The sequence below is a fragment of the Pseudomonas sp. MWU349 genome (assembly GCF_017947325.1).
Lineage (GTDB): Bacteria > Pseudomonadota > Gammaproteobacteria > Pseudomonadales > Pseudomonadaceae > Aquipseudomonas > Aquipseudomonas protegens.
In genome coordinates, this window is sequence record NZ_JAFEVP010000002.1 from 565834 (window position 1) to 622217 (window position 56384).

52 protein-coding genes (2 of these 52 only partly in view) are annotated in these 56384 nt (G+C 62.6%); 24 read left to right on the forward strand and 28 right to left on the reverse strand.

Translation table 11 applies throughout. The features are described from left to right. The 5 genes from ruvC to KCG88_RS09830 all read right to left on the reverse strand — a co-directional run. On the reverse strand, positions 1 to 101 hold the 5' end (the start) of the coding sequence (gene ruvC, locus KCG88_RS09810; RefSeq protein ID WP_011063020.1) for a crossover junction endodeoxyribonuclease RuvC. It extends 424 nt beyond the left edge of the window; only the first 101 of its 525 coding nucleotides appear in the window; its start codon is at positions 99 to 101; its stop codon lies beyond the left edge, outside the window. A 129-nt stretch (positions 102 to 230) separates the two neighbouring features. After that, positions 231 to 977 (reverse strand): YebC/PmpR family DNA-binding transcriptional regulator, encoded by a 747-nt coding sequence (locus KCG88_RS09815; protein WP_011063021.1) that lies wholly within the window; start codon positions 975 to 977, stop codon positions 231 to 233. A 112-nt stretch (positions 978 to 1089) separates the two neighbouring features. Then, the gene (gene aspS / locus KCG88_RS09820) at positions 1090 to 2865 is read right to left on the reverse strand and encodes an aspartate--tRNA ligase (protein ID WP_011063022.1); all 1776 of its coding nucleotides are present in this window, start codon (positions 2863 to 2865) and stop codon (positions 1090 to 1092) included. Positions 2866 to 2960: 95 nt separating this feature from the next. Further along, positions 2961 to 3182 (reverse strand): zinc ribbon domain-containing protein, encoded by a 222-nt coding sequence (locus KCG88_RS09825; RefSeq protein WP_010457489.1) that lies wholly within the window; start codon positions 3180 to 3182, stop codon positions 2961 to 2963. A 252-nt stretch (positions 3183 to 3434) separates the two neighbouring features. Then, the gene (locus tag KCG88_RS09830; protein ID WP_011063023.1) at positions 3435 to 3908 is read right to left on the reverse strand and encodes a Dps family protein; all 474 of its coding nucleotides are present in this window, start codon (positions 3906 to 3908) and stop codon (positions 3435 to 3437) included. A gap of 464 nt (positions 3909 to 4372) precedes the next feature. Between KCG88_RS09830 and KCG88_RS31125 the strand changes: the two genes are divergently transcribed. Continuing rightward, complete coding sequence (locus KCG88_RS31125; RefSeq protein WP_011063024.1) at positions 4373 to 4978, forward strand: cold-shock protein; 606 nt, start codon at positions 4373 to 4375, stop codon at positions 4976 to 4978. A 59-nt stretch (positions 4979 to 5037) separates the two neighbouring features. On the opposite strand, the gene KCG88_RS09840 is transcribed toward KCG88_RS31125, so the two are convergent. Together KCG88_RS09840 and KCG88_RS09845 are read right to left on the reverse strand one after the other, a co-directional pair. After that, positions 5038 to 5244 carry a SlyX family protein gene (locus tag KCG88_RS09840; protein WP_047337644.1) on the reverse strand — a complete coding sequence of 69 codons (207 nt, stop codon included), beginning with the start codon at positions 5242 to 5244 and terminating at the stop codon, positions 5038 to 5040. Positions 5245 to 5247: 3 nt separating this feature from the next. After that, positions 5248 to 5673, reverse strand: a complete 426-nt coding sequence (locus KCG88_RS09845) for an HIT domain-containing protein (protein ID WP_047337645.1) — start codon at positions 5671 to 5673, stop codon at positions 5248 to 5250. A gap of 930 nt (positions 5674 to 6603) precedes the next feature. On the opposite strand from KCG88_RS09845, the gene KCG88_RS09850 reads away from it, so the two are divergent. Beyond that, on the forward strand, positions 6604 to 7920 hold the full coding sequence (locus KCG88_RS09850) for an OprD family porin (RefSeq protein ID WP_047288767.1): 1317 nt from the start codon (positions 6604 to 6606) through the stop codon (positions 7918 to 7920). Between the two features lie 277 nt (positions 7921 to 8197). Here the strand turns inward: KCG88_RS09850 and KCG88_RS09855 are convergent, their stop codons facing one another. Continuing rightward, positions 8198 to 9037 carry a mechanosensitive ion channel domain-containing protein gene (locus KCG88_RS09855; protein WP_047288769.1) on the reverse strand — a complete coding sequence of 280 codons (840 nt, stop codon included), beginning with the start codon at positions 9035 to 9037 and terminating at the stop codon, positions 8198 to 8200. Between the two features lie 136 nt (positions 9038 to 9173). Beyond that, complete coding sequence (locus tag KCG88_RS09860; RefSeq protein ID WP_011063029.1) at positions 9174 to 9659, reverse strand: YajQ family cyclic di-GMP-binding protein; 486 nt, start codon at positions 9657 to 9659, stop codon at positions 9174 to 9176. 143 nt (positions 9660 to 9802) lie between these two features. Here KCG88_RS09860 and KCG88_RS09865 point away from each other — a divergent pair, with 143 nt between their 5' ends. From KCG88_RS09865 to KCG88_RS09875, 3 genes are read left to right on the forward strand one after another with little or no spacing between them, the layout of a single operon-like run. Next, entirely contained in the window at positions 9803 to 10720 is a 918-nt protein-coding gene (locus KCG88_RS09865; RefSeq protein ID WP_047288771.1) for a putative 2-dehydropantoate 2-reductase, read from the forward strand. Between the two features lie 45 nt (positions 10721 to 10765). After that, the gene (locus KCG88_RS09870) at positions 10766 to 12802 is read left to right on the forward strand and encodes an ATP-binding protein (protein ID WP_047288773.1); all 2037 of its coding nucleotides are present in this window, start codon (positions 10766 to 10768) and stop codon (positions 12800 to 12802) included. Positions 12803 to 12804: 2 nt separating this feature from the next. Beyond that, entirely contained in the window at positions 12805 to 13380 is a 576-nt protein-coding gene (locus KCG88_RS09875; protein WP_210712301.1) for a cob(I)yrinic acid a,c-diamide adenosyltransferase, read from the forward strand. A gap of 111 nt (positions 13381 to 13491) precedes the next feature. Here the strand turns inward: KCG88_RS09875 and KCG88_RS09880 are convergent, their stop codons facing one another. From KCG88_RS09880 to secA, 3 genes are all read right to left on the reverse strand, one after another. Continuing rightward, positions 13492 to 14436, reverse strand: coding sequence for a Nudix family hydrolase (locus KCG88_RS09880; RefSeq protein ID WP_210712302.1), 945 nt, complete (start codon positions 14434 to 14436; stop codon positions 13492 to 13494). A gap of 115 nt (positions 14437 to 14551) precedes the next feature. Then, positions 14552 to 15769 carry a bifunctional glutamate N-acetyltransferase/amino-acid acetyltransferase ArgJ gene (gene argJ, locus KCG88_RS09885; RefSeq protein WP_015636776.1) on the reverse strand — a complete coding sequence of 406 codons (1218 nt, stop codon included), beginning with the start codon at positions 15767 to 15769 and terminating at the stop codon, positions 14552 to 14554. A 120-nt stretch (positions 15770 to 15889) separates the two neighbouring features. Beyond that, the gene (gene secA / locus KCG88_RS09890; RefSeq protein WP_210712303.1) at positions 15890 to 18631 is read right to left on the reverse strand and encodes a preprotein translocase subunit SecA; all 2742 of its coding nucleotides are present in this window, start codon (positions 18629 to 18631) and stop codon (positions 15890 to 15892) included. A 322-nt stretch (positions 18632 to 18953) separates the two neighbouring features. On the opposite strand from secA, the gene KCG88_RS09895 reads away from it, so the two are divergent. Beyond that, the gene (locus KCG88_RS09895; protein ID WP_047288781.1) at positions 18954 to 19409 is read left to right on the forward strand and encodes a DciA family protein; all 456 of its coding nucleotides are present in this window, start codon (positions 18954 to 18956) and stop codon (positions 19407 to 19409) included. A gap of 14 nt (positions 19410 to 19423) precedes the next feature. Here the strand turns inward: KCG88_RS09895 and KCG88_RS09900 are convergent, their stop codons facing one another. Next, positions 19424 to 20911 (reverse strand): helicase HerA-like domain-containing protein, encoded by a 1488-nt coding sequence (locus tag KCG88_RS09900; protein WP_210712304.1) that lies wholly within the window; start codon positions 20909 to 20911, stop codon positions 19424 to 19426. Positions 20912 to 21103: 192 nt separating this feature from the next. On the opposite strand from KCG88_RS09900, the gene KCG88_RS09905 reads away from it, so the two are divergent. After that, entirely contained in the window at positions 21104 to 22993 is a 1890-nt protein-coding gene (locus KCG88_RS09905; RefSeq protein WP_047337651.1) for a methyl-accepting chemotaxis protein, read from the forward strand. Positions 22994 to 23033: 40 nt separating this feature from the next. Here KCG88_RS09905 and KCG88_RS09910 read toward each other — a convergent pair whose 3' ends face one another. Then, positions 23034 to 23216: a hypothetical protein gene (locus KCG88_RS09910; protein WP_080965467.1), complete on the reverse strand. Its 183-nt coding sequence runs from the start codon at positions 23214 to 23216 to the stop codon at positions 23034 to 23036. A gap of 67 nt (positions 23217 to 23283) precedes the next feature. Then, positions 23284 to 24132, reverse strand: a complete 849-nt coding sequence (gene purU, locus KCG88_RS09915; RefSeq protein WP_011063040.1) for a formyltetrahydrofolate deformylase — start codon at positions 24130 to 24132, stop codon at positions 23284 to 23286. Between the two features lie 346 nt (positions 24133 to 24478). Here purU and mvaT point away from each other — a divergent pair, with 346 nt between their 5' ends. Then, on the forward strand, positions 24479 to 24853 hold the full coding sequence (mvaT, locus tag KCG88_RS09920; protein WP_011063041.1) for a histone-like nucleoid-structuring protein MvaT: 375 nt from the start codon (positions 24479 to 24481) through the stop codon (positions 24851 to 24853). A gap of 104 nt (positions 24854 to 24957) precedes the next feature. Here the strand turns inward: mvaT and sbcB are convergent, their stop codons facing one another. Beyond that, a complete protein-coding gene (sbcB, locus tag KCG88_RS09925) occupies positions 24958 to 26385 on the reverse strand; it encodes an exodeoxyribonuclease I (RefSeq protein WP_047288788.1) in 1428 nt (475 codons plus the stop codon). Positions 26386 to 26567: 182 nt separating this feature from the next. Here sbcB and KCG88_RS09930 point away from each other — a divergent pair, with 182 nt between their 5' ends. From KCG88_RS09930 to KCG88_RS09955, 6 genes are read left to right on the forward strand one after another with little or no spacing between them, the layout of a single operon-like run. Further along, positions 26568 to 27293 carry an RDD family protein gene (locus tag KCG88_RS09930; RefSeq protein ID WP_210712305.1) on the forward strand — a complete coding sequence of 242 codons (726 nt, stop codon included), beginning with the start codon at positions 26568 to 26570 and terminating at the stop codon, positions 27291 to 27293. Further along, the gene (locus KCG88_RS09935) at positions 27290 to 28270 is read left to right on the forward strand and encodes a stage II sporulation protein M (protein WP_011063044.1); all 981 of its coding nucleotides are present in this window, start codon (positions 27290 to 27292) and stop codon (positions 28268 to 28270) included. The genes KCG88_RS09930 and KCG88_RS09935 overlap by 4 nt, the downstream gene beginning before the upstream one ends. Continuing rightward, positions 28257 to 29807, forward strand: a complete 1551-nt coding sequence (locus KCG88_RS09940; RefSeq protein ID WP_210712306.1) for a DUF4129 domain-containing protein — start codon at positions 28257 to 28259, stop codon at positions 29805 to 29807. Before KCG88_RS09935 ends, KCG88_RS09940 begins: the two co-directional genes overlap by 14 nt. Beyond that, the gene (locus KCG88_RS09945) at positions 29804 to 30967 is read left to right on the forward strand and encodes a DUF4350 domain-containing protein (RefSeq protein ID WP_210712307.1); all 1164 of its coding nucleotides are present in this window, start codon (positions 29804 to 29806) and stop codon (positions 30965 to 30967) included. Before KCG88_RS09940 ends, KCG88_RS09945 begins: the two co-directional genes overlap by 4 nt. Beyond that, entirely contained in the window at positions 30964 to 31989 is a 1026-nt protein-coding gene (locus KCG88_RS09950; RefSeq protein WP_210712308.1) for a MoxR family ATPase, read from the forward strand. Before KCG88_RS09945 ends, KCG88_RS09950 begins: the two co-directional genes overlap by 4 nt. Positions 31990 to 32002: 13 nt before the next feature. Further along, positions 32003 to 33334: a DUF58 domain-containing protein gene (locus tag KCG88_RS09955; protein ID WP_210712309.1), complete on the forward strand. Its 1332-nt coding sequence runs from the start codon at positions 32003 to 32005 to the stop codon at positions 33332 to 33334. Positions 33335 to 33349: 15 nt separating this feature from the next. Here the strand turns inward: KCG88_RS09955 and KCG88_RS09960 are convergent, their stop codons facing one another. Together KCG88_RS09960 and KCG88_RS09965 are read right to left on the reverse strand one after the other, a co-directional pair. Next, on the reverse strand, positions 33350 to 33709 hold the full coding sequence (locus KCG88_RS09960) for a PilZ domain-containing protein (protein ID WP_047288803.1): 360 nt from the start codon (positions 33707 to 33709) through the stop codon (positions 33350 to 33352). A gap of 219 nt (positions 33710 to 33928) precedes the next feature. Further along, positions 33929 to 34303: a hypothetical protein gene (locus tag KCG88_RS09965; protein ID WP_011063050.1), complete on the reverse strand. Its 375-nt coding sequence runs from the start codon at positions 34301 to 34303 to the stop codon at positions 33929 to 33931. Positions 34304 to 34460: 157 nt separating this feature from the next. Between KCG88_RS09965 and pyk the strand changes: the two genes are divergently transcribed. Next, positions 34461 to 35912, forward strand: coding sequence for a pyruvate kinase (gene pyk, locus KCG88_RS09970; RefSeq protein ID WP_047288805.1), 1452 nt, complete (start codon positions 34461 to 34463; stop codon positions 35910 to 35912). Between the two features lie 83 nt (positions 35913 to 35995). Here the strand turns inward: pyk and KCG88_RS09975 are convergent, their stop codons facing one another. Genes KCG88_RS09975 through KCG88_RS09985 form a run of 3 tightly spaced genes read right to left on the reverse strand, consistent with a single transcriptional unit; the run spans position 35996 to position 38811 of the window. Continuing rightward, entirely contained in the window at positions 35996 to 36745 is a 750-nt protein-coding gene (locus KCG88_RS09975; RefSeq protein ID WP_047288807.1) for an enoyl-CoA hydratase-related protein, read from the reverse strand. A gap of 28 nt (positions 36746 to 36773) precedes the next feature. Further along, positions 36774 to 37712, reverse strand: a complete 939-nt coding sequence (locus KCG88_RS09980) for an iron-sulfur-binding ferredoxin reductase (protein WP_047337654.1) — start codon at positions 37710 to 37712, stop codon at positions 36774 to 36776. Beyond that, positions 37705 to 38811, reverse strand: coding sequence for a GGDEF domain-containing protein (locus KCG88_RS09985; protein WP_047288811.1), 1107 nt, complete (start codon positions 38809 to 38811; stop codon positions 37705 to 37707). The genes KCG88_RS09980 and KCG88_RS09985 overlap by 8 nt, the downstream gene beginning before the upstream one ends. Positions 38812 to 39148: 337 nt before the next feature. On the opposite strand from KCG88_RS09985, the gene KCG88_RS09990 reads away from it, so the two are divergent. The 4 genes from KCG88_RS09990 (at position 39149) to KCG88_RS10005 (ending at position 45506) form a co-directional block, all read left to right on the forward strand. Beyond that, positions 39149 to 40672, forward strand: a complete 1524-nt coding sequence (locus KCG88_RS09990) for a fumarate hydratase (protein ID WP_047288813.1) — start codon at positions 39149 to 39151, stop codon at positions 40670 to 40672. A gap of 153 nt (positions 40673 to 40825) precedes the next feature. After that, entirely contained in the window at positions 40826 to 42592 is a 1767-nt protein-coding gene (locus KCG88_RS09995) for an ATP-binding protein (RefSeq protein ID WP_210712310.1), read from the forward strand. Then, entirely contained in the window at positions 42586 to 43920 is a 1335-nt protein-coding gene (locus KCG88_RS10000) for a sigma-54 dependent transcriptional regulator (RefSeq protein WP_047337656.1), read from the forward strand. The genes KCG88_RS09995 and KCG88_RS10000 overlap by 7 nt, the downstream gene beginning before the upstream one ends. Before the next feature lie 263 nt (positions 43921 to 44183). Next, on the forward strand, positions 44184 to 45506 hold the full coding sequence (locus KCG88_RS10005) for an MFS transporter (protein WP_011063058.1): 1323 nt from the start codon (positions 44184 to 44186) through the stop codon (positions 45504 to 45506). 93 nt (positions 45507 to 45599) lie between these two features. Here the strand turns inward: KCG88_RS10005 and KCG88_RS10010 are convergent, their stop codons facing one another. Further along, on the reverse strand, positions 45600 to 46355 hold the full coding sequence (locus KCG88_RS10010; RefSeq protein WP_210712311.1) for a hypothetical protein: 756 nt from the start codon (positions 46353 to 46355) through the stop codon (positions 45600 to 45602). A 374-nt stretch (positions 46356 to 46729) separates the two neighbouring features. Between KCG88_RS10010 and KCG88_RS10015 the strand changes: the two genes are divergently transcribed. Further along, entirely contained in the window at positions 46730 to 47143 is a 414-nt protein-coding gene (locus KCG88_RS10015; RefSeq protein ID WP_092137452.1) for a heme utilization protein, read from the forward strand. Between the two features lie 164 nt (positions 47144 to 47307). Next, positions 47308 to 47937: a flavin reductase family protein gene (locus KCG88_RS10020; RefSeq protein WP_210712312.1), complete on the forward strand. Its 630-nt coding sequence runs from the start codon at positions 47308 to 47310 to the stop codon at positions 47935 to 47937. Between the two features lie 9 nt (positions 47938 to 47946). On the opposite strand, the gene KCG88_RS10025 is transcribed toward KCG88_RS10020, so the two are convergent. Continuing rightward, complete coding sequence (locus KCG88_RS10025; RefSeq protein WP_041119660.1) at positions 47947 to 48219, reverse strand: hypothetical protein; 273 nt, start codon at positions 48217 to 48219, stop codon at positions 47947 to 47949. 9 nt (positions 48220 to 48228) lie between these two features. Next, positions 48229 to 48594, reverse strand: coding sequence for an antibiotic biosynthesis monooxygenase family protein (locus KCG88_RS10030; protein WP_011063063.1), 366 nt, complete (start codon positions 48592 to 48594; stop codon positions 48229 to 48231). Between the two features lie 330 nt (positions 48595 to 48924). Here KCG88_RS10030 and KCG88_RS10035 point away from each other — a divergent pair, with 330 nt between their 5' ends. Beyond that, complete coding sequence (locus KCG88_RS10035; protein WP_019092978.1) at positions 48925 to 49854, forward strand: AraC family transcriptional regulator; 930 nt, start codon at positions 48925 to 48927, stop codon at positions 49852 to 49854. A 7-nt stretch (positions 49855 to 49861) separates the two neighbouring features. On the opposite strand, the gene KCG88_RS10040 is transcribed toward KCG88_RS10035, so the two are convergent. After that, the gene (locus KCG88_RS10040) at positions 49862 to 51310 is read right to left on the reverse strand and encodes an aldehyde dehydrogenase family protein (RefSeq protein WP_210712313.1); all 1449 of its coding nucleotides are present in this window, start codon (positions 51308 to 51310) and stop codon (positions 49862 to 49864) included. Further along, positions 51307 to 52944, reverse strand: coding sequence for a 5-guanidino-2-oxopentanoate decarboxylase (locus KCG88_RS10045; RefSeq protein ID WP_210712314.1), 1638 nt, complete (start codon positions 52942 to 52944; stop codon positions 51307 to 51309). Before KCG88_RS10045 ends, KCG88_RS10040 begins: the two co-directional genes overlap by 4 nt. Before the next feature lie 159 nt (positions 52945 to 53103). On the opposite strand from KCG88_RS10045, the gene KCG88_RS10050 reads away from it, so the two are divergent. Then, positions 53104 to 53985, forward strand: a complete 882-nt coding sequence (locus KCG88_RS10050; RefSeq protein ID WP_047289034.1) for a LysR substrate-binding domain-containing protein — start codon at positions 53104 to 53106, stop codon at positions 53983 to 53985. Between the two features lie 108 nt (positions 53986 to 54093). Here the strand turns inward: KCG88_RS10050 and KCG88_RS10055 are convergent, their stop codons facing one another. Beyond that, positions 54094 to 54708 carry an NAD(P)-dependent oxidoreductase gene (locus KCG88_RS10055; protein ID WP_047288828.1) on the reverse strand — a complete coding sequence of 205 codons (615 nt, stop codon included), beginning with the start codon at positions 54706 to 54708 and terminating at the stop codon, positions 54094 to 54096. Positions 54709 to 54777: 69 nt separating this feature from the next. Further along, on the reverse strand, positions 54778 to 55662 hold the full coding sequence (locus KCG88_RS10060; protein WP_210712315.1) for an MBL fold metallo-hydrolase: 885 nt from the start codon (positions 55660 to 55662) through the stop codon (positions 54778 to 54780). 113 nt (positions 55663 to 55775) lie between these two features. Here KCG88_RS10060 and KCG88_RS10065 point away from each other — a divergent pair, with 113 nt between their 5' ends. After that, positions 55776 to 56384, forward strand: partial view of a LysR family transcriptional regulator gene (locus KCG88_RS10065; RefSeq protein ID WP_210712316.1) — the 5' portion only. The gene runs 297 nt beyond the window's last position; the window shows 609 of its 906 coding nt (coding positions 1-609); it begins with the start codon at positions 55776 to 55778; its stop codon lies beyond the right edge, outside the window.

Below are 56384 nucleotides of genomic sequence, written 5' to 3' on the forward strand. Positions count from 1 at the left end.
ATACAGCCAGAGGCCACGTACACACAGCCGCGCCCCGTGTCTCGAACCACGCCATAACCGGTAATGCGCGAACCGGGGTCGATGCCAAGAATAAGAGTCATAACGCCTGCTGCTTGAATAAAGAGGCTTGCCGGCCAGGACCGGAACAGCGAAAAGGCAGAAGCCGGAAGCGCCCTGCCGTGCAATGATCACGGCTTCGCACCTCCGGCCTCAAGGTTAGTGCAGTTGAATCAGCCGAGTTGCTCGGCGACCGACTCGGGAATATCCGCGTTGGAATAGACGTTCTGCACATCATCCAGGTCTTCCAGCATGTCGATCAGCTTGAGGACCTTCTCGGCGCCTTCCAGGTCCAGTTCGGCACTGGTGGTCGGCAACATGACGATTTCTGCGTCCGCAGCTGTAAAGCCCGCCGCTTCCAAGGCATTGCGCACGCCATAGAAACCGGCGAACGAGGTGAACACGTCGATCGAACCGTCTTCGTTGCTGACCACGTCGTCGGCATCGGCTTCCATCGCCGCTTCCATCAAGGCGTCTTCATCGACACCTTCGGCGAAGGTGATCTGCCCCTTGCGCTCGAACAGGTAGGCCACCGAACCGTCGGTACCCAGGTTGCCGCCGCACTTGCTGAAGGCATGACGAACAGCTGCCGCGGTGCGGTTGCGGTTGTCGGTCATGCACTCGACCATCACCGCCACGCCGTTGGGGCCGTAGCCTTCATAGGTCAGCTCGACCACATCGTCGCTGCCGGCAGCGCCGGTGCCACGGGCGATGGCCCGGTCGATGATGTCGCGGCTCATGTTGGCACCCAGGGCCTTGTCCAGGGCCAGGCGCAGGCGTGGGTTGGAGTTGGGATCGCCGCCGCCCTGACGGGCCGCGACGGTCAGCTCACGAATCCACTTGGTGAAGATCTTGCCTCTCTTGGCATCCTGACGCTCTTTGCGGTGCTTGATGTTCGCCCACTTGGAATGACCTGCCATAACTTGCTCCAAATTCTCTTTGAAACATTGCCCACGCCGCATGGCGGGTGCGGGCAACAAAAACTCGACCCATAGAAAAAGCGCACCCGAAGGTGCGCCTTATCGGGCCGGCTTATTCAGCCTTGGGCTGTTCGCGCAGGCGGATGTGCAGCTCGCGCAGAGCCTTGGCATCCACCAGACCCGGTGCCTGAGTCATGACGCAGGCCGCGCTCTGGGTTTTCGGGAAGGCGATCACTTCGCGGATCGACTGGGCGCCGGTCATCAGCATCACCAGGCGGTCCAGGCCGAAGGCCAGGCCACCGTGCGGCGGCGCGCCGTACTTGAGGGCGTCCAGCAGGAAGCCGAACTTCTCTTCCTGTTCCGCTTCGCTGATGCCCAGCAGGCGGAATACCGCTTGCTGCATTTCCTTGCGGTGGATACGGATCGAACCGCCACCCAATTCGGTGCCGTTCAAAACCATGTCGTAGGCGCGCGACAGAGCGGTAGCCGGGTTGGCTTCCAGTTCTTCCGGCGAGCACTTCGGCGCGGTGAACGGGTGATGCAGGGCGGTGAAGCTGCCGTCGTCGTTCTCTTCGAACATCGGGAAGTCGACCACCCACATCGGCGCCCATTCGCAGGTCAGCAGGTTCAGGTCGTGACCGAGCTTGATACGCAGCGCGCCCAGGGCCTCACTGACGATCTTGGCCTTGTCGGCCCCGAAGAACACGATGTCGCCGTCGACCGCGCCCACGCGATCGAGGATCACGTTCAGGTTGGCTTCCGGGATGTTCTTGACGATCGGCGATTGCAGGCCTTCAACGCCTTTGGCGCGCTCGTTGACCTTGATGTAGGCCAGGCCCTTGGCGCCATAGATGCCGACAAACTTGGTGTAGTCGTCGATCTGCTTGCGCGGCATGCTCGCCCCGCCTGGAACGCGCAAGGCGGCGATGCGGCATTTCGGATCGTTGGCCGGGCCGCTGAACACCTTGAACTCCACTTCCTTGAGCTGGTCGGCAACGTCCACCAGTTCCAGCGGGTTGCGCAGGTCCGGCTTGTCGGAACCGTAGCGACGCATGGCCTCTTCAAAGGTCATGTGCGGGAATTCACCGAATTCCAGACCCAGCACTTCCTTGAACAGGTTGCGGATCATGCCTTCGGTCAGGCCCATGATGTCTTTTTCGTCGAGGAAGCTGGTCTCGATGTCGATCTGAGTGAACTCAGGCTGACGGTCGGCACGCAGGTCTTCGTCGCGGAAGCACTTGGCGATCTGGTAGTAGCGGTCGAAGCCGGCCACCATCAGCAGTTGCTTGAACAGCTGTGGCGATTGCGGCAGAGCGAAGAAGCTGCCGGCGTGGGTGCGGCTCGGCACCAGGTAGTCGCGGGCGCCTTCTGGGGTGGCGCGGGTCAGGATCGGGGTTTCGACGTCGAGGAAACCGTTCTCGTCCAGGTAGCGACGGATGCTGGTGGTCATGCGCGAACGCAGGCGCAGCTTCTCGGCCATTTCCGGACGGCGCAGGTCGATGAAGCGATAGCGCAGACGGGTTTCTTCACCCACGTCCGAGTATTCGTTGAGCGGGAACGGCGGGGTTTCCGCTTCGTTCAGCACTTCCAGCTCGTAGCCCAGCACTTCGATCATGCCCGAAGCCATGTTGGCGTTGCCGGCACCGGCCGGACGCAGGCGTACCTTGCCGGTGATCTTGACCACGTATTCGCTGCGTACGCGGTCGGCGGCGGCGAAGGTTTCAGCGCGGTCCGGGTCGAACACCACCTGGGCCAGACCTTCACGATCACGGATATCGAGGAAGATCACCCCGCCGTGGTCACGGCGACGGTGGACCCATCCGCAAAGGGTTACTTCCTGACCTTCCAGGCTTTCGTTCAGTTGGCCGCAATAATGGCTGCGCATCATGGTAGTGGTTTCACTTCTCGTAATTCGAAATTCGATGGAGGCCTTGCGCACCTCAAGGTGCCGGATAGTGCAAGAACTCGCGCGTGTCGTTCAACTTAGTCAGCTTTGTCGCCACCGGCCAGGTTCTTCTTGGAGCCGGTCTTGAAGTCGGTTTCGTACCAGCCGGTGCCGCTCAGGCGGAAACCAGGCATGGAAAGCATCTTTTTCAGCTCGGGCGCCTGGCAGGCAGGGCAGTCGACCAGCGGCGCGGCGCTGATCTTTTGAATGGCTTCCAACTGATGACCACAGGAAGCGCATTGATAGTCGTACATGGGCATGGGGGGCGTCTCGGCAATCCAGATTACTGCTTGAACTACAGCCAGAGCCCACGCCAAAGCCCGGGCTACGTAGCAAAGAGCGGGATTATATCCATTAAATCGGCCCTGTGCAGCCGTATGACCCCATGGCGGGCGTCACCGACCGTCAGGCATCTATCCGGGCTGCAACCCCGGAAGGTCTGGAGAACGCGGGTGCTGTCTGCTTAGTCGAGGGTGCGAACGGCGTACAGGACGCCATTCGCAGGAGCGGGCTTAACGGTTTTCCAGCAAAGAGCGCAGCATCCACGCAGTTTTTTCATGCACCTGCATGCGCTGGGTCAGCAGATCCGCCGTGGGTTCGTCGCTGACCTTGTCCAGCAACGGAAAGATGCCACGGGCGGTACGGGTCACTGCTTCCTGGCCCGCGACCAGTTGCTTGATCATTTCCTCAGCGGCAGGCACCCCTTCCTCTTCCTTGATCGAGGACAGCCGGGCATAGATGGAATAGGCCCCCGGAGCCGGAAAGCCCAGGGCGCGAATGCGTTCGGCGATCAGGTCCACTGCCAGGGCCAGTTCGTTGTACTGCTCTTCGAACATCAAGTGCAGGGTACGGAATTGCGGGCCGGTGACGTTCCAATGGAAGTTATGGGTTTTCAGGTACAACACGTAGGTATCCGAAAGCAGACGGGAAAGACCGTCGACGATGGATTTACGATCTTCTTCGCTGATACCGATATCAATTGCCATGTTTCTCTCCGTTATCGGGATGGATTCACCCACTCATCTGCCGGACCACTCTAGCAAGAGTACCGCCCCCGCGCCGCCCGGGATCGTCAATCGGCCTGCGGTGGATTGTCCCGTGGCCCGGCCCGGGATAAACCTCACTGAGTTCGAGTCAGTTCAGACAGCAGCAGAAATCCGACGTTCCTTGGAAAAATCACCGCCATCTGTCTAGAACAGGCGTTTGCCCGATTGTCCGAGCTCAGTCTGCAGAAGCGCTCATTTATACGCCCGGGCCGGGCCCCGCTGCTGATTTGAGAAGGCCTGGGCTTTGCTGTTAAATAGAGCCCGTGTCGCTGTTGCCTATTTCTTCGGCCAGCGCGCATAGGCTGACACCGCGTACGTAACCACCGCCTCACCTATTTGTTCAGAAGCGAACCGTGCGTGATCAGCTCCTCCTTGTGCTTCCTTCTTAACGTGAGTTAATCAAAATGTTGAAAATCGTCCACCTGCTGACAGGCATTGCAGCTTTGCTGCTGTCCTTGATTCCGAGTCTGAGATCTGACGCGGTTCCCTACCTGCAACAACCCGATGCTCTTTACCTGGCCCTTTTCGGCCTGCTCAACCTGATCCTGGCTCCAGTTATTCCCTACTGGAACAAAGGTTCTCGTCATCACCTGCAAAACCTGGTCAGCGCCCTGCTGGTGCTGGTCGTTGTACTGCAAACCCTCACCCTGCTGGCCCCCATGCCAGTCATTGGCGGCCAACCGGCGGTTCTGGTCAGCTTGTTGACTGCACTGATCGCCGTAGTCCTGCACCTGGCCATCAGCTTCTACAAGTCATCACCTTCCGCGTCAGCCACGCCAAGCTACGATATGAGCAATCGTGATACCGGCACCGTGAAGTGGTTCAACACCTCCAAGGGCTTCGGCTTTATCTCCCGGGATTCCGGCGATGATATTTTCGTGCACTTTCGCGCCATTCGCGGAGAAGGCCATCGTGTCCTGGTGGAAGGCCAGCGCGTGGAGTTCTCGGTAATGAACCGTGACAAGGGCCTGCAAGCCGAAGACGTGATTGCCGCGCTGCCGCGCCGCTGATCGGCCGCCCATAAAAAACCGCGCCCAGGCGCGGTTTTTTTTTGGCCAACGATCCCCCCTCAATAATGAGGCGGTGGCACTTGCTCTTCGAACGACTCGAACTGCCCGACCATTTCTTCCTGGCGCTTGAGCAATGCCGCCATCTGCAACTGCAGACGCTCCACTGCCCTCTGCTGCGCCACCAGCACATCGTTCAAGGCCTGGATGGTGTCATCCTGAAACGCCAGGCGGCTCTCCAGGTCGGTTACACGCTCTTGCAGACTCATGCCTTACCCCTCCAGAAACTGAAAGTCATCGGTCAGCACCAACCGCAGGCGTTCACGGATCGCCGCCACTTGCTCGGCGCTGTAAGGCTTGGCCGGATGCTTGCCCCATACCGGTGCCGGCCACGCCGCATCATCACGCTTGCGCACGATCACGTGCATATGCAGTTGGCTCACCACATTGCCCAAGGTCGCCACATTCAACTTGTCGGCATCGAACGAATCCTTGAGCAACTCGGCCAGCGCGGTGGTTTCCTGCCATAGCTGTTGCTGGTCGGTGACATCCAGTTGAAACAACTCGCTGATATCCTCGCGACGCGGCACCAGGATGAACCAGGGATAGTTGGCGTCATTGGACAGCAACAACCGGCAGAGGGGGAAATCCCCGAGGGTCAATGTGTCTTGTTGCAGCCGTGAATCTAAAGTGAACACCGCGTTTACTCCCGCTCAGCTTGTTTCAGCCCGGCGTCCAGTAGACGGACTCCTGCCAGGCGACAGACGCGCAGCATACCTGCGAATGCCCTGCGCTTCATGACCAATGAGCCAGAGACCGGACAGCACACACTCAGGCACGGCAAGGAGCCGACCGCAATGCAAAGGCCACGCCCCACAGCAGGACATTTCCTCGTGCCTCGCACCATTTGCGCCCACAACCCGCAACCCATCCGGAAAATGACCCGATCCACCCCTTGCGCCCCTCATTCTGCCTGGGCCTGACTGTATGAATCGTGCACAGCGTTGCAAAAGTTTTGCACCAGAATCGCACAGGCGGTCTACGCTGAATTCCTCAAGCATCCGCCGTTTACTCACTTTGCAGTGTGCAGCGGTAACGTTTCGCCGCACTGTGCAACTTAATGCACAGCCCTGCACCAGGAAAACCACAGAGTCAAGCCAAACAAAACGCCCCTTGAAACAGCGGTTTTATGCGGTTTTTACAGGGCCGAACGGCTCTTTGAAGAAAAATGGGTGGCTAAATTCAGTTTGTGCACGCTTGTTGCATTCAACCCCGCATCGTCTGCAACGGTCTAACGGAAGTCAGGCCTTACAGACTCATAATAATAGTGGCAGGGCTGCCCCGCGGTGCTTTTTAGAGTGTGTGCATGGGGACTTGTTTCCTTCATTCTCGGCTTCGAAAAACACTGCTGAAAGTTGTCGGCCTGGATACAGACTGACTGCAGAATTACGACACCTATCGAGCGAATTGCGACAGGCCCGTAAAGAAGCTGAAAGGATAGATAGGCAAGTATCGCCAACATTGTCAGCGTGATATAAGTTTGCGCCGACACAAAAAGAAAGAGCCGCCCAGATAAAAAAACAGGTGGGACGGCAGTACTCTTCTAAAAACCAAAGGAGCAAATCACGATGCGCGTGATGAAGTGGAGCATGATCGCCCTGGCTGTCTCAGCAGGCACCTCGCAGTTTGCAATTGCATCCTCCCAGGACGATGCAAAAGGCTTTATCGAAGATAGCACCCTGACAGCCAAAACCCGTCTCGAGTACATGAACCGTGATTTCAAGAACGGTGCAGGCAACCATGCGCGCGACGACGGTACTTTCAAGAGCGGCTATCGCCAAGATACCGGCCTGAGTGAACTGCTGCAGTACAACTCCGGCTTCACTCAGGGCACCGTAGGCGTCGGTGTCGATGCTTTCGCCATGGGCGTGGTCAAACTCGACGGCGGTGCCGGTCGCTCCGGTAACGGCCTGGCCGCCAACAACAGCCTCGGCCAACCCGAAAAAGACTCTTCGGCCGTAGGCGGCGCAGTCAAATTCCGCATCTCCGACACCGTACTCAAGTACGGCGACCAGATGGTTGCAAGCCCTGTGTTCTCCACCGACGACAGCCGTCTGCTGCCTGAAGTAGCCACCGGTACCTTGATCACCAGCAAAGAGATCAAAGGCCTGGAACTGAACGCCGGTCACTTCACTGCACTGCGCTCGCAAACCGGCCAGTACAACGACAGCATCAACGGTCGCAACGGTGACACCGGCCTGAAAAACCCGGGCCTGACCGCTGCCGACTTCGCGGGTGCTACCTACCAGTTCACCGATAACTTCGTCGGTGGCGTGGCCGCGTCCAAGGTCGATGACTACTTCAAGAAGCAGTACATCAACCTGAACTACACCTTCCCGATCGCCGATAACCAGTCGCTGAACCTCGACTTCAACGGCTATCGCACCGAAGACGACGGCAAGAAGCTGTACGGCAAGCTGGACAACAAACTGTGGAGCCTGGCGGCCGCCTACAGCATCGGCCCGAACAAGTTCACCATCGCCCACCAGCGTTCCACCGGCGACACCAACTACCTGTACGGTGTTGACGGCAACGGCACCATCTTCGTCGCCAACTCCATCCAGATCTCCGACTTCATCGGTGAAGACGAGCGCTCCTGGCAGGCTCGCTATGACCTGAACATGGCGACCCTGGGTGTTCCAGGCCTGAGCTTCATGGCCCGTTACGTGAAGGGTGACAACATCACCACTTCGTCGAACACCGAAGGCAAGGAAAACGAGTTCAACTTCGAAACCAAGTACGTGATGCAAGAAGGTCCAGCCAAGGACCTGTCGTTCCGCCTGCGTAGCGCTGTGTACCGTGCAAACGGTGCTTACAACAAAGACTACACCGCAGACAACAACGACGTTCGCATCATCGTAGAGTACCCACTGAGCATCTTGTAATATCGATGCCCAGCTGATTGCGCTAACGTGCAGCACTAATAAGAACCGCCGCCCCTAATCAGGGCGGCGGTTTTTTTTGCCTCTGTAAAAGTACCAGGCCAAATAAATAATTAAATAGCAAGCTAACTAACTGGAGTGCTTGCGGTAGTCCATGTTCCACCTCGAAAGCAGATTCACTAGTTGCTATTGGCTAGTATCGAAAACAAACAAGGGGCTGATAGCCCCTTGTCTTGAACAACATTAGCTGACCGAACGGCCAAGTCATGAAACTGCCTTATTACACCGCAGCTTCCTGAACCACTCGAATCACTCGTTGTGGAAAAGGAATATCAATACCCGCTGCCTTCAAGCGATCACGGGACAACTCATTGAACTGGAACAGCACGTCCCAATAATCCGAAGTCTTGACCCATACCCGCAGCGACAGGGTAATGGCGCTATCGCCCAGGGTAGAAACCACAGCTACCGGGGCCGGATCGGCCAGTACCCGCTCATCCTTGGCCAACTCCAGCAACACCTCGCGGGCCTTCTGCAGGTCCGCGTCATAGTCCACACCCACGTCGAACACCACCTTGCGGGTCGGTTGACGGTTGTAGTTGGTGATGATGCCGTTGGACAGGTTGCCGTTGGGCACGATCACTGTCTTGTTGTCACCGGTACGCAGCACGGTGTGAAAGATCTGGATGCTGTCGACAGTACCGCTGATGCCCTGGGCTTCGATCCAGTCACCGATACGGAAGGGGCGGAACAGCAGGATCAACACCCCACCGGCAAAGTTCGCCAGGCTGCCTTGCAGCGCCAGGCCGATGGCCAGGCCGGCAGCACCGATCGCGGCCACGAAGGAGGTGGTTTCGACACCGATCATCGAAGCCACGCTGACGATCAGCAGGATCTTGAGAATGATGTTGGCCAGGCTACTGATAAAACCTTGCAGCGCCAGGTCGGCATTGCGCAGGGCCAGCAACTTGCCCACTTTGTGAGTCAGTTTGTTGATCAACCACCAGCCGATAGCCAGGGTGATGACGGCCAGCAGCACCCGGCTGCCGTATTCCATGATCATTGGAATCCAGGCCTGGGAGGCCCGGACCAGGTTGTCTACTTCAGCGTTCAAATCCATCTATTTCTCCAGATTCCCGGGGTTGCGGCGCACATGACTGACAGGCAGAACGACCAGCCCCGCGGGAGCTCAATCGTTTCTGCCATTCCTCCGGCCTCGGACGCCAATAAGCTCTAGAGGTTCCCGGAGAAGCCGATCAATCGCGGAAGTTGTTGAATTGCAGCGGCATGCCGAACTCTTTGGCACGCAGGGCGGCGATGGCCTCTTGCAGGTCGTCACGCTTTTTGCCGGTCACCCGTACCTGCTCGCCCTGAATGGCGGCTTGCACTTTCAACTTGGCATCCTTGATATGGGCGACGATTTTCTTCGCCAGTTCTTTATCGATACCTTCCTTGAGGACCGCTTCCTGCTTCATCACCTTGCCCGAGGCATAGGCGTCCTTGACCTCCAGGCACTGCACGTCGATCTTGCGCTTGACCAGGGCCAGCTTGAGGATCTCGATCATCGCTTCAAGCTGGAACTCGGCCTCAGCGGTCAGGTTGACGGTCAGTTCCTTGTCCTTGAACTCGAAGCTGCCCTTGCCCTTGAGGTCATAGCGGCGATCCAGTTCCTTGACGGCGTTTTCCACCGCGTTGGTGACTTCGTGCTTGTCCAGTTCGGATACCACGTCAAACGACGGCATGTAATCTCTCCAAATAAAAAGGGGCGCTGTTCAAAACATCGAACACGCCCGGCTTGCGGTTAAAATCCGCGCTCATTATAACGGGTCTTTCCCCTCCTTCACCCCGCGCCCTCCCCCGGGCGGCCAAACAGAGCGAAAACCTGATGTCCACCACCTGGCATGTTCTCGGCGCCGGCAGCCTCGGCACCCTGTGGGCCACCCGCCTGGCCCGCGCCGGCTTGCCGGTACGCCTGATTTTGCGTGACGCCGCCCGCTTGCGGGCCTATCAGGCGGCCGGCGGCCTGACCCTGGTAGAACAGGGCCAGAGCAGCCTGCTGGCAATTCCCGGAGAAACCAGCACCAGCAGCGCCCCCATCCAGCGCCTGTTGCTGGCCTGCAAGGCCTACGACGCCGAGGCGGCAGTGGCCAGCATCGCCCAGCGCCTGGCGCCGGGAGCCGAACTGATCCTGCTGCAGAACGGCCTGGGCAGCCAGGATGCCGTGGCCGCCCGAGTGCCCCAGGCACGCTGCATCGCCGCCTCCAGCACCGAGGGCGCCTTCCGCGATGGCGACTGGCGCGTGGTCTTTGCCGGCCACGGCTACACCTGGCTCGGGGACTCGGGGCACCCCACGCCGCCGATCTGGCTCGACGAATTGGCGGCCAGCGGCATTCCCCATGAATGGAGCACCCAGATCCTCACCCGGCTCTGGCGCAAGCTGGCACTCAACTGCGCGATCAACCCACTGACGGTACTGCACGACTGCCGCAACGGTGGCTTGCAGCAGCATCAGTGCGAAGTGGCCACCCTGTGCGCCGAGCTGAGCGAGCTGCTGCAATGCTGCGGGCAGCCCGCCGCAGCGGAAAACCTGCAACAGGAAGTGGAACGGGTGATCCTGGCCACCGCCGCCAACTATTCCTCAATGCACCAGGATGTCAGCAACGGACGGCGCACCGAAATCAGCTACCTGCTGGGTTACGCCTGTGAAGCCGCTGCCCGGCATCGCCTGCAACTGCCCCATCTGCAGCAGTTGCAACAGCGCCTGGTGAACCAGCTGCAGCAACGCGGATTGCCCAGCGCCTGAGCAGCGGCTACGCTCCCCACTTGCTCATTTCCAGCGATATAGCCGATGCCATTGCGCCAGCGCCTCGAAAACCTGCCAGTGGGCCAAAAGCTCCTGGCCGCCCTGCTTGTCCTGCTGACCACCGTTCTGCTGGTCGCCAACCTGACCTTTATCAGCGCGGCCTACTGGATCTCCCAGGAAAGCATGGCGCCCCAGGCGCTGCAGACCATTGGCCGCCTGGTGTCCAATCCGACCCTGGCGATCCAGGCACTGAACTCCCCCGAAGATGCCGAGAAGCTGCTCAACGAACTCGACAGCTATAGCCCGCTGCGGGCTGCCGCACTCTATGACGGCAAGGGCCAGCGCCTGGCCCAGTTGCAGCACGGCGAACGCCTCAAGCTGCCCGAACGCTACCGGCATATCGAAGCCTGGCAAATGACCGAGTTTCGCAGCAACCAGGTCATCACCCTGCCTCGCCCGGGCCAGGCCCCCGGCCACCTGCTGTTGGTGGCCACCAGCGAACTGCCGATGGCCTTCTACACCGGCACCCTGACCGCCAGCCTGGGAATCCTGATCTTCAGTGTGCTGCTATGGCTGGTCATCGCCCGGCAGATCAAGCGCCTGATCACCCAGCCGATCCACCAGCTCGAGGAACTGTCGCGCCAGGTCACCCGCGAGGAGAACTATGCCCTGCGCGCAGCCCGGGGCAACCACGATGAAATCGGCAGCCTGGCAGAAGCCTTCAACACCATGCTGTCGCGTATCGAAGCTCGCGAGCAGCAGCTCAAGCGCGCCCGGGACGACTCCCAGGCCGCCTACGACCAGGCCCAGGGGCTGGCGGAGGAAACCCGCCATACCAACCGCAAGCTGGAACTGGAAGTCCAGGTGCGTAGCAAGATCGAGAAGAAGCTCACCGGCTTTCAGAACTACCTCAACAGCATCATCGACTCCATGCCCTCGGCGCTGATCGCGCTGGATGAACAGCTCTACGTCACCCAGTGGAACCAGGAAGCCAGCGCCCTGTCCGGCACCCGGCTCGACGAAGCCCTGAACCAGCCGATCTTCCTCGCCTTCGAACCGCTCAAGCCATTCCTGCCGCAACTCAAGGAAACCGTCGAACAGCACACGGTGACCAAGGTCGAGCGTGTCACCTGGTTCAAGGACGAAGAGCCCAAGCACTACGCCCTGACCTTCTACCCCCTGATGGGGGGCGCCGGACGCGGGGTGGTGATCCGTATCGACGACATCACCCAGCGCCTGTCCCTGGAAGAGATGATGGTGCAATCGGAGAAAATGCTTTCGGTCGGTGGCCTCGCGGCCGGCATGGCCCATGAGATCAACAACCCGCTGGGAGCGATCCTGCACAACGTACAGAACATTCGCCGACGACTGTCTGCCGATCTGCCAAAGAACCTTGAGCACGCGCAGCAGATCGGTGTTGAACTGCAGACCGTCAATCGCTACCTGGAAAGCCGCGAAGTGCCGCAACTGCTCGATGGCATTCAGCAGGCCGGAGCCCGGGCGGCGAAGATCGTCACCCACATGCTCAGCTTCAGCCGGCGCAGCAACCGGCAGATGGCCCCCTGCGACCTGCCGGCGCTGATCGACCAGGCGGTGGAGATCGCCAGCAATGACTTCGACCTGGCCATTGGCTTCGACTTCAAGGGCCAGGCGATCATTCGCCAGTTCGACCCGAACCTGGGCCCGGTTCCCGGCACTGCCAACGAACTGGAACAGGTGCTGCTCAACCTGCTGAAAAACGCTGCCCAGGCCATCCATCAGCGCGAAGATGACAGCGAACCCGGACGTATCATCCTGCGTACCCGTTTGAATCCGCCCTGGGCAGAGATCCAGGTGGAGGACAACGGAATCGGCATGAGCGAAAACGTACGCAAGCGTACCTTCGAGCCCTTCTTCACCACCAAGGAAATCGGCCAGGGCACCGGGCTCGGCCTGTCGGTGTCGTACTTCATCATCACCAATAACCACAAGGGGCAGATGGAGGTGCAGTCCACCCGCGGCCAGGGCACTTGCTTCACCTTGCGCCTGCCCCTGGCCAGCAGCCAGCCGCTGGTCCAAGAACCGTTACCACTGGAGAACTGAACATGGGCTTTCGCTTGTCGAAGATCTACACCCGCACTGGCGACAAAGGCGAAACCGGACTGGGGGATGGCCGTCGGGTGCCCAAGGATCACCCACGGGTCGAAGCCATTGGCGAGGTTGATACCCTGAACAGCCAATTGGGCCTGCTACTGGCAGGCCTCGGTGAGCAGAGCGGTGCCTGCCCCGGGCTCGAGGAAGTGATCACAGTGCTGGCGCCCTGTCAGCATCGGCTGTTCGATTTGGGTGGCGAGCTGGCCATGCCGGTCTATCAGGCCCTCAACGAGGCCGAAGTAGAGCGCCTGGAGGCGGCCATCGATCTGTGGAACGAGGAGTTGGGCCCGCTGGAGAACTTCATCCTGCCCGGCGGCTCGGCGCTGATCGCCCAGGCCCATGTCTGCCGCAGCCTGGCGCGCAGCGCCGAGCGTCGCTGTCAGCACCTGAATGCCGTGGAGCCTTTGCAAGGGGTTGGACTGGCCTACATCAATCGCCTGTCGGACCTGCTGTTTGTCGCCGCCCGACTGATTGCCAAGCGCCAGGGCATTGCCGAAATCCTCTGGCAGGCCGCCGCCAAGCCCTGACCACGCGGCTTGCGGGCGAAAGGGCCTGCAAGCCTTGCACATCACCCGACGATGCCTCTCAGGCAAGCCGGCTCCCGCAGACCTGGGCCCAGGCTGCCATTGAGGATGCCTTCAATCCTGCGGCCAGAAGGCGCGGATACCCGCTACACCTTGAGCACCCGCCGCCCAGGCCTGCTGGCATTCGACAGGCCCCACGCCACCCAGCAGATACACCGGCTTGTTGAAACCGCTGATCAGTTGTTCGGCCTGTTGCCAGCCCAATGGCTGTGCATCCGGATGGGTCTGGGTGGGCTGTACCGGAGACAAGGTCACGAAGTCCACGTCCATCTGCTGGGCCAGGGACAGCTCCTCGGCGTTATGGCAGGAAGCCGCCAACCAGCGATCCTTGCCGAATGGCCGCCCGGCGCTGGCGTACTTGCGCAGTTGCGCCGCAGTGATGTGCCAGCCCGCCGAGGGGAAATCCCCCAGCCATTCGAAGGGCCCCTTGAGCATCAGTTGCGCCTTGCCGGCGCACAGGCCCACCGCATCCACCGCCAGATCGCGGTATTGCGGGTCGTAGCCGCCGGGCGCCCGCAGTTGAATCAGCTTGCAGCCCTGGGCCACGGCTTTTTGCATGCCTCGCAGCAGGGTCGGGGTTTCCAGGCCTTCCGGGGTGATCAGGTATTGGGCTGGCAGACGCGCGGCAGCGACAATCGGCTGATTGGCCGCGGGGAATTCATAGTCGGCCAGCTCACGAGCAGTGACCCAGGCCAGAGGTTGCCCTTCGGCGCCGTGAGGCTCACCGCTGAACGCCGAGACCTCCCAGACATCCAGCAGTACCTGCTTGTCCGGATAATCGTGCTGCACCTTGATCAGCGGGCGCGCTGCGGTGACGGCGATGCCCAACTCTTCCTGTAGCTCGCGGGCCAGCGCCGCTTCGACCGCCTCCCCGGGCTCGACCTTACCGCCGGGGAACTCCCACAGGCCACCTTGATGTTGAGTATCGGCACGCCGGGCAATCAGGATCTTGCCGCTGGCATCCCGGATAACGGCCGCAGCCACATGTACTCGTTTCACCGCACTACTTCCTCTGCTCAGGCATGTTGGCCAGGCCCTTGCGGGCCGGGCGTTGGATCTGCGCTTCGCCGGCAAGCCGGCTCCTACAGCAGGAGCGGCACCGCCAGCGAGGTTCTTAGGTGCGGTATTCCGCGTTGATCTTCACGTATTCGTGAGACAGGTCGGTGGTCCAGATGGTTTCGCTGCAAGCGCCACGGCCCAGTTCGATGCGGATGGTGATTTCTTCCTGCTGCATCACCGCCGCGCCCTGGGCTTCGGTGTAGCTGGCGGCACGGGCGCCACGGCTGGCAATGCAGACTTCGCCGAGGAACACGTCGATCTTGCTGACATCCAGGTCCGGCACCCCGGCACGGCCTACTGCCGCCAGGATGCGGCCCCAGTTCGGGTCCGAAGCGAACAGCGCGGTCTTGATCAGTGGCGAGTGAGCCACGGTGTAGCCCACGTCCAGGCACTCCTGGCAAGTTGCACCGCCGTTGACTTCCACAGTGACGAACTTGGTCGCGCCCTCACCGTCACGGACGATGGCCTGGGCCACTTCCATGCACACCTCGAACACCGCCTGCTTCAGGGCAGCGAACAGCGGGCCCTCGGCCTTGGTGATTTCCGGCAGCTTGGCCTGCCCCGTGGCGATCAGCATGCAGCAGTCGTTGGTCGACGTGTCGCCGTCGATGGTGATGCGGTTGAAGGACTTGTTGGCACCGTCCAGCAACAGGTTCTGCAGCACTTCGCGGGAGACTTTGGCGTCGGTGGCGATGTAGCCGAGCATGGTTGCCATGTTCGGGCGGATCATTCCCGCCCCCTTGCTGATGCCAGTCACGGTGATGGTCACGCCATCATGCTGGAACTGGCGGCTGGCGCCCTTGGGCAGGGTGTCGGTGGTCATGATGCCAGTGGCGGCGGCAGCCCAGTTGTCCACGGACAGGTCGTCCAGGGCAGCTTGCAGAGCGCCTTCGATTTTCTCTACCGGCAATGGCTCGCCAATCACTCCGGTGGAGTAAGGCAGCACGGCGCTGGCATCGACGCCGGTCAGTTCCGCCAGCTTGGCGCAGGTGCGGGATGCCGCTGCCAGGCCCGGCTCACCAGTGCCGGCGTTGGCGTTACCGGTGTTGGTCAGCAGATACCGCACCGGGCCTTGCACACGCTGCTTGGCCAGAATCACCGGTGCGGCGCAGAACGCATTGAGGGTGAACACCCCCGCCACCGTGGAACCTTCGGCACAACGCATGACCACCACATCCTTGCGCCCCGGGCGCTTGATGCCGGCCGAAGCGATACCGAGCTCGAAGCCGGCAACCGGGTGCAACGTAGGCAAAGGACCAAGACCAACAGCCATGAATGCGCTCCTCTTATCAGGTGTCTGCACCGTCGTCTCAAAAGACGGTGCCGCAAATGGAAAAACGCCGCGACGGCTGATGCCGTCACGGCGCGGGTGTTTCAGTGTCTGGCGCGGATCTTAGTTGATCTGGCCGTGACAGTGTTTGTACTTCTTGCCCGAACCGCAGTAGCACAGTTCATTGCGGCCAAGCTTCTGCTCGTTGCGCACTGGCACGGTGGCCAGGGCCACATCGGCCTCGACGCCCTCTTCCAGGGCTTCCGGCTGATCCAGCCCCGGTGCCTCGGCGTGTTCGAACTGCATGCGCTGGGCCAGAGCCTCGGCTTCCTGACGCAGGCGAGCCTCTTCCTCGGCCGGGTCTTCGCGACGCACCTGGACGTGGGACAGCACGCGGATCGAATCGCGCTTGATGGAGTCGAGCAACTCGGAGAACAGGGTAAAGGATTCGCGCTTGTACTCCTGCTTCGGGTTCTTCTGCGCGTAACCACGCAGGTGAATACCGTGACGCAGGTGGTCCATGGTCGACAGGTGGTCCTTCCACAGATCGTCCAGTACCCGCAGAACAATCTGCTTCTCGAAAGTGCGCAGGGCTTCGGCACCGGCCTGGTCTTCTTTTTCGTTGTACGCGGCGATCAGCTCGTTGAGCAGCTTCTCGCGCAGGGTTTCCTCGTACAGGTGATCATCTTCGTCGAGCCATTGCTGGATCGGCAGGCTGACACCGAAGCCGCTCTGGATGGCTTCTTCCAGGCCTGCCACGTCCCACTGCTCAGGCAGCGATTGCGGCGGGATGTGGGCGCTGACGGTAGCGTTGAGCACGTCCTGGCGGAAGTCGGCGATGGTTTCGCCAATGTTGTCCGCAGCCAACAAGGTGTTGCGCATGTGATAGATCACTTTACGCTGCTCGTTGTTGACGTCGTCGAACTCCAGCAATTGCTTGCGGATGTCGAAGTTGCGGCCTTCTACCTTGCGCTGGGCCTTCTCGATGGCGTTGGTCACCATGCGGTGCTCGATCGCCTCGCCGGACTGCATGCCCAGGGCCTTCATGAAGTTCTTCACCCGGTCAGAGGCGAAGATGCGCATCAGGCTGTCTTCCAGGGACAGGTAGAAGCGGCTGGAGCCGGCATCACCCTGACGGCCGGCACGGCCACGCAGCTGGTTGTCGATACGACGGGATTCGTGACGCTCGGACGCGATCACCTGCAGACCGCCAGACTCCAGCACTTGCTGGTGACGCTTCTGCCAGTCGGCCTTGATCTGGGCGATCTGCTCAGGGCTCGGGTTTTCCAGTGCCGCGACTTCCACTTCCCAATTGCCGCCCAGCAGGATGTCGGTACCACGACCGGCCATGTTGGTGGCGATGGTCAGGGCGCCCGGACGACCGGCTTGCGCGATGATCTCGGCTTCTTTTTCGTGGAACTTGGCGTTCAGGACCTTGTGCTCGATGCCTTCCTTGTTGAGCAGGTTGGACATGTGCTCGGACGTTTCGATGGTCGCGGTGCCGACCAGCACCGGACGGCCCTGGGCCATGCACTCCTTGATGTCGTTGATGATCGCGGCGTATTTCTCGTCCGCGGTCAAGAACACCAGGTCGTTGTAGTCCTTACGGGCCAGCGGCTTGTTCGGCGGAATCACCATCACCTGCAGACCGTAGATCTGATGGAACTCGAAGGCTTCGGTGTCGGCGGTGCCGGTCATGCCGGACAGCTTGGTGTACAGACGGAAGTAGTTCTGGAAGGTGGTCGAGGCCAGGGTCTGGCTCTCGGCCTGGATATTGAGGTTTTCCTTGGCTTCGATGGCCTGGTGCAGGCCTTCGGACAAGCGGCGACCCGGCATGGTACGACCGGTGTGTTCGTCCACCAGTACCACCTGCCCATCCTGGACGATGTACTCAACGTTGCGGTTGAACAGCTTGTGGGCACGCAGGCCGGCGTAAACGTGGGTCAACAGGCCCAGGTTGTGCGCCGAGTACAGGCTTTCGCCTTCAGCCAGCAGGCCGACCTGGGTCAGCATTTCTTCGATGAACTGGTGACCGGCTTCGTTGAGCTCGACCTGGCGGGTCTTCTCGTCGACAGTGAAGTGACCGGCCTTGGTGACCTGGCCTTCCACTTCCTCGATGTGCTGCTCCAGGCGCGGGATCAGCTTGTTGATCTCGGTGTACAGGCGGGAGCTGTCCTCAGCCTGGCCGGAAATGATCAACGGAGTACGGGCTTCGTCGATGAGGATCGAGTCGACTTCGTCGATCACGGCAAAATTGAGCTCGCGCTGGAACTTGTCTTCCATGCTGAAAGCCATGTTGTCGCGCAGGTAGTCGAAACCGAATTCGTTGTTGGTGCCGTAGGTGATGTCGGCGGCGTAGGCGGCACGCTTCTCTTCAGGCGGCTGGAACGGCGTGACCACGCCGACGCTCAGGCCGAGGAACTCGTACAGCGGGCGCATCCAGTTGGCGTCGCGGCGAGCCAGGTAGTCGTTCACGGTCACCACGTGCACGCCCTTGCCGGACAGTGCGTTGAGGTACACACCCAGGGTCGCTACCAGGGTCTTGCCCTCACCGGTGCGCATCTCGGCGATCTTGCCTTCATGCAAGGTCATGCCGCCGATCAACTGCACATCGAAGTGACGCATTCCCATGATCCGCTTACCGGCTTCACGGGCGACCGCGAAGGCTTCGGGAAGCAGTTTGTCGAGGGTTTCACCCTTGGCGATACGGGCCTTGAACTCGGCAGTCTTGGCACGCAATTGATCGTCCGAAAGGGCCACCATTTGCTCTTCGAAGGCATTGACGATCTGTACCGTCTTGAGCATGCGTTTGACTTCACGCTCGTTCTTGCTTCCAAAAAGTTTCTTTAACAAAGGCGCAAACATATCGGCAGGATCTTCCACACATAGGGTTGGAGGGCGGCCCCGTGAGTCGCCCGAGCAGCCCTCATGGCCGCATGCGAACGAGCATTCTACCCGGAAACGATGGTGAGGAAAGTGGCGTTATTCCACGATGCTGGCACAGCGCTGTGACGGGGCTCACCTAAAATAAGGGCTTTTCGCTGAACTTCAAGCCCATTGACCCCAGAAGTTAATGATTACGATCAGCAAAGAACCAGAAATTGATCAAAGCACGACCACGCGATGGATCCGGCGTGGCGGGCGCTTTCTGCTACCATGGCGCCTCTGTAACTTCAGGTTTCTGATCATGGCATTTCGCCCCCTTACGGCACGCGCTCCCGCCGTTCTTCTTCGCGAAGCCAAGCCTCTGAAAGCCATACTCGGCCACGCCCAGCGCCTGGCGCATCTGCAGCGCCTGCTGGAAAGCCAGCTGCAGCCGGCCGCTCGCGAACATTGCCACGTTGCTTCCTGGCGTGAAGGCAGCCTGCTGCTGATCGTCACCGACGGCCACTGGGCAACGCGCCTGCGCTATCAGCAAAAGCGCCTGCAACGTCAACTGCTGGAGTTCAACGAGTTCAGCAACCTGACGCGCATCCTGTTCAAGGTCCAACCGCCGACCGTCCAGCAAGGGGCCACGGGACACACCATGGACCTGTCGAACAACGCCGCTGAAACCATCCAGGCCACCGCCGAGGGCATCACCGACCCCAACTTGCGTGCAGCCCTGGAGCGCCTGGCCAGCCACGCCAAACCGCGGGGCTGACCCAAGCCTGTGCTTCAGCGCCGCTTGCTGCCGCCGAGCAGGGACCCCATCAAGCCCCGCACCAGTTGCCGTCCCAATTGATTAGCCGCCTGGCGCATGGCCGACTTCAATGCCTGCCCGGCAGCCGTGCCAAGGAACTCACCCGCCCGGTCGGCCAGGCTGGGTTCTTCAGCCACTGTTTTGCCAGGGGGCTGCTGATCCTGCGGTGCCAGCTCCTTGCGCCCCAGCAACACTTCATAGGCTGATTCGCGGTCGATTGGTTTGTCATAGCGCCCCAGCAATGGCGAACTGGCGATCAGGGCCTGGCGCTCGGCCTCGGTCAGCGGCCCGATCCGCGATTGCGGCGGCGCCACCAGTACCCGCTGGACCATTTCTGGCGTGCCCTTGTCCTGCAAGGTGCCCACCAGCGCTTCGCCGATGCCCAGTTCGGTCAGGACCGCCAGCGCATCGAAGGCCGGGTTGGGTCGGAAACCATCCGCCACGGCGCGCAGGGACTTCTGTTCCTTGGCAGTAAAGGCCCGCAAGCCATGCTGGATACGCAATCCCAATTGAGCCAGGACATTGTCCGGCAGGTCCCCGGGCGATTGGGTAACGAAATACACCCCCACACCTTTGGAGCGAATCAGCCGCACCACCTGCTCCAGCCGGTCCTGCAAGGCCTTGGGAGTACCGGCGAAGAGCAGGTGCGCTTCGTCGAAGAACAGCGCCAGCAGCGGCTTGTCCGCATCGCCCCGCTCCGGCAGTTGCTCGAACAGCTCGGCCAGCAGCCATAAAAGGAAGGTCGCATAGACTTTCGGCGCCTCATGCACCAGGCGGCTGGCATCGAGCAGATGAATCCGCCCACGACCATCGGCGGCCGGCTGCAGAATGTCCTCCAACTGCAACGCCGGCTCACCGAATAGTGCTTCGGCGCCCTGCTGCTCCAGGGTCGCCAGGCGCCGCAACAGCGCCTGGCTGGAACCGGTGGTCATCAACGCAGCATCGTCCCCGAGCAGTTGCGGGTTGTCCTTGAGGTGGTTGAGCAGCGCCTTGAGGTCCTTCAGGTCGAGCAGCAACAGGCCTTCGCGATCAGCCACCTTGAACGCCGCATACAACGCCGACTGCTGGCTGTCGGTGAGTTCCAGCAAACTGCCCAACAGCAGCGGGCCCATTTCGCTCAGGGTGGTGCGCAGAGGATGACCGCTTTGCCCATGGATATCCCACAGGGTTACCGGATAGGCCTGTGGTTGATGCTTGAGCCAGGGCATGCCGGCGATCCGCTCGGCAACCTTGCCCTGGGGGTTGCCCGCAGCACCCAGCCCACAGAGGTCGCCTTTGATGTCCGCGGCGAATACCGCCACCCCGGCATCACTGAAGGCTTCTGCCAGGCGCTGCAGGGTGACGGTCTTGCCGGTGCCCGTGGCGCCCGCCACCAGACCGTGGCGGTTGGCCAGGCGCATGGCCTGGGCGATCGGCTGGCCATCGAGGCCGGCACCGATTACGAGTTGCGATGAGTCAGGCATTTTGTCACCCCTGGTTAATCTTTGGCCTTACACGGTCGATATGAATAAATGATGGATCAGAAGTATCTGAAATAAAGGTCAGGTAATTCCCGTGGGATAGATGGAGATATCAGCTTACTTATAACACCGCCCTTCTGTGCGTTTTTCCAAACCGATGCCCTGGACTCAAAGACCTTAGCGGACCCCCAAGCCATGAACAAAAATCTGCGCTTCAGCCACAAGATCCTGCTTGCCGCCTCGCTGATCGTCATAGCTGCATTTGCACTATTCACGCTCTACAACGATTACCTGCAACGCAACGCCATTCGTGAGGATCTGGACAACTATCTTCAGGAAATGGGCGACGTCACGGCAAAAAATATTCAGACCTGGCTCGCCGGTCGCGCCCTGCTGATCGAGAACATCTCCCAGTCGGTGGCCCTCAACACGGACCCTGCGAATGTCAGCAACCTGCTGGAACAGAAATCCGTCAGCTCGACCTTCATGGGAGCCTACCTGGGCAACAATGACGGCACCTTCATCATCCGTCCCAACAGCAAGATGCCGGACGGCTACGATCCTCGCGCCCGCCCCTGGTACAAGAGTGCCGAGAACAGCAACGGCTCGGCCCTGACCGAACCCTATATCGACCTGGCGTCCGGCCAACTGGTGATCTCCATCGTCGACAGCGTGATCAAGGCCGGCCAGAGGATCGGTGTGGTCGGCGGCGACCTGAGCCTGCAAGCAATCACCGACAGCATCAACGCTCTGGACTTCGGCGGCATGGGCTACGCCTTCCTGATCAGCGCCGACGGCAAGATCCTGGTGCACCCGGACAAGAATCTGGTGATGAAGACCCTCAAGGACGTCTACCCCCAGGACACACCGAAGATCAGCAGTGAGCTCAGCGAGATCACTGTCGACGGCAAGCCGCGCATCGTCACCTTCACCCAGATCAAGGGCCTGTCCTCGGTGAACTGGTACATCGGCCTGTCCGTGGACAAGAACAAGGCTTTCGCCATGCTCAGCGAGTTCCGCACCTCGGCGATCATCGCCACCCTGACGGCCGTGGCCCTGACCATTGCCCTGCTGGGCCTGCTGATCCGCCTGCTGATGCAGCCGCTGCACGTGATGACCCGGGCCATGCAGGACATCGCCGATGGCGAAGGCGACCTGACCCGACGCCTGAACATCCATAACCAGGACGAGTTCGGCATCCTCGGCACTGCCTTCAACCGTTTCGTCGAACGCATCCACGGCTCGATCCGCGAAGTGTCCTCGGCCACCGAGCACGTCAACGAAGTCGCCCTGCGCGTGGTCAGCGCCTCCAACTCGTCGATGCTCAACTCCGACGAACAGGCCAGCCGTACCAACAGCGTGGCCGCCGCCATCAATCAGCTCGGGGCCGCCGCCCAGGAAATCGCCCGCAATGCCGCCCAGGCGTCGCAACAGGCCAGCGATGCGCGCAACCTCGCCGAAGACGGCCAGCAAGTGGTGGATCGCAGCATCCAGGCGATGAACCAGCTGTCGGACATGATCAGTGCCTCCAGCAGCAACATCGAAACCCTCAACAGCAAGACCGTGAACATCGGGCAGATCCTCGAGGTGATCACCAGCATTTCCCAGCAGACCAACCTGCTGGCGCTCAACGCGGCCATCGAAGCGGCCCGGGCCGGCGAGGCGGGACGCGGCTTTGCCGTGGTTGCCGATGAAGTGCGCAACCTGGCGCACCGCACCCAGGAGTCGGCGCAGCAAGTGCAGGGCATGATCGAGGAGTTGCAAGTGGGCGCCCGCGAATCGGTGAGCACCATGAGCAACAGCCAGCGCCACAGCCAGGACAGTGTGGAAATCGCCAACCAGGCCGGGGAGCGACTCAACAGCGTGACCCAGCGCATAGGCGAGATTGATGGCATGAACCAGTCAGTGGCTACGGCGACCGAGGAGCAGACCTCGGTGGTGGAGTCCATCAACATGGACATTACCGAGATCAATACGCTGAATCAGGAAGGCGTGGAAAACCTCCAGGCCACCTTGCGGGCCTGCTCCGACCTGGAACAGCAGGCAGCACGCTTGAAGCAACTGGTGGGCAGTTTCAGGATCTGAAAGCGCCCAATGCCCTGTCGCCGGCTAGCCGGCGGCAGGCTCAAGCAGGCTTGGGCCGGGATGGCGTCTGCGGCTCCTGCTGCAATTGCTCCCACAACTGCGCGGCATCGGGAAAATCGGTGCCGTCGTCAGGGCTCAACTCATCGGGGTCATAACGGCTCAGGCAACCTTCGCCGAGGGTGGCGGGTGCCTGGGACGTGGCTTTATCCAGTGGATCGGTCATCGGGCTGACCTCGTGAGTGCAAACCAGGACCGGGGTATTGAACCCCCGCTCCTGGTTTTTTTTTCAATCAGAACACCACGGTCTTGTTGCCGTGCACCAGCACGCGGTCTTCCAGGTGGTAGCGCAGGCCGCGGGCCAGGACCATTTTCTCCACGTCACGACCGAAACGCACCATGTCCTCGATGCTGTCGCTGTGGCTGACCCGCACCACGTCCTGCTCGATGATCGGACCGGCGTCCAGTTCCTCGGTGACGTAATGGCAGGTTGCGCCGATCAGCTTCACACCGCGCAGCGAGGCCTGATGGTAAGGCTTGGCACCGACAAAGGATGGCAGGAAGCTGTGGTGGATGTTGATCACCTTGTGCGCGTACTCGCTGCACAGCTCCGGCGGCAGGATCTGCATGTAACGCGCCAGCACCACCACTTCGGCGTCGTGCTGCTTGACCAGGCGCGACACCTCGGCGAAGGCCGGCTCCTTGTCCTGCGGGTTGACCGGCACGTGGTAATAAGGAATGCCGTGCCACTCGACCATACTGCGCAGATCATCGTGGTTGGAAATCACGCAGGCGATCTGGCAATCCAGCTCATCGCTGTGCCAGCGGTGCAGCAAGTCTGCCAGGCAGTGGGATTCGCGGCTGGCCATCAGTACCACGCGCTTTTTCTCAGCGGTATCGGTAATGCGCCAGTCCATCGAGAACTCTTCGGCGATCGGCGCAAAGGCCTCGCGAAAAGCCTCCAGGCCAAAGGGCAGTGAGTCGGCACGAATCTCGTGGCGCATGAAAAACCAGCCACTGAGATTGTCCGAGTGGTGGCTCGCTTCGGTGATCCAACCGTTATGGGAGGCTAGAAAGTTACTGACTTTGGCAACGATGCCAACGCGGTCAGGGCAAGAAATCACCAACCGAAAGGTGCGCATGAGGGGGAAACTCCAGAACTTCGCAAAGGTCGCCATTCTAGCGATTGCGCGACAAAACTGCAGTATCCATTGCATCCAGCACTCCGGGCAGATCACCAAGGGCCCCTGCGGCCCGGCTTATCGGCCACTACTCCAGACGCCGTAACGTCACTTGTAAATAGCGCTCAACTAGTTTGTGAATAACCGGCCCGAATGCATCAACCTATTAAATAGTGAAATGACTTTTACGCCTAAACACACTAAGAGAGACGAATAAAACAGCGTTATTATGTTTACTTGCTCAAACTCCCTGACTATTATTGCAACACTGTCACCCAGCCACTCAGCGCTCAATAAGGTAGTCCTCATGTCCCTGATCAACGAATACCGTGCCACTGAAGAAGCCATCAAAGAACTGCAAGCGCGTTTGAAGAACCTGTCCCAAGACGACAAACTGAAAGCCGAACTGGAGTTCGAAGGCAAACTGCGCAGCCTGATGGGCGAGTACTCCAAATCCCTGCGCGACATCATCGCCCTGCTGGATCCGGACTCGAAAGTTAAAGCACCTCGCGCCGCGGTTAAAACCACCGGCACCAAGCGCGCCCGTAAAGTTAAACAGTACAAGAACCCGCACAACGGCGAAGTCATCGAAACCAAAGGTGGCAACCACAAGACTCTGAAAGAGTGGAAAGCCAAGTGGGGCGGCGACGTGGTAGAAGGCTGGGCCACCCTGCTGGGCTAAGCCTCGCCGTTGAGCGCCCGGGCTTTGCAGCCCTACAGAGAAAACGCCAGCATGCTGGCGTTTTTTTATGCCCTGGCAACCCGTTCAAGGACCGGGGCCGCAGCTCAAAGAGCCAGGCGCCGAGTCAGGGCCTGCACATATTCCTGCCATTGATCCAGAACCTGGCGCTGCCCTGGGTCCGCACTTAACAGCGATTGCTCAAGCCCTTGCCGGAAACTTTCCAGGGTATTGGGAGCACCGAGTTGCGGATCAAGCAAACGCTGCTGACAAAAAACCAGCCAACGTTCTTGCTCGGCGTTGTTCAATGTTTCTGGAAAGTTGCGGGCACGGTAGCGAAAGAGTAATTCCGGCAGGCGCTCATCATCGAATGGCCATTGTTGCTGGGCCAAGTGCAGCGGATCAGCCTCACGTACTTGCTCACACAAACGCCGGTCACGGTCACCAATAAAACCGTCGTACAACTGTTGCTCCGGGTCATCGCTTGCAGCGAATTCATCCGGGCCATAAATCACCGAAAGTTTATCCCGCCAAACTTCTTGAGCTTCGCTCAAGGCCACAGCCCGACGCTGATATAGCTCCATGTCCAAGTGCAGCCGCTGTTGATCTTCACTGCGCAGAACACTCAATGGCGCCACGACCGGGCAGCGATTGATATGGATGAGTTTCAACGGCACCGGCAACTCGCCCTCGAGCAGATCTTCCCGGCGCGTGTACAAACGCTGGCGCAGGGTTTCGGCGTCCAACTCCAACAGCCCCTGAGGGTCCAGGTGCAGGTCGCAGGCAATCAAGGCATTGCGATTGCGTGGATGCCAGGCCAGGGGCAGGACCACGCCGATGTAGTGGCGCGCCGCAGAAAAGCGCCCGGAGATGTGCACCATGGGTTGCAACAGGCGGACCTGATCCATCACCCGCTGCTTGCTGCGCAACTGGAACAGCCAGTCATAGAGCCTGGGCTGTTTGTCGCGAACCAATCGCGCCAGAGCGATGGTCGCCCGGACATCGGACAGCGCGTCATGGGCCTGGCCGTGGTCGATGCCGTTGGCTGCTGTCAGGCGCTCCAGCTTGAGGCTTACCTGCCCCTGCTCCTCGGGCCAGACGATCCCCTGGGGGCGCAACGCATAAGCCGTGCGCACCACGTCTATCAGGTCCCAACGGCTGTTGCCGCCCTGCCACTCCCGGGCGTAGGGATCGAAGAAGTTGCGGTACAGGCTGTAGCGGGTCATCTCATCGTCGAAACGCAGGGTGTTGTAACCCACGCCACAGGTCCCGGGGCGCGCCAGTTGCCCGTGCACCCGGGTCATGAAATCCGCCTCGCCCAGGCCTTGCTCGGCCAGACGGCCAGGGGTGATGCCAGTGATCATGCAAGCCATCGGATGGGGCAGGATATCGTCGCTGGGCTGGCAGTAGAGGTTGACCGGCTCGTCGATCTCGTTGAGTGCCAGGTCGGTGCGGATACCGGCCACTTGCAACGGGCGATCACAACGCGGATTGATGCCGGTGGTTTCGTAGTCGTACCAAAAGAGGGAAGTCACGGCCTGTTCCTGAACTGAAAGACCGCCGCAGTCTAGGCGTTCAGGCGCCGTCAGGGCCAGCCGCACGAACCGGGGCGAAGTCATTGGACTTGGCGAATTCTTAGTTAATGATGTCGTTTGCCCCTCAGACACTGCTAGCATCGGCGCTGGATTTTTTACCAGACCAAGCCGATAAGTTACCCATGCTTGAGACGACAGCAACGCCAAGGAACGCATCGCTGCACCCGCCACTGGATACGCGCTACCAAGTCGAAACCCCCGAGGGCATCGACCTGCCGCTGCGGCCTGCGGGGTTGCTGGTGCGCACCCTGGCCTTCAGTCTCGACCTGGGCATCCGCGGGCTGGTGCTGGGCCTGCTGTTCATCATCCTGGGCTTTTTCGACGAAGTCGGCGTCGGCCTCGGCTCGATCCTGCTGTTCCTCATCAGTTGGTGGTACATGGTGCTGTTCGAGGTGCTGAACCAGGGCCGCTCCCCCGGCAAGCAACTGATGGGGTTGCGAGTGGTGCAGGATGACGGCACCCCGATTGGCTGGAGCGCCTCCCTGACCCGCAACCTGCTGCGCTTCGCCGACATGCTGCCTTTCGGCTATTTCCTCGGCGCCATCAGTTGCCTGCAGCATCCGACCTTCAAACGCCTCGGCGATCTGGCCGCCGGCACCCTGGTGATCTACCGCGAGCAGCCGGTCAAACGCCCCGAACTGCCGCCAGCCGTCCCCCGCACTGCGCCCTTCGCCCTGAGCCTAAATGAGCAACGGGCGATCCTCGGCTTTGTCGAGCGCCAGGGCCAGCTGTCGGCCGAGCGTACCCGGGAACTGGCCAGCATCCTCGCGCAACCGCTGCATGTACCCAGTGCCCAGGCCACGGCCGAACTCAATGGCATTGCCCGCGGCTTCCTGGGAACCCCATGAAACAAAGCCTTTTCGAACACCGCCACCAGGCGCAATGGCAGCAGTTCGAGCAGTTGCTCGAGCGTCTGGAACATGGCCGGGCCAAAGCCGAGGAATGCCAGAGCTTCGTCCAGGACTACCGGCGCCTGTGCCAGCATCTGGCCCTGGCCGAAGAACGCGGCTATAGCAGCTACCTGATCGATCCGCTGCAACAGCTGGCCCTGCGTGGCCACCAGCAGCTGTACCGACAGCGCAGCGCCTTCGGGGCCAATCTGTTGAGTTTCGTGCTGGCCGGTTTCCCCCGTCTGGTGCGTCAGGAATGGCGCCTGGTGCTGCTGGCCAGCCTGCTGTTCTTCGGCAGCCTGCTGGCCATCGGGGTGCTGGTGTACCTGTTTCCCGACCTGATCTACAGCCTGGTGAGCCCGCAGCAAGTCAGCGAGATGCAAGGCATGTACGACCCTACCGCCGGGCGCCTGGGGCGGGCCGCCGAACGGGCCTCGAGCGAAGACTGGGTGATGTTCGGCTACTACATCATGCACAACATCGGGATCGCCTTTCAGACCTTCGCCAGCGGCCTGCTGTTCGGCGTGGGCAGTGTGTTCTTCCTGTTTTTCAACGGCCTGATGATCGGCGCCATTGCCGGCCACCTGACCCAGATCGGCTTCGGCCAGACCTTCTGGCCGTTCGTGATCGGCCACGGCGCCTTTGAACTCAGCGCCATCGCCCTGTCTGGCGCCGCCGGGCTGAAACTTGGCTGGGCATTGATCGCGCCGGGCCGCCTGACCCGCGGCGAAGCCCTGCTGCAAGCCGCACGCGTCAGCGTGCAACTGATCTACGGCGTCATCGGCTTCTTGCTGATCGCCGCCTTTGTCGAAGCCTACTGGTCCTCCATGACCTGGCCGGCCGCCTGGGTCAAATACAGCGTCGGCAGTGCCCTTTGGGGCCTGGTGGCGGCCTACCTGACCCTGGCCGGACGTGAATCCCATGCGCCTGAGTGATGCCAGCGTGGTGATCCGCCCCCGCAGCGCCTGGGAGGCCATGGACCTGGGCGTGCTACTGAGCCAGCGTCATCGGCGCTTGCTGATGACCAGTTGGGCCATCGTCAGCCTGCCAGTGTTCGCCCTGCTGAGCCTGCTGCTCTGGGAATCGCCGTCGCTGGCGATCCTGCTGTTCTGGTGGCTGAAGCCGGCCTTCGAACGCCTGCCGCTGTTTATTCTGTCTAAAGCCCTGTTCGGCGAAACACCCAGCCTGGGGCAAGCGCTGAAACAATGGCCTCGCCTGCTCAAGCCGCAACTGCTGGCCAGCCTGACCTGGCGCCGCTTGAGCATGAGCCGCAGCTTCACCCTGCCGGTGGTACAACTTGAAGGCCTGAGCGCCGATGCCCGGCAACAACGCCTGGCGGTGCTGCTACAGAAAAATGCCGGTGCCGCGCGCTGGTTGACCCTGATTGGCATGCACCTGGAGGGCGCCTTGTGGATTGGCCTGATGGTGCTGTTCTACCTGCTGCTGCCACAACAGGTCGAAGTGGACTGGAGCTGGCAGAGCCTGATGATCGCCGCCCAACAGGACTGGCTATGGCTGGAACACCTGACCAACGTCTTCTACGCCCTGGTCCTGGTGATCTGGGAGCCGATCTACGTGGCCTGCGGTTTCAGCCTGTACCTGAACCGACGCACCGAGCTGGAGGCCTGGGACATCGAGCTGGTGTTCCGTCGCCTGCGCCAGCGCCTGACCGGTGCCAGCACGCTGCTCTTGCTCGCCGGCCTGCTGTTCCTGGCCCCGACCCAACCGCTCTGGGCCGCCGCCCCCAGCAGTTCCGCGGCGGGCCCCGAGACCCCGCGGCTGCTGCAGCAGCCGCTGACCAGCAAGGCCTCCAGGGACAGCATCCAGGCCATCCTGGACAAGCCCCCTTTCAAGAACCAGGAGTCGGTCACCCGCTACCGTTTCGGTGACGAACAAGCCCAGAAGAAGGACGCCAAGGGCAAGCCTCCAGGCTGGCTCAAGAACCTGCTGGAAAGCCTGGGCAAGGACCGTTTCGGCGGGGTCGCCCAGGGCCTGGAGATTCTGCTCTGGGGGTTGCTGCTGGCGGCTCTGGGCTGGCTGATCTGGCGCTACCGCGATTGGCTGCAGGCCTTCGTCAGCCGTCGTCCGCTGCCGCGCAAGAAACGCCCCGCGGCCATGCCCCAGCAACTCTTCGGGCTGGAGGTCAGCAGCGAAACCCTGCCCGCCGATGTCGCCGCGCGCGCCGCTGAACTCTGGGCCAGCCAACCCCGGGAAGCCCTGGGCCTGCTATACCGGGCGCTGCTCAGCCGCTTGCTGGAAGACTACCACCTGCCCCTCAGCGTGGCCGATACCGAAGGCCAGGTGCTGGAGCGCATCAAGGCGCTGCAGCAGCCACAATTGGAGGCCTTCAGCATCAGCCTGACCCGCCACTGGCAGAACATGGCGTACGGTCATCAGGTCCCCGGCGCCGACCTGCAACCACAACTGTGCGGTGCCTGGCGCAGCCTGTTCGGCCCCGGAGCACAGCCATGAAGCGCTACCTGTGGGGCGGCCTGGTCCTGCTCCTGGCTCTGGTGCTCGGGGCCGGCGGCTATTACCTGTATCGCCATGCCACGCCCTATCAGGAAATGGTCGATCACGGCCCTTCCCCCGAAGCCCGGGCCAACCCCTACCTGGCGGCCGAGATGTTCCTGCGCGAACGTGGCCTCAAGGTACAACACGCCAATAGCCTGGACGTCCTGGCCAGTTTGCCCCCGGCCGGCAACAGCCTGTTGCTGCTGGGGGAGCGCTCGAACATGAGCCCGCCCCAGGTCGACCAGCTTCTGGAGTGGGCCCGCGCCGGCGGCCGCCTGCTCTTCGTCGCCGAAGCCCTGTGGGACGAAGACAGCCAGAAGAGCGGCGACCTGCTGCTGGACCGGGTGCAGATCCACCAGCAGCTCAGCCAGTACCTTGACGAGCCACCGGAGCCGGAAGCCGACGATGCCTATCCGAAGCTGACCAAGGTCTACCTGGAAGACGAACAGGCTCCGGCCTACATCAGTTTCGACACCGACTTTCACCTGGACGACCCGCAAAGCCTGGCGCAGTCCTGGGCCAACAGCGGCGTGGCAACCCACATGATCCAGCTTGAATACGGCAAAGGCACGGTCATCGTGCTCACCGATGCCGATATCTGGAAAGCCCCGGCCATCGGTCTGTACGACAACGCCTGGTTGCTGTGGTACCTCAATACCGATAGCGCCGTGACGCTGCTGTTCAACACCGATCACCCAGACCTCTGGCAGTTGCTCTGGCGCTATTTCCCCCAGGCGCTGGTTGCCCTGGCCCTGCTGCTCGGCCTGTGGCTCTGGCAGGCCGGCGTGCGCCACGGGCCGTTGCTGGCTCCTGCCCCCAAGGCCCGGCGCCAACTGCGCGAACACCTGCGGGCCAGCGCCGACTTCCTGCTGCGCCATGCCGGCCAGGCTGCGTTGCTGCAGGCCCTGCAACTGGATATCCGGCGCCGTGCACGGCGCCGCCACCCAGGCTTCGAGCAATTGCCGGCCGAGGCCCAGTGGGACGTGCTGGCCCTGCTCAGCCAACAACCTGTCGAGGCCATTCGACAGGCCCTGCAACCCTTGTCCGGACAGCGCCTTTCCAGCGTTGATTTCAGCCACCAGGTCGCCCGCCTGCAAACTCTCAGGAATGCCCTATGAGCGAACAACCGATCGAAACCCTCGAGCCTTCCGAGGCCCCACAGCCTCAGGTCCATGCTGCCCAGCAGCGCCAGCGGGCCAGCCAGCTGGCTCAGGCGGTGCGCCTGGAACTGCAGAAGGCGGTGATCGGCCAGGAAGCGGTCATCGATGACGTGCTGACCGCTCTGATCGCTGGCGGCCATGTGCTGCTCGAAGGCGTACCCGGGCTCGGCAAGACCTTGCTGGTACGAGCCCTGGCCCGCTGCTTTGGCGGCGAGTTCGCGCGCATCCAGTTCACCCCCGACCTGATGCCGAGCGACGTCACCGGGCATGCGGTATACGACCTGCAGACCGAGCAGTTCAAGCTGCGCAAGGGCCCGCTGTTCACCAACCTGCTGCTGGCGGACGAGATCAACCGCGCGCCGGCCAAGACCCAGGCCGCCCTGCTGGAAGCCATGCAGGAACGGCAGGTCACCCTCGAAGGCCGAGCGCTGCCCATCGCCCAGCCGTTCATGGTCCTGGCTACCCAGAACCCCATCGAACAGGAAGGCACCTACCCGCTGCCGGAGGCCGAGCTGGATCGCTTCATGCTCAAGCTGCGCATGGATTACCCGGATGCCGAACAAGAACTGACCATGGTCCGCCAGGTGACACGCTCGACCCGCGCCGACATGCTCGACGTACAGCCTCTGCGCACCGTCCTCCAGGCCAAGGACGTACTGGCCCTGCAGCGCATCGCCAGCGAACTGCCTCTGGACGAGCAGGTGCTCGATTATGCCGTGCGCCTGGCCCGGGCCACCCGCAGTTGGCCAGGCCTGACCCTGGGCGCCGGCCCCCGCGCCTCCATTGCCCTGGTACGCGGCGCTCGTGCCCGAGCCCTGCTGCGTGGCGGCGAATTCGTGATTCCCGATGACATCAAGGGCTGCGCCATGGCCGTGCTGCGGCATCGGGTGCGGGTCGCCCCGGAGCTGGACATCGAAGGCCTGTCGGTGGAACAGGTGCTCAAGCAGATGCTCGAACAGATTCCGGCACCGCGCCTGTGAGCCGCCCACGCCAATGAAGCCGACCCGTCTGCTGTTGATCTGGCTGGGGACTTTGACCGGCCTGTACACCTTGCTCGGCGCCGCCCGCGCCCTGGGCAGCGAGGCCCTGCCGCGCCTGGACTCGATTGCCTGGGGCCTGCTGCTGGCGTTGTTGCTGCTGGCATCGCTGGACGCCCTGCGCCTGCTGCGCGTGGCCTCGCCGCAGATCCAGCGCCAGCTACCCGGCAGCCTGCCCCTGGGCCGCTGGAGCGAAGTGCAACTGGAGATCCTGCACGACTACCGGCAACCTCTGGATGTGCAGCTGTTCGACCACCCGCCCCAGGGCCTGGGCTTCGAGTACCTGCCGCAGTCCACCCGCCTGGAGCCGGGGCAGGTCAGCCGGATCGGCTATAACGTGCGCCCACTGCAGCGCGGCCACTTCAATTTCGACCAGTGCGAAATCAGCCTGCCCAGCCCTCTCGGACTATGGAGCGCCAGGCGCCTGCTCAAGGTGCACGACAGCACCCGGGTCTACCCGGACTTCGCCCGCCTCTACGGCGCGCAATTGCTGGCGGTGGACAACTGGCTCAGCCAACTCGGTGTGCGCCAGCGGCAACGCCGCGGCCTGGGCCTGGAGTTCAACCAACTGCGGGAGTTTCGCGAAGGCGACAGCCTGCGACAGATCGACTGGAAGGCCACGGCCCGCCAACGCGCGCCCATCGTCCGGGAGTACCAGGACGAACGCGACCAACAGATCATCTTCATGCTCGACTGCGGGCGCCGCATGCGCAGCCAGGATGGCGAGCTGGCGCACTTCGACCACGCCCTCAACGCCTGTCTGCTGCTGAGCTATGTCGCCCTGCGCCAGGGCGATGCGGTGGGCCTGTACAGCTTTGCCGGGGAACGCTCGCGCTACCTTGCACCGGTCAAGGGCTCGGCCCAGTTGAGCGTGCTGCTCAATGGCGTCTATGACCTGGACACCAGCCAGCGCCCCGCCGATTACCAGGCCGCCGCCAGCGAGCTGCTGGCCCGGCAGAAACGCCGGGCACTGGTGGTGCTGATTACCAATCTGCGGGACGAGGATGACCAGGAACTGCTGACGGCGGTCAAGCGCATCGGCCGTCAGCATCGGGTGCTGGTGGCCAGCCTGCGCGAAGAGGTGCTTGACCAGTTGCGCCAGAGCCCGGTGCAAACCCTGCCCGAAGCCCTGGCCTACAGCGCGACGGTGAACTACCTGAACAGCCGCGCCGAGCTGCACGAACGCCTGAGCGCCCACGGCGTCGCCCTGCTCGATGCCCGTCCGGGAGAACTGGGGGCCGAACTGGTCAGCCGCTATCTGAACTGGAAGAAAGCCGGCAGCCTGTAGCCGCTGCCGAGCGCCTCAGGCCGAGGTCTGCAACGGGTGAAAGCTGAAGTAATGACGCAACGCCTGCTCCAGCTCGGCAAACTCCGCACCGGCCCGCAACAGGCTGAAACCGCTGTCGTAGTGGTGGGGTGTCAGGTCCTCATGGCACCAGAGGCAGCAGGCGCTGAAGTCGATGAACTGCACTTGGCCGTCACCGCCGGGGACTTTCACCCGCAAGTCGAATTCGGCACCGATCAGCATCGGCAATGGGCTGATCAGCATCAGCCCGTCGGCCGACAGGTTGCCAAGGAAACCTACGGGCTTGTCGGTGAAACGATTGAATACTTTTAAAAAGGACGGCAGTTGGTGCCGCTCGATCCGAGGTTCCATGAACATGCTGGGTATCGCTATGAAAGGTCATTAAGCATGACCGCACTAGTGCTTCGGAACAGGCCCTGATATCGGCCCGCTCTCCCGGATTCGATGCGCGAGGAAGACTGCCAGAGGGATTCCAACGCCACTGCCACCAGCCGGGCCGGGGCGGTTTTCGAACAGCCTGTGCAGATGTTAGCTCAAGCGCGAGGGGCAATTACATCGCCCCCTGGTGAATCTCTTTTACAGCGCCGTGCGACGAACTTGTGCGGCGCCATTTGCCGGGTAGTGCCCCAACTGTTGCAGGGTATCCAGGCGAGCCCGGGCGCGAAACGCGTACTCGCTGGTGGGGTACTGGGTAATGATGAACTGGTAGGTCTGCGCGGCATCGACGAACAACTTCTGACGCTCCAGGCATTGCCCGCGCAGCATCGACACTTCCGGCTGGATGTAGCGACGGGCACGACTGTCACGGTCGACCTGGCTCAACTCGAGCATCACGCTCTCGCAGTTGCCGCGGTCATAAGCGCGGTAGGCGTTATTCAAATGATGGTCCATGGACCAGCGGGTGCAGCCGACAACACTGACGGCCAGGGCAGCAATGAGTACGAATCGCATGGGGTATCTCCTGTCTTGTGCAGTGTATCGACTCATCGGCAAAAATCTTCAAGGTTGTTGCGGTAAACAAACAAAGCAATAAGTAGTGCAAACGAACAATGACTACAACTTCGGAGCATAGTAGCCTCTCGTTGCGCTTGAACTCAGGAGTCCGTGCATGTCCGTTCGTCGTACCAAAATCGTTGCCACCCTTGGCCCGGCCAGTAACTCGCCGGAAGTTCTCGAACAGCTGATTCTCGCGGGCCTGGATGTTGCCCGTCTGAACTTCTCCCACGGCACTCCGGACGAGCACAAGGCTCGCGCCAAACTGGTCCGCGACCTGGCAGCCAAGCACGGCCGCTTCGTGGCCATCCTCGGCGACCTGCAGGGCCCGAAGATCCGCATCGCCAAATTCGCCAACAAGCGCATCGAGCTGAAGATCGGTGACAAGTTCACCTTCTCCACCAGCCATCCGCTGACCGAAGGCACCCAGGATATCGTCGGCATCGACTACCCGGATCTGGTCAAGGACTGCGGCGTGGGCGACGAGCTGCTGCTGGACGACGGTCGCGTGGTGATGCGTGTGGAAACCGCCACCGCTACCGAACTGCATTGCGTGGTGACCATCGGCGGCCCGCTGTCCGACCACAAGGGCATCAACCGTCGTGGCGGTGGCCTGACCGCCCCGGCCCTGACCGAGAAAGACAAGGCCGACATCAAGCTCGCGGCCGAGATGGAAGTCGATTACCTGGCCGTGTCCTTCCCACGGGACGCCGCCGACATGGAATACGCGCGCAAGCTGCGTGACGAAGCCGGTGGTACTGCCTGGCTGGTAGCGAAGATCGAACGCGCCGAAGCGGTGGCCGACGACGAAACCCTCGACGGCCTGATCAAGGCCAGCGACGCGGTCATGGTTGCCCGTGGCGACCTGGGCGTGGAAATCGGCGACGCCGAGCTGGTGGGCATCCAGAAGAAAATCATTCTGCACGCCCGTCGCCACAACAAGGCGGTGATCGTTGCGACCCAGATGATGGAGTCGATGATCCAGAACCCGATGCCGACCCGCGCCGAAGTGTCCGACGTGGCCAACGCCGTGCTCGACTACACCGATGCGGTGATGCTCTCGGCGGAAAGCGCCGCCGGTGCCTACCCGCTGGAAGCGGTGCAGGCCATGGCGCGGATCTGCGTCGGTGCGGAAAAGCACCCCACCAGCAAGACCTCCAGCCACCGCATGGGCAAGGTGTTCGAAAGCTGCGACCAGAGCATTGCCCTGGCTGCCATGTACACCGCCAACCACTTCCCCGGCGTGAAGGCGATCATCGCCCTGACCGAAAGTGGCTACACCCCGCTGATCATGTCGCGCATCCGCTCCTCGGTGCCGATCTACGCCTACTCCCCGCACCGCGAAACCCAGGCTCGCGCAGCCATGTTCCGTGGCGTCTACACCGTCCCGTTCGACCCGGCCTCCCTGCCGCCCGAGCAGGTCAGCCAGGCAGCGATCGATGAGCTGCTCAAGCGCGGCGTCGTAGAGAAAGGCGACTGGGTGATTCTCACCAAGGGCGACAGCTACCACACCACCGGCGGCACCAACGGCATGAAGATCCTGCACGTGGGCGACCCGATGGTCTGAGTCTTCGCCTTGCTGAACAAAAAGCCCCGGTGTCGAAAACACCGGGGCTTTTTCATGCCCGCGTGAAACCGCTGTCCACGGCCTCAGCCCTTGCTGAGAAACCCGGACAACGCGGCGATGGCTTCAGGGGACTGCAGGCGCCGGGTGAATTCCACGCCCTCTTGCTCAATGACCTGGCGCAGTTGCTCGCGGTCCGGCGCCTTCATCAGGCGCTTGCTCACCTGCACCGCTTCGGGCGCCAACTGGCTGAAACGCAAGGCCGCCTCCCGGGCCTTGGCCAAGGTGGCCACACCATCCCCCAGGGCGGCGCTGGCAATCCCCCAGGCGGCGGCCTGTTCGCCACTGAAGCCTTCGCCCAGCAACAGCAACTCCGCCGCCTTGGCCTGCCCCAGCAAGCGCGGCAGGATCAGGCTCGAACCAAATTCCGGGCACAGCCCCAGGTTGACGAACGGCATGCGCAGCCGTGCATCGCGACTGACATAGACCAGGTCGCAATGCAGCAGCATCGTGGTGCCGATGCCTACTGCGGCGCCGGCCACTGCAGCCACCACCGGCTTGCGACATTGCACAAGGCTGCGCATGAAGCGAAACACCGGGCTGTCGAGGTCCCGGGGCGGTTGCTGGAGGAAGTCGGCGATGTCATTGCCGGCGGTAAAGCATTCGCTGCTGCCGCAGATCAGCACGGCGTTGATCTCGGGATCGCCATCGGCCTCGCTCAGGGCGTCGGCCAGGCGAGCGTACATGGCGCGGGTCAGGGCGTTTTTCTTGTCGGGACGGTTCAGGCGCAAGGTCAGCAGCCCGCCCTCACGTTGCAACTCGATGGCATCGGTCATGGGGATCTCGCTCTGGAAGAATCAGCGCTCAACCACGGGGCAGGAACACATCGGCCAGCAGTTGATTGCGCGGCAGCCCCGCCAGGTACAGGCGCCGGGCGAAGGCTTCGACACTGTCAGGGTGACCGCAGAGTAAGGCCTGGGTTTGCCGGGAAACAAGCCGCAGTTGCGCCAAAGCGGCTGTCAGCTCGGCCCCGGTCCACAGCTCGACGGACAGCTGGGCCCGGTTCGCCGCCAGGGCCGCCAGGGGTTTGGCCAGGTAATGCTCACTGCTGTCATGGGCCAGGTGAATGATGCGGATGGGGCCCTGGTGATCCTGGCGCAGGGCCTCGCGCAGTATGCCGAACAGCGGCGCCAGGCCGGTTCCCGCGGCCAGTAGCCAGAGTGGGCGCTGCTGCCAGTCCGGATCGTAGTGCAACGCGCCACCTCGCAACTCCCCCAGGCGCATCGGGTCGCCCAACTGCAACTGGCGCGCCGCATCGCTGAACTGGCCCGGATGCCGGCAGTCCAGGTGGAACTCCAGAAAGCGGTCTTCTTCCGGCAGGCTGGCCAAAGAATAAGGCCGGGCGATCTGGCCGGCGGCCCACAGCACCAGATGCTGGCCGGCGCGGTAACGCAAGGGCCGCTGCGGTTGCAGGCGCAGGCGCAGGACCGAGCTCGACAACCAGTCCAGGCCGACCACCGTCGCCGGCAGGCCGTCACGCACAGGGTCGAAGGTCTCGACTTGCAAATCCTCCACCACCTGGCACTGGCAAGCCAGGCGCCAGCCAAGCCGGCGCTGTTCATCGCTCAACGCATCCGGCCGACTGTCGCTGGGCAAGCCCTGGACACAATGCACCAGGCAGGCATGGCAACTACCGGCGCGGCAACTGTAGGGCACCGTCACGCCAGCCTGATTCAGGGCATCCAGCAGGTTGCTTCCAGGCGCCACCGGCCAGCACCGGCTACCAACGGTCAATTCAGGCATCGAGGTTTTCCCAGGCCGCAGCGCAACGATTGCGACCGTCGCGCTTGGCCCGATACAGCGCCTGATCGGCGCGTTGCAGGGCATGGTCCAGATCGTCGCCGGCCCGCAGCAGGGTCATCCCCGCCGACAGGCTCAGGTCTCGTACGTTAAGGCCCACCAGTTGCACTTCGGTGAACGCCAGGCGCAAACGCTCGCAGCAGGAGGTCAGGCGCTCGGCGTCACACTCGGGCAGCAGTACCACGAATTCCTCGCCACCGTAACGGGCCAATACGTCGCCATCGCGCAGGCAAGCCGTGGCCACCGCGGCGAAGGCCTGCAGTACCTGGTCACCGGCAGCATGGCCATGGAGATCGTTGATGCGCTTGAAATGGTCCAGGTCGATCAGCGCCAGCCCATGCACCTGGTCCTGATCCATGGCGTGCAGCTCGCGGCTGGCAATGCGCAGGAAATGCCGGCGGTTGAACAGGCCGGTCAGTTCATCGGTGGCTACCAGGTCCTCCAGTTGCCGCATCATGCCCCGCAGAGTGTCTTGGTGAGCCTGCAGGGCAAAGCGCCGCTGGCGCATGCGCGCGCGCGACGCCTGAACATAGGCGGCATACAGGCACATCCACACCAGCATCACCAGCAGCACGCAGACCTGCAACGCAGCCAGTTGCGGATCACCGAGGAGCAGGCGATAGCCGTCCCACAGGTTGACCCCGGCAAAGCAGAAGAAGATCAACGCCGCGCTGCGCAGATAGGCCCGGCGGGTGAGGTGAAACAGGCCGAACAGCAACGGCAGCAGGTAGAACACCAGGAACACCCCGCGGGCCTGATCCAGATGGGCCATCAGCCAGGTCTGCCAGGCGATGCCCAGCACCACCTGGACTTCGGTCAGGCTGGGGTCGGCGAACTGCAGGTTGCGTCCGCTGACGAACACCCAGCACAGCAGCCCCTGGCTGGCCAGTACCAGGCCAGTGCCCAGCAGCGCGCTGCCGGTCGAAGCACGGGAATGCCCCGTGACGACGGCCAGCCAGAACAGCAGCAGGATCAGTGCGTAAGTGCCCGCTGCAATGGCGAAGCGCTTGAATAACAGGCTCTGGATGGCTTTATGGGTCAATCGTTGACTCACCGTGAGAAAGGAGGCTTAAAGAGTTTCCTACCCTGCAGGCCACTTGCCACTTTAGTGCTGCGCCCGGCAAATGACTATTCAAATTTAAAGCCCCGTCGCCAGGTTTCAGCGCCGACTCAGGCAAGAACAGTGCCCATCCGATGGGCGACTTTGGTTGGCCCGGCTGGCGGGTGTGCCGAGCCCCCAGGCGCGGTATACTGCCGCGCCTTTTTAGCGTCGCGCCAGTTGTCTGTCCGGCGTGCCTTAGAAGGTGCCTGCATCCGACCGATCCACCCAAGTGCAGGCACCTTATTAAATGTTCCCGTCTTTTAGAGGAGCGCGACTCATGACCGTGATCAAGCAAGACGACCTGATTCAGAGCGTTGCCGACGCCCTGCAGTTCATTTCCTACTACCACCCCGTGGACTTCATCCAGGCGATGCACGAGGCCTACCTGCGGGAAGAATCGCCGGCTGCCCGTGATTCCATAGCGCAGATCCTGATCAACTCGCGCATGTGCGCCACCGGCCACCGGCCGATCTGCCAGGACACCGGCATCGTCACGGTATTCGTGCGCGTGGGCATGGACGTGCGCTGGGACGGCGCCACCATGAGCCTGGACGACATGATCAACGAAGGCGTGCGTCGCGCCTACAACCTGCCGGAAAACGTCCTGCGCGCTTCCATCCTGGCCGACCCGGCAGGCGCCCGGAAGAACACCAAGGACAACACCCCTGCGGTGATCCACTACTCCATCGTTCCCGGCAACACCGTGGAAGTGGACGTGGCGGCCAAGGGCGGCGGCTCCGAGAACAAATCGAAGATGGCCATGCTCAACCCGTCCGACTCGATCGTCGACTGGGTACTCAAGACCGTTCCGACCATGGGCGCCGGCTGGTGCCCACCGGGCATGCTGGGCATCGGCATCGGTGGCACCGCCGAGAAAGCTGCTGTGATGGCCAAGGAAGTGTTGATGGAATCCATCGACATCCACGAGCTCAAGGCCCGTGGCCCGCAGAACCGCATCGAAGAGATCCGCCTGGAGCTGTTCGAGAAGGTCAACCAGCTGGGCATCGGCGCCCAGGGCCTCGGTGGCCTGACCACCGTGCTCGACGTGAAGATCATGGACTACCCGACCCACGCCGCTTCCCTGCCGGTGTGCATGATCCCCAACTGCGCCGCCACCCGTCACGCGCACTTCGTACTGGATGGCTCCGGCCCGGCGAGCCTGGAAGCGCCACCGTTGGACGCCTACCCGGAAATCGTCTGGGAAGCCGGCCCGTCGGCCCGTCGGGTCAACCTCGACACCCTGACCCCGGAAGAAGTGCAGAGCTGGAAACCGGGCGAAACCGTACTGCTCAACGGCAAGATGCTCACCGGCCGCGACGCTGCGCACAAACGCATGGTCGAGATGCTGAACAAGGGCGAAACCCTGCCGGTGGACCTCAAGGGTCGCTTCATCTACTACGTCGGCCCGGTGGATCCGGTCGGTGACGAAGTGGTCGGCCCGGCTGGCCCGACCACCGCCACGCGGATGGACAAGTTCACCCGCCAGATCCTCGAGCAGACCGGCCTGCTGGGCATGATCGGCAAGTCCGAGCGCGGCCCGACCGCGATCGAAGCGATCAAGGACAACAAGGCCGTGTACCTGATGGCCGTCGGCGGCGCTGCCTACCTGGTAGCCCAGGCGATCAAGAAATCCAAGGTCCTGGCCTTTGCCGAACTGGGCATGGAGGCGATCTACGAGTTCGAGGTCAAGGACATGCCGGTGACCGTCGCCGTCGACAGCAAGGGCGAGTCGGTACACATTACAGGTCCTGCCATCTGGCAGAAGAAGATCAGTGACAGCCTGGCGGTAGAAGTGCAGTAAGCCCTTCCTCCGTTCGGCCCAGGCGGCGGTGCTGTTCATTGAATGGCCCGCCGCTTTTTTTATGCACCGCCCTTTCCCGACACTGTCCGCGATCAACGTTAGCCCCGGCGCTCATGCTATCGTTCCCGCCCCCATTGCAGCCTGCCCCGACTCATGGCCCAGATCTCCCGCCACCTCCGCTTGACGCTCTATATCCTGGTGATTCTTGCTGGCACCGTGCTCAGCGCCGGCCTGGCCATGCGCCATGCAGAACGGCAGACGCTGGTGGAGGAAGCCGCCCGTGCCAATGAGCAATTGGGGCTGTACGCCAACTCGCTGCATACCCTGATCGAACGCTATCGTGCCCTGCCCGCGGTCCTGGCCCTGGACCCGGAACTGCGCGCGGCGCTGCAGGGGCCGGTGGCCACCGAAACCCAGGACGCATTGAACCGCAAGCTGGAAAAGATCAATGGCGCGGCCCGCTCCTCGACCCTGGAGCTGCTGAACCATGAGGGCCTGGCCGTGGCCGCCAGCAACTGGCGCCTGCCCAGCAGCTACGTTGGCCACAACTACGGCTTTCGCCCCTACTTCAAGCAGACCCGCAGCCAAGGCAGCGGGCGCTTCTACGCGGTGGGCGTGACCAGCGGCATCCCGGGGTATTTCCTGGCCAGCGCAGTCAAGGCCGACAACCAGGACTTCCTCGGGGCCATGGTGGTCAAGCTGGAATTCCCCGAACTGGAACATGAATGGAGCCAGGGCAACGATACCCTGCTGGTCAGCGATGCCCGGGGCATCGTGTTCATCGCCAACCAGCCCGGCTGGCGCTACCGGCACTTGCAGCCGCTGTCGAGCAACGACCTGGAAGAAATCAAGCTCACCCGCCAGTACGACAAACAGCCCCTGACCCCGCTGCAATACCAGACGCTGCAACGCTTTGACGACAACAGCAGCCTGGCCCGGGTCGAAGGCCCCGAGGGCCGCGCCAGCTACCTCTGGGAGTCCCTGCCGTTGGCCGCCGAAGGCTGGACCCTGCACCTGCTGCGCAAACCGCCGAATGCCTTCGAGGAAACCCGCAATGCCGGGCTCGCCGCCGCCGGTGCCTGGCTGACCCTGGTGTTCCTGCTGCTGTTCCTCAACCAGCGCTGGCGCCTGGGGAAAGTGCGCCAGCGCAATCGCCAGGAGCTGGAACAACTGGTGGAAGAACGTACCCGCGATCTGCGCACCGCCCAGGAAGGCCTGGTGCAATCGGCCAAGCTCGCAGCCCTTGGGCAGATGTCCGCCGCCCTGGCCCACGAAATCAACCAGCCCCTAACCACTCAGCGCATGCAGCTGGCAACCCTCAGGCTGTTGCTGGATCACGGCCGGGTGGACGAAGCCTACAAAGCCCTGCGCCCACTTGACGACATGCTGACCCGCATGGCCGCCCTCACCAGCCACCTCAAGACTTTCGCCCGCAAGAGCCCCAGTGGCCTGCGCGAACGCCTGGACCTGACCGCTGTGGTGGACCAGTCGCTGCACTTGCTGGAAGCCCGGCTGCGTGCCGAAGACGTCGAAGTGCTGCTGCACCTGACCCGCCCGGCCTGGGTCCGGGGCGACGCCATCCGCCTGGAACAGGTGCTGATCAACCTGCTGCGCAATGCCCTGGACGCCATGCAGGACAAACCGCACAAACGCCTGGAGATTAGTCTTGAAGCCGAAGACCAGCTCTGGCAACTGCGGGTCGCCGACAACGGCGGCGGTATTGCCGAGGAACACTTGCTGAGCGTCTTCGATCCGTTCTTCACCACCAAACCGGTGGGTGATGGCCTGGGGCTGGGGCTGGCGGTGTCCTATGCCATAGTCCACGAACTGGGTGGCCGCCTGAGCGTGGCCAACCAGGAGCAAGGGGCGGTGTTCACCCTGAGCCTGCCCATCGATCTGGAGGCCCATATCCAATGCTGAACTCAGTGATCGTGGTGGACGATGAAGCCAGCATCCGTACCGCCGTCGAGCAGTGGCTGAGCCTGTCGGGCTTCGAGGTCCAGCTGTTCAGCCGGGCCGAGGACTGCCTGGCGCAACTGCCCAGGAACTTTCCCGGGGTGATCCTCAGCGATGTGCGCATGCCCGGCATCAGTGGCCTGGAGCTGCTGGCCCAGGTCCAGCGCCTGGACCCGGACCTGCCGATCATCCTGCTCACAGGCCACGGCGATGTGCCCATGGCGGTGGAAGCCATGCGCGACGGGGCCTACGACTTCCTGGAAAAACCCTTCAGCCCCGACACCCTGCTCAGCAGCCTGCGCCGGGCCCTGGACAAGCGCCGCCTGGTCCTGGAAAACCGCCGCCTGCACCAACAGGCCGACAGCCGGGCCAAGCTCGACGCCACCTTGCTGGGGGTCTCCAGGGCCTTGCAGACCCTGCGCCGCCAGGTACTGGAACTGGCAGCCCTGCCGGTCAACGTGCTGATCCGCGGCGAGACCGGCAGCGGCAAAGAACTGATTGCCCGCTGCCTGCACGACTTCGGCCCGCGGGCCGGCAAGCCCTTCGTGGCCCTGAACTGCGCGGCGATCCCCGAGCAGTTGTTCGAAGCCGAACTGTTCGGCCATGAAAGCGGCGCCTTCACCGGCGCCCAGGGCAAACGCATCGGCAAACTGGAGTACGCCGACGGCGGCACGCTGTTTCTCGACGAGATCGAAAGCATGCCCCTGGCCCAGCAGGTCAAGCTGCTGCGGGTGTTGCAGGAGCAGAAGCTGGAACGCCTGGGTTCCAACCAGAGCATCAAGGTCGACCTGCGGATCATCGCCGCCACCAAGCCCGACCTGCTGGACGAGGCCCGTGCCGGGCGTTTCCGTGAGGACCTGGCCTACCGCCTGACCGTGGCTGAACTGCGCCTGCCACCATTGCGCGAGCGCCGCGAGGACATCCCCCTGCTCTACGAGCACTTTGCCCAGAATGCCGGGGAGCGCCTGGGGCGCAGCGTCGCGCCCTTGAGCGGCGCGCAACTGAGCCGCCTGCTCAGCCACGACTGGCCGGGCAACGTGCGCGAGCTGGCCAACGCCGCCGAGCGCCAGGTGCTGGGCCTGGGCGAGCCGGAACCCGACGCCATCGAACCCGGCCAGTCCCTGGCGGCGCAGCAGGAAGCCTTCGAGGCCCAATGCCTGCGCGCGGCCCTGAGCCGGCACAAGGGTGATATCAAGGCGGTACTCAACGAGCTGCAACTGCCCCGCCGGACGCTTAACGAAAAGATGCAGCGCCATGGGCTGACCAGGGAACAGTTCCTCAAGGAGGAGTAGCCCCTACAGGACGCGGCTGCCGGAGAATCAACCCTCAAACCCGGCACCGCCCCCATCGACGCCTTCGCCCACATGCCCAGGGGCACGGCCGCTTTCGGCAATTTCCCGCTTACCCACAAGGCGCCCATAGGCGGATTTCCGCTTATCAAACTCGCTTAACCCCCTCTATTCCGGGCTTCTCGCCTTTGGCACAGGTCCTGCTATAGCCCCTGCAGGCTGCGCTTGCGCGCACTCCACAAAAACAATGAATAGAAGGGTCCTTCATGGATATCTCTAATACCCTGCCTGCCGGGTCGGCGGCTGCGCCCGCCACAGAAAAGACCACCGCCAGCCGCCTGAAGTCGATCTTCAGCGGTTCCGTGGGCAACATGGTCGAGTGGTACGACTGGTACGTCTACGCCGCCTTCTCGCTGTACTTCGCCAAGGTCTTCTTCCCCAAGGGCGACACCACCGCCCAACTGCTGAACACCGCCGCGATCTTCGCCGTGGGCTTCCTGATGCGCCCGATCGGCGGCTGGCTGATGGGGCTGTATGCCGACCGCAAAGGGCGTAAGGCCGCCTTGATGGCCTCGGTGCTGCTGATGTGCTTCGGCTCGCTGATCATCGCCCTGACCCCGGGTTACGAAACCATCGGCGTCGGCGCCCCCATCCTGCTGGTGCTGGCGCGCCTGATGCAGGGCCTGTCGGTAGGCGGTGAATACGGTACCTCGGCCACCTACCTCAGCGAGATGGCGACCAAGGAACGTCGTGGCTTCTTCTCCAGCTTCCAGTACGTGACCCTGATCTCCGGCCAGCTCATCGCCCTGGCGGTGCTGATCGTGCTGCAGAACATTCTGACCACCGAGGAACTGCAATCCTGGGGCTGGCGGATTCCGTTCGGCATCGGTGCCCTCTGCGCCGTGGTAGCCCTGTACCTGCGTCGCGGCATGGAAGAAACCGAGTCCTTCACCAAGAAGAAGGAAAAGCCCAAGGAAAGCCTGATGCGCACCCTGATGCGTCATCCCAAGGAGTTGATGACCGTGGTCGGCCTGACCATGGGCGGCACCCTGGCCTTCTATACCTACACCACCTACATGCAGAAATACCTGGTGAACACTGTCGGCATGAGCATCTCCGACTCCACCACCATTTCCGCCGCCACGCTGTTCCTGTTCATGTGCCTGCAACCGGTGATCGGTGCTCTCTCGGACAAGGTTGGCCGACGCCCGATCCTGATTGCATTCGGCATACTCGGCACCCTGTTCACCGTGCCGATCCTCACCACCCTGCACACCATCCAGACCTGGTGGGGCGCGTTCTTCCTGATCATGGCGGCGCTGATCATCGTCAGCGGCTACACCTCGATCAACGCGGTGGTCAAGGCCGAGCTGTTCCCTACCGAAATCCGCGCCCTGGGCGTGGGCCTGCCCTACGCACTGACCGTGTCGATCTTCGGCGGTACCGCCGAATACATCGCCCTGTGGTTCAAGAGCATCGGCATGGAAACCGGCTACTACTGGTACGTCACCGCCTGCATCGCCTGTTCGCTGCTGGTCTACGCGACCATGAAGGACACTCGCAAGCATTCGCGGATCGAGACTGACTGAAAACAACAACGCCCGGGTGCAAGGCCCGGGCGTTTTTCGCGATCTGTGGGAAAGCTTTCGCCGGCAAGCCGGCTCCTACAGAGGCTGTACAGGTCAGGAGAGTTCGGCGGCACCTTGGCGCGCGTAGCGGTTCTGCGCCCAGGAAGCGCCAACGATCATCACCAGCAGGATTCCCGCCAATACCGCCGACGAGCCGATGGTGCCGAAATCCAGGCCACCCTTTTCGTGGGGTTTGGTGAGGAAGTCACCCAGGGTCGCGCCGAACGGCCGGGTCAACACGAAGGCCACCCAGAACAGCAGCACCGACGAGAGCCTGGTGAAGTACTTGAGCAGCACCACCACGGCGATGGTCGAGCCGATCAACAGCGCCCCGCCGGCAAAGCCCAGCCCCGAATCGTCCGCCAGGTAGTCGCCAAGGGCGGTGCCCAGGGTGTTGGAAAACAGGATCGCCATCCAATAGAACATCTCGCCGCGAAAGGTCTGGATCTTGTTGACGTTCAGCGAGTCGCCGCTCAGACGCCAGAGCGCGAAGATCGCCAGCAGAATACCGATCAGGATCAACGAGCCACTGGCATAGCCCAGGCCCAGGGTGCGGTCCATGAAGTCCGACATGGTGGTACCGGCGGTACTGGTGGAGAGGATCACGATCCAGTAGAGCACCGGGTTGTAGATCTTGGACCACAGCTGGGTGACCAGGGTCAGCAGGAATACGCTGATCAGAATCATCGAGCTGATGGCATAACCCACGTTCAGGGTCATCGACAGCAGGTCACCCGCCGTTTCGCCGAGGGTGGTGGCGCAGATTTTCATGACCCAGAAGGCCAGGGTGATCTGGGGTAGCTTGTTCATTCGCAAAGGTGCTCCAAAGGTCGCATTCAAGGCGGCCTGTCTATGGACTGCAGGCCTGCGCGGAGGCTGAACGTCGAGGGGTGAAAAACAGGTAAGGCGCGGATGAAAAAATCGTTGAAATATTTTCTTACAAGCAATTTGCTCAATTAATGATCAGTTAATGCGGGATGAATAGCCTACTAATGAATCCAAGTGGGTACTTGGCTCGTATAGGCAGTGAGGCTTGAACGCGGTATTTGGCGATGAGGGTTGCCCCCAAAAACATCGATAAAGTAGATATTTATAAGCACTAATTTGCGCTTTTATATCGACTTTACCGGAGTAGGATTAATCCCAAGCAACGCATTCACCTCAACGAACCCGGAGTCACCATCATGAAAAGCAAACTGATCCTCGCCCTGACCCTCTCGGTACTGGCTGCCAACACCTTCGCTGCCGATGGCTACGACCGCACCGGTTCCGCTACCTTCGCCGCCGATGGCTACGACCGCACCGGTTCCGCCACCTTCGCCGCCGATGGCTACGACCGCACCGGTTCCGCCACCTTCGCCGCCGATGGCTACGACCGCACCGGTTCCGCTACCTTCGCCGCCGATGGCTACGACCGCACCGGTTCCGCCACCTTCGCCGCTGATGGCTACGACCGCACCGGTTCCGCCACCTTCGCCGCCGATGGTTACGACCGCACCGGTTCCGCCACCTTCGCCGCCGATGGTTACGACCGCACCGGTTCCGCCACCTTCGCCGCCGATGGCTACGACCGCACCGGTTCCGCCAGCATCAGCTGATTGATGCACCTGACACCACAGCCCGGCCTTGGCCGGGCTTAGTCGTTTCTGGCCAGGGGAAAACACCCCTAGCGCGGAACGCTCAAGGGCCAGGACGCTGGAATTAGACGATTGCGCACTGCACTATGGCGCCCTTAACTCGCCCCAAGCAGGAACCTTGAGCCATGCCCGACGATATCCACTTTTACCAACCCGCCCTGGGCCACGGCCTGCCCCACGACCCGTTCAATGCCATCGTCGGCCCGCGCCCCATCGGCTGGATCTCTTCACAGGATCGCGAGGGTCGCCTGAACCTGGCGCCCTACAGCTTCTTCAACGCCTTCAACTACGTTCCACCGATCATCGGTTTCTCCAGCGTCGGGCGCAAAGACAGCCTGAACAATATCGAGCAGACCGGCGAGTTCGCCTGGAACCTGGCCACCCGACCTCTGGCCGAGCAGATGAACCAGAGCTGCGCCGCAGTCCCGGCCGAGGTGAACGAGTTCGAACTGGCCGGCCTGACCCCCGTGGCGTCGAAAGTCATCAGCGTGCCCCGGGTAGCCGAGAGCCCGGTGTCCTTCGAATGCAAGGTCACCCAGATCATTCAATTGCGGCGGGCGGACAAGGAACTGGTGCCGAGCTGGCTGATTCTCGGCGAGGTGGTCGCCGTGCATATCGCCAAGTGGCTGCTCAAGGACGGGATCTACGACACCGCCGCGGCAGAGCCGATTCTGCGCGGCGGCGGGCCGGCGGATTACTTCCAACTGGGGCCAGAGGCTCTGTTCAGGATGCACCGCCCGGGGGCAGTCAAATAGCGCCTGGACTCAGTAGCTCTTCCAGCTCAATTCGCCGTCCTGATCGACGTCGGCCAACTGTTCGAGTTGTTGTGCGGCAGCCTGGTCGGCGTCATGCGCCGTCTTGAATTTCTGCTCATCCAGGACTTTATGAAAGCGTGGTGCGCTTGATGCGCCAAGAGCCTTGACGGCGATGGCGGCGCTGTATCCCCCCTCCCCTGGAACCACAGCGGAAACTGCTTCGTAGTGTGCAAACTCTTTGCGTGCCATGTTGCGAGTCCTGGCCAATGAAAAGTCGGCCATTCTAAACCTTCAACTGGCCAGCTTGTGCACCGGCGCCTGCTGTAGTTGCGGATATTCGCCATGGGCTTGCAGCGCCGACACGGTACTGAAGGTATGAAAATCCAGGCTGTTGACCACCAGGTCCTGCACCAGCTCGGCAAAGATCGCCATGGCCGGGGAGTTGAAATAGGCCGTCATCGCCTGCTGGCTGCTCCAGAAACCGGACACCAGCCACAGGTCGGCATCGCACTGCGAATGCTGTAGGGCAAAATGCAGGCAACCGCAGGCCTGGCGAGACGGTTCGATCAGGCTGCTCAAGCGCGCACCCAGCTCCTTGGAACGCCCGGCCCGGGCTCGGACAAAGGCCATGTGACTGACGGGAATATGCGTGGACATGTGCGACCCTCCCAGGGTGTTGTCGAGGCAGCCATGGGACGGGCTGCGACAGGATCAACGATACGGGGCGGGTCCTCGCGCGCGTTAGTCAATTTCTGCCGTTGATTTGCCCAATCCTGCGACAAGCCCCTTGCTCCCTCCCCGACTCCACGCCATGGGGCAAAAGCGTGACAACGGTGTTTCAAGCAAGTGAAGCTCATGAGCATCGACTGATCTTGCCTATCGCGCGCGCAAGCAGCAGGATCAGGCAAGTTTTACGCAGGATTCGCCTACCCGCGCTTCTTGCACAAACTTAAGCTGTGCCGACTGCAAACACTCGGAGGCTGCCCCATGCCATCACTGGAAACCCCGCCACCGCCCCTGGCCCCGGAGATGGAACGGCAGCGCGTGGAACTGGCCGCGATCATTGCACGCAACACCGCCGAGGACGGCAGCTACGCCACGGCCATCGACTCGTTGTTCGTCTCGCGCCACAGCAGCTCTCATCAATTCGGTTCGGTGCTGGCACAGCCGGCGCTGTGCATCATGGCCCAGGGCCGCAAGGAAGTACGCCTGGCCGATGAAAGCTACAACTACGACCCCTTGAATTACCTGGTGGTCTCGGTTTCCGTCCCCCTGAGCGGCAAGGTGGCGATCGTTTCACCGGAGGAGCCGATCCTGGCCCTGCGCCTGGACATCGACCCCGGGGAAATCAATGCATTGATTGCCGATGCCGGCCCCATCGGCGTACCCGCCCGGCCTACCGGGCGCGGCCTGTACGTGGAGCGCCTGGACCCGGCGATGCTCGACGCGGTGTTGCGCCTGACCCGCCTGCTGGACACCCCGAAAGACATCGCCATGCTCGCGCCGCTGGTACGCCGGGAAATTCTCTATCGCCTGCTGCGCAGCCCCCAGGGCCACCGCCTGTATGAAATCGCCACCGCCAACAGCCAGGGCCACCGGGTCAACCAGGCCATCAAGTGGCTCAACGGCAATTTCGTGCACCCGTTGCGCATCGATGATCTGGCCCGGGAGGTGAACCTGAGCGTCTCGACCCTGCACCACCGCTTCAAGGCCATGACCGCCATGAGCCCGCTGCAGTACCAGAAACAGTTGCGCCTGCAAGAGGCCCGGCGGCTGATGCTGGCCGAGGGGCTGGAGGCTTCGGTGGCGGGCTATCGGGTGGGTTATGAAAGCCCGTCGCAGTTCAGCCGCGAGTACAGCCGCTTGTTCGGCGCGCCGCCGTTGCGGGATATGGCGCGCCTGCGGGTGAGCAGCTGAGACCGGCCTAACGAGCGCGGATCACATGCTTGATTTCCTGAAAGGCCTGTAGCCCCCAGGGCCCCAGTTCACGACCGATGCTGCTCTGCTTGTAGCCGCCCCACGCCGTCTGGGGAAAGATCACCTGGGGCGCATTGATCCACACCAGACCGGCCTGCAGGGCATTGGCCACTTGCTCGGCATGCGCTGCATCCGCTCCCACTACGCTGGCCACCAGGCCGAACTCGCTGTCATTGGCCATTTCGATGGCTTGCTGCTCATTGCTGAAACTGCGCACGCAGAGCACCGGGCCAAAGATCTCCTCGCGCCATAGCGCACTGTCCAGCGGCACCTCGGTGAACACCGTGGGCTGGATGAAATACCCCTGCTGCAAGCCGGCCGGGCGACCACCGCCGCAGACCAGCTTGGCCCCCGCATTCAAGCCTTCCTCGATATGGGCCTGCACCCGCCGGTATTGCGCCTGATTGACCAGCGCGCCCATTTCCACCTCCGGGTCGAACGGGTCAGCCACGCGAATGGCTTCGGCCCGGGCCTTGAGGCGCAACAGAAACTCATCGGCCAACTCATCGGCCACCAGCACCCGGCTGGTGGCCGAGCACATCTGCCCGGCGTTGAAGAAGCCGCCGCCACAGGCCAGCTCCACCGCCAGATCCAGATCGGCATCCGCCAGCACCAGCAACGCCGACTTGCCCCCCAGCTCCAGGCTCACGCCCTTGACGGTTTCCGCCGCGCGTTGCATCACCTGGACCCCCACGGCGTTGCTGCCGGTGAAGGAAATTTTCGCCACCCGCGGGTCGGCCGCCAGTGGCGCGCCCACCGCCAGGCCGGTGCCGCAGACCAGGTTGAACACGCCCCGGGGCAAGCCGCTGCCGGCGATGATTGCCGCCAGTTCCAGCTCCGGCAATGGGGTGACTTCGGAAGGTTTGAGCACCACGCTGCAACCGGCGGCCAGGGCCGGGGCGAGCTTCCAGGCGGTGGTGACCATGGGGAAGTTCCACGGCACGATCAGCCCGACGATGCCGCAGGGCTCGCGGCGCAGGCGGGCACTGAAGGCCTCGCTGGGCAGTGCCACGTTGGCGTCCTGAGCGGCATCCAGGCCTTCGGCCAGCCCGGCGTAGTACTCGAAGGTGGCAATCACATCGTCCACATCCATGGCGGCCTCGAACTGCGGCTTGCCGTTGTTGCTCGACTGCAAGTGCATCAGTTGCTCCCGGCGTTCGGCCACACCGGCCGCAATCCGTCGCAGGACCGCCGCACGTTCAGCCCCGCTGCTGTGCGACCAACGCGCAAAGCCGGCGCTGGCAGCGCTCAGCGCCTGCCCCACGGCCTCGGGACCGCCACCGGCAACCTGGGCCAGTACGCCCTCGGTACTGGGGTTGATCACCTGCAGATGCTCGTTGCCCGCCAGCCATTGGCCGTCGATGTACAGCCCGTTCAACAGGGGTTGCGCGCTCATGCCTGTACTCCTTGGGTCCAGCGGTTCTGATCGACCTCTATCAGGGTCGGGCCCTGGCGATCCGCCGCCGAGCGCAGCGCCGCGCGCAGTTGCTCGACGCTGTCGATGCGCTCGGCGGCGCAGCCCAGGCCCTTGGCCACGGCAATGAAATCCGGGGTGTAGATGTCGACGCCCACCGGCTCGATGGCGCGGTTGACCATGTATTTCTTGATCTCTTCGTAGCCCTGGTTATTCCACAGCAGGACGATGATCGGGGTGCGAGCCTCCACCGCGCAGGCCAGTTCCGAAAGGGTGAACTGCAAGCCGCCATCGCCGATCAGGCAGGCCACCGGCCGTCGCTGGCTGGCGTGCGAACCACCGCCGAGCCAGGCGCCAATGGCCGCGGGCAAGGCATAACCCAGGGTGCCGTAGCCAGTGGAGGAGTTGAACCAGCGTCGTGGCTGCTCGGGGTTGAAGGTCAGATTGCCGCTGTACACCGGCTGGGTGGAATCGCCCACCAGGACAATCTCCGGCAGTTCCTGGACCACGGTCTGCAGAAACAGGGTCTGGGCCTGGGTCGGGCCGTCCCAGAGCTGGCTCAGCTCACTGCGCAAGGCAGCGGCGCGGGCCTGGCCCCAGTCGCTGCGACGCGCTGCCAGTTCCAGCCCGGCAAGTTGCGCCAGCAGCGCTTCGGCGGCGATCCGGGCGTCGGCCACCAGCGCCACTTTCGGCGGATAGTTGCGCACGGTCTGGTCGGCATCGATATCGATACGCAGCAAGGTAGCGGGAATCTCGAAGCCACCGGCGAAGGTCACGTCGTAATCGGTTTCCGCCAGCTCGGTGCCAATGGCCAAGACCACATCGGCCTCTGCCACCAGGGCCCGGGTCGCCACCATGGACTGGGTGGAACCGATCAGCAGCGGATGCGCCGAAGGCAGCATGCCCTTGGCATTGATGGTCAGGGCCACCGGCGCTTGCAACAGCTCGGCCAGGCGGGTCAGGGCCGGGGCGGCATCGATGGCGCCCCCGCCCGCGAGAATCAGCGGCCGCTTGGCACTGGCCAGCAGTTGGCTCATCTGCGCGACAGCGGCCGGGGCGGCGCCGGCGCGGGCGATCTGCACCGGCTCGCTGCTCAGCAGGTGGTCGGCGTCCTGGACCAGCACATCGAGAGGAATCTCGATATGCACAGGGCGTGGGCGCCCGGCCTGGAACAGGGCAAAGGCCCGAGCCAGCACCGCTGGCAACTCGTCGGCACACATCAGGGTGTGGGAAAACGCCGCCACGCCGCTGACCAGCGCACTCTGGTTGGGCAGCTCGTGGAGCTTGCCGCGCCCGCCCCCCAACTGGCTGCGGGCCTGCACGCTGGAGATCACCAGCATGGGAATCGAATCGGCGTAGGCCTGGCCCATGGCGGTGGTGATGTTGGTCATGCCGGGGCCGGTGATGATGAAACACACACCGGGTTTGCCGCTGGTTCGGGCGTAGCCGTCGGCCATGAAGCCGGCGCCTTGCTCATGGCGCGGAGTCACATGATGGATGGGCGAACGGGCCAGGCCGCGATACAGCTCCACGGTGTGTACCCCGGGAATGCCGAACACCTGCTCGACGCCATAACCTTCCAGTAGCTTGACCAGTACTTCACCGCACGTCGCCATCTCATCGCCCTTCTTATTGGAGGAAAACCGCACGTCGGCCACAGGCTGGAAAACGCCTGCGGGCGCCGATAGAGGGGCTATTGGAACGGTGGGCCTGTAGCCGCAACAATGGATAAAAAGTCATACTAGCCATGTCCCCACGTCATGCCTCGGCCCGCCATGAAACGCCTTCCTCCCTTGCCCGCGCTGCACACATTTCTGATCACCGCCCAGTGCTGTAACTTCACTCGCGCCGCCGAGCAGTTGCACATCACCCAGGGCGCGGTGAGCCGGCAGATCGCCGGGCTGGAAAGTCACCTGGGCTATCCGTTGTTCCTGCGCCAGGCCCGGGGCCTGAGCCTCACGGCCGAGGGGCTGGAATGGCTGCCACGGGTGCAGCAGGTGTTCGAAATGATCAATGGCGCGGTGGACGAGATCGGCGGCCAGAAGCGCAACCTGCGGCTCAAGGCCCCGACCTGCGTGATGCGCTGGCTGCTGCCGCGGTTGTTGCAGTGGCAGAAGGAGCGCCCCGATGTGCCGGTGCAACTGACCACCACCATTGCCCATGGCGTGGATTTCGGCCGCGAGCCGTTCGACGCCGCGGTCGTGTACGGCGCGCCACCGGCACCGACCCTGGGCTCGCGACACCTGTTCAATGAACAGCTGACTCCGGTCTGTTCCCGGCCCCTGCTGGAAGGCCCGGTGCCGCTGACAAGCCCCAGAGACCTGCAACAGCACCTGCTGCTGCACCCCTCCCATGATCAGCGGGACTGGCAGACCTGGCTCAAGGCCGCTGGCACGCCCCTGGACACCCTGGGCAAGGGCCAGCACTTCGAAACCCTGGACCTGGCGATGTCCGTGGCCTCCCAGGGCACAGGCGTGGCGATTGGCGATTGGGCGTTGATTGGCGATGACCTGAGTGCCGGGCGGCTGGTCATGCCCTTTGAATTGAAAGTGCCGACAGGGCAGGCGTATTACCTGGTGTACCCGGAGCGCCCGGGGCCTTCGCCGGCTCTGCAGGCACTGCTGGACTGGCTGGTAGAACAGGCCCGGCAGCGCTGAGTGAAATACCGGCAGGCAGCGAAAAGCCCCGCGAGGGGCCTTCAACGCTTGCCGGAACGACCCGTTAGCCGCCTGCAGCGCGCAGCTAACGGGCCAATCGGCCAGTGATCAGTAGCCGACGGTGAAACGCTGACGGCTATGGGCCGGCTTTTCCACCTCATCGAGCATGGCGATGGCGTAGTCGGCAAAAGTGATCCAACTGCGGCCCTCTGCGCTGACCAGCAGGTCGTCCTGACCCAGGCGGAAGTGCCCGGTACGCTCACCCTCGACGAACTCCGCCGATGGCGAAAGGAAGGTCCAGTCCAGGTCCCGCTCCTTGCGCAGGGTCTCCAGGTACACGCCACCGGCGCTGGCTTCGGCCTTGTATTCCTCCGGGAAGCCCGGGCTATCGATGACCTTGCCGCCACCCGGCAGCAACAGCGAACCGGCACCGCCTACCACCAGCAGGCGCTTGACCCCGGCCTTTTTCACCGGGTCGATGATGGCATTGGCAGCGATGCTGGAAAAATGCGCCGCGCTGATCACCACATCGTGACCGGCCACCGCCGCTTGCAGCGCGGCACTGTCGGCCACATCCACATCGCGGCTGACCACACCGGCACGCGCACCGATCTTCGCCGTGTTGCGGGCAATGGCGGTCACGCTGTGGCCGCGACGCAGGGCTTCTTCCAGCAGTTGGCTACCGGCACGGCCGGTGGCACCAATGATTGCGATCTTGCTCATGACATGTCTCCAGTTGGCTAAGAGAGTACAGAGGCATCCGCCCCCACAAGGGAGCGGGTCAAACCGTTTTCACCACTCCATTTCGCCCTTGGCGACCTTGGCGCTCAGCTCCAGGGAGCTGTCCTCGCCCAGGTCCGGGTAACGCTTTTTCATGGCCGCGATCAGCTCCGCGGAATCCTTGGCCTTGGCGGTTTCCTCGTCGAAGGCCTTGATGTAGTCCGCGGTGAAGTGCACCGGGGCCAGGGAACGCGCGCTGTCACCGAGGAAGTGCCCGGGGATCACGGTCTTGGGTTGCAGGCCCTCGATGGTCTTGAGGGTAGCCAGCCAGTCCGCATGGGACTGCGGGGTCTGGGTGTCGGCCATCCACACGTGGATGTTTTCCGCGACCACCACGCCACCGACCACCGCCTTGATCGACGGGATCCACACAAAGCTGCGGTCCGGCTGCTTGCCGTCCAGGCCAATGACGTCGAGCTTCTGCCCTTCCAGGGTCAGGCTGTGGCCCTTGAGCACGCCCGGCACGATGGTCTTGGCCGGCACGTCGGCGCCCATTTTCGGCCCCCAGAACGCCAGCTTGCCGTCCACCGTGGCCTTGATGTGATCCACGGTCGGCTGCGAAGCCACCACCTTGGCATCCGGGAATGCCTTGGTCAGGGTGTCGAGGCCGAAGTAGTAGTCCGGATCACCATGGCTGATGTAGATCGTGGTCAGGTGCTTGCCGCTGGCGCGAATCTTGTCCACCAGTTGCTGGGCCTGGGACTTGCCGAACTGGGCGTCCACCAGGATCGCGTCCTTCTTGCCGCTGACCAGCACCGAGGTCACCGGGAAGATTGCGTTGGCACCCGGGTTGTAGACGTCCAGGCTCAGGGTCGGCTCGGCGGCCGCGGCATGGGCGGCAAAGCCCAGGGTGGCAGTGGCCAGCAGCAAGCGTTTGAGTGAGGTGAATCCGATCATGAAGGCAGCTCCGGCATCTGTTGGCTGGGTTGGGATGGACAGAGCTTAGTTGCCAGGCTCGTTACAAAAAATGCGATGCTTGAACATAGTTTGTTTCTGAAAGCGGGCAAATCATGGATCGTCTCCAAGCAATGCGGGTCTTCGTCACCGTCGTCGACCTGGGCAGCCAGTCGGCCGCCGCCGATCACCTGGACCTGTCGCGTCCGGTGGTGTCACGTTATCTGGCGGAATTGGAGGACTGGGTCGGCGCCCGGCTGATGCACCGAACCACGCGCAAGCTCAGCCTGACGGCCGCCGGCGGTGAGATTCTGCCCCGCTGCCGGCAGATGCTGGAGTTGTCCAGCGACATGCAGGCCGCGGTCGGCGAGCCGGACGATGCCCCCCGCGGCCTGCTGCGCATCAGCGTCAGTACCTCGTTCGGCCAGTCGCAGCTGGCGGATGCCGTGGCCGACTACGTCAAGCGCTACCCGGGGGTCAGCATCGACCTGCAGATGCTCGATCGCACGGTGAACCTGGTGGATGAACGCATTGACCTGGCGATCCGTACCAGCAACGACCTGGACCCGAACCTCATCGCCCGGCGCCTGACGGTCTGCCGCTCGGTGATCTGCGCCTCGCCGGCCTATCTGCAAGAGCACCCCGCGCCCCAGCGGGTGGAGGAACTGAACCGGCACAACTGCCTGACCCACTCCTACTTCGGCAAGAGCCTGTGGCATTTCGAA

Excerpts from the sequence above, each read along its gene's own strand:
- KCG88_RS09815 (WP_011063021.1), bottom strand. The coding sequence starts at position 977 with ATGGCAGGTCATTCCAAGTGGGCGAACATCAAGCACCGCAAAGAGCGT.
- aspS (WP_011063022.1), bottom strand. The coding sequence starts at position 2,865 with ATGATGCGCAGCCATTATTGCGGCCAACTGAACGAAAGCCTGGAAGGT.
- KCG88_RS09825 (WP_010457489.1), bottom strand. The coding sequence starts at position 3,182 with ATGCCCATGTACGACTATCAATGCGCTTCCTGTGGTCATCAGTTGGAA.
- KCG88_RS09830 (WP_011063023.1), bottom strand. The coding sequence starts at position 3,908 with ATGGCAATTGATATCGGTATCAGCGAAGAAGATCGTAAATCCATCGTC.
- KCG88_RS31125 (WP_011063024.1), top strand. The coding sequence starts at position 4,373 with ATGTTGAAAATCGTCCACCTGCTGACAGGCATTGCAGCTTTGCTGCTG.
- KCG88_RS09840 (WP_047337644.1), bottom strand. The coding sequence starts at position 5,244 with ATGAGTCTGCAAGAGCGTGTAACCGACCTGGAGAGCCGCCTGGCGTTT.
- KCG88_RS09850 (WP_047288767.1), top strand. The coding sequence starts at position 6,604 with ATGCGCGTGATGAAGTGGAGCATGATCGCCCTGGCTGTCTCAGCAGGC.
- KCG88_RS09855 (WP_047288769.1), bottom strand. The coding sequence starts at position 9,037 with ATGGATTTGAACGCTGAAGTAGACAACCTGGTCCGGGCCTCCCAGGCC.
- KCG88_RS09860 (WP_011063029.1), bottom strand. The coding sequence starts at position 9,659 with ATGCCGTCGTTTGACGTGGTATCCGAACTGGACAAGCACGAAGTCACC.
- KCG88_RS09865 (WP_047288771.1), top strand. The coding sequence starts at position 9,803 with ATGTCCACCACCTGGCATGTTCTCGGCGCCGGCAGCCTCGGCACCCTG.
- KCG88_RS09870 (WP_047288773.1), top strand. The coding sequence starts at position 10,766 with ATGCCATTGCGCCAGCGCCTCGAAAACCTGCCAGTGGGCCAAAAGCTC.
- KCG88_RS09875 (WP_210712301.1), top strand. The coding sequence starts at position 12,805 with ATGGGCTTTCGCTTGTCGAAGATCTACACCCGCACTGGCGACAAAGGC.
- argJ (WP_015636776.1), bottom strand. The coding sequence starts at position 15,769 with ATGGCTGTTGGTCTTGGTCCTTTGCCTACGTTGCACCCGGTTGCCGGC.
- secA (WP_210712303.1), bottom strand. The coding sequence starts at position 18,631 with ATGTTTGCGCCTTTGTTAAAGAAACTTTTTGGAAGCAAGAACGAGCGT.
- KCG88_RS09895 (WP_047288781.1), top strand. The coding sequence starts at position 18,954 with ATGGCATTTCGCCCCCTTACGGCACGCGCTCCCGCCGTTCTTCTTCGC.
- KCG88_RS09900 (WP_210712304.1), bottom strand. The coding sequence starts at position 20,911 with ATGCCTGACTCATCGCAACTCGTAATCGGTGCCGGCCTCGATGGCCAG.
- KCG88_RS09905 (WP_047337651.1), top strand. The coding sequence starts at position 21,104 with ATGAACAAAAATCTGCGCTTCAGCCACAAGATCCTGCTTGCCGCCTCG.
- KCG88_RS09910 (WP_080965467.1), bottom strand. The coding sequence starts at position 23,216 with ATGACCGATCCACTGGATAAAGCCACGTCCCAGGCACCCGCCACCCTC.
- purU (WP_011063040.1), bottom strand. The coding sequence starts at position 24,132 with ATGCGCACCTTTCGGTTGGTGATTTCTTGCCCTGACCGCGTTGGCATC.
- mvaT (WP_011063041.1), top strand. The coding sequence starts at position 24,479 with ATGTCCCTGATCAACGAATACCGTGCCACTGAAGAAGCCATCAAAGAA.
- KCG88_RS09930 (WP_210712305.1), top strand. The coding sequence starts at position 26,568 with ATGCTTGAGACGACAGCAACGCCAAGGAACGCATCGCTGCACCCGCCA.
- KCG88_RS09935 (WP_011063044.1), top strand. The coding sequence starts at position 27,290 with ATGAAACAAAGCCTTTTCGAACACCGCCACCAGGCGCAATGGCAGCAG.
- KCG88_RS09940 (WP_210712306.1), top strand. The coding sequence starts at position 28,257 with ATGCGCCTGAGTGATGCCAGCGTGGTGATCCGCCCCCGCAGCGCCTGG.
- KCG88_RS09945 (WP_210712307.1), top strand. The coding sequence starts at position 29,804 with ATGAAGCGCTACCTGTGGGGCGGCCTGGTCCTGCTCCTGGCTCTGGTG.
- KCG88_RS09950 (WP_210712308.1), top strand. The coding sequence starts at position 30,964 with ATGAGCGAACAACCGATCGAAACCCTCGAGCCTTCCGAGGCCCCACAG.
- KCG88_RS09955 (WP_210712309.1), top strand. The coding sequence starts at position 32,003 with ATGAAGCCGACCCGTCTGCTGTTGATCTGGCTGGGGACTTTGACCGGC.
- KCG88_RS09960 (WP_047288803.1), bottom strand. The coding sequence starts at position 33,709 with ATGTTCATGGAACCTCGGATCGAGCGGCACCAACTGCCGTCCTTTTTA.
- KCG88_RS09965 (WP_011063050.1), bottom strand. The coding sequence starts at position 34,303 with ATGCGATTCGTACTCATTGCTGCCCTGGCCGTCAGTGTTGTCGGCTGC.
- pyk (WP_047288805.1), top strand. The coding sequence starts at position 34,461 with ATGTCCGTTCGTCGTACCAAAATCGTTGCCACCCTTGGCCCGGCCAGT.
- KCG88_RS09975 (WP_047288807.1), bottom strand. The coding sequence starts at position 36,745 with ATGACCGATGCCATCGAGTTGCAACGTGAGGGCGGGCTGCTGACCTTG.
- KCG88_RS09980 (WP_047337654.1), bottom strand. The coding sequence starts at position 37,712 with ATGCCTGAATTGACCGTTGGTAGCCGGTGCTGGCCGGTGGCGCCTGGA.
- KCG88_RS09990 (WP_047288813.1), top strand. The coding sequence starts at position 39,149 with ATGACCGTGATCAAGCAAGACGACCTGATTCAGAGCGTTGCCGACGCC.
- KCG88_RS09995 (WP_210712310.1), top strand. The coding sequence starts at position 40,826 with ATGGCCCAGATCTCCCGCCACCTCCGCTTGACGCTCTATATCCTGGTG.
- KCG88_RS10000 (WP_047337656.1), top strand. The coding sequence starts at position 42,586 with ATGCTGAACTCAGTGATCGTGGTGGACGATGAAGCCAGCATCCGTACC.
- KCG88_RS10005 (WP_011063058.1), top strand. The coding sequence starts at position 44,184 with ATGGATATCTCTAATACCCTGCCTGCCGGGTCGGCGGCTGCGCCCGCC.
- KCG88_RS10010 (WP_210712311.1), bottom strand. The coding sequence starts at position 46,355 with ATGAACAAGCTACCCCAGATCACCCTGGCCTTCTGGGTCATGAAAATC.
- KCG88_RS10015 (WP_092137452.1), top strand. The coding sequence starts at position 46,730 with ATGAAAAGCAAACTGATCCTCGCCCTGACCCTCTCGGTACTGGCTGCC.
- KCG88_RS10020 (WP_210712312.1), top strand. The coding sequence starts at position 47,308 with ATGCCCGACGATATCCACTTTTACCAACCCGCCCTGGGCCACGGCCTG.
- KCG88_RS10025 (WP_041119660.1), bottom strand. The coding sequence starts at position 48,219 with ATGGCCGACTTTTCATTGGCCAGGACTCGCAACATGGCACGCAAAGAG.
- KCG88_RS10030 (WP_011063063.1), bottom strand. The coding sequence starts at position 48,594 with ATGTCCACGCATATTCCCGTCAGTCACATGGCCTTTGTCCGAGCCCGG.
- KCG88_RS10035 (WP_019092978.1), top strand. The coding sequence starts at position 48,925 with ATGCCATCACTGGAAACCCCGCCACCGCCCCTGGCCCCGGAGATGGAA.
- KCG88_RS10040 (WP_210712313.1), bottom strand. The coding sequence starts at position 51,310 with ATGAGCGCGCAACCCCTGTTGAACGGGCTGTACATCGACGGCCAATGG.
- KCG88_RS10045 (WP_210712314.1), bottom strand. The coding sequence starts at position 52,944 with ATGGCGACGTGCGGTGAAGTACTGGTCAAGCTACTGGAAGGTTATGGC.
- KCG88_RS10050 (WP_047289034.1), top strand. The coding sequence starts at position 53,104 with ATGAAACGCCTTCCTCCCTTGCCCGCGCTGCACACATTTCTGATCACC.
- KCG88_RS10055 (WP_047288828.1), bottom strand. The coding sequence starts at position 54,708 with ATGAGCAAGATCGCAATCATTGGTGCCACCGGCCGTGCCGGTAGCCAA.
- KCG88_RS10060 (WP_210712315.1), bottom strand. The coding sequence starts at position 55,662 with ATGATCGGATTCACCTCACTCAAACGCTTGCTGCTGGCCACTGCCACC.